The sequence below is a fragment of the Glutamicibacter sp. BW78 genome, from assembly GCF_002332245.1.
In the GTDB taxonomy this organism is placed as follows: domain Bacteria; phylum Actinomycetota; class Actinomycetes; order Actinomycetales; family Micrococcaceae; genus Arthrobacter_H; species Arthrobacter_H rhombi_A.
The window spans coordinates 113,311-157,627 of the sequence record NZ_NRGU01000006.1 but is presented as its reverse complement, the minus strand read 5'-3'; the positions used below and the strand labels follow the sequence as shown (position 1 = coordinate 157,627).

Sequence of the window (44,317 nt, the reverse complement as noted above, 5' to 3'; positions counted from 1 at the left end):
GCCGACCGCCGTCGGACGTCGTTTTCATCGGGGGCCGGCACCCTCCGGAAGGAAGCTGCCGGCCGAGCAATCCAGCTTCCGGCTGCCTACTTCACCTGGGCGATGATGGTTTCGGCGACCTCGCGCATGCTCAGTCGCCGATCCATTGACGTTTTCTGGATCCAGCGGAAAGCCTCGGGTTCGGTCAGACCCATTTTGGTGGTCAAGACGGATTTGGCCCGTTCGACCAGTTTGCGGGTGGCGAATTGCTCTTGAAGGTCATCGACTTCGCGTTCGAGAGCGATGACTTCCTCATGCCGGGATAAAGCGATTTCAATGGCCGGAATCAGGTCGTTGGGGCTGAACGGTTTCACGACGTAGGCCATGGCGCCGGCTTCGCGGGCCCGCTCGACGAGTTCTTTTTGGCTGAAGGCAGTGAGCAAGACGACGGGGGCGATACGTTCCTTCACGATGATCTCCGCGGCCGAAATCCCGTCCATGACGGGCATCTTCACATCCATGAGGACCAGATCCGGGCGGTGCTCACGGACCAGATCAACTGCCTTCTCGCCATTATCTGCTTCGGCGACAACCTCGAAGCCTTCACCCTTGAGGATCTCGACGATGTCCAGCCGGATGAGGGTCTCGTCCTCGGCGACAACTACCCGGCGGGCCGGCGATGACGTTGCCTCGGCTGCGTCTTCTGTCATGGTGTTTCTCCTGGCTGCCCCTAATAATTGGGGCGGTGGGTTCTCGGATTCATTAACAAGCCTATCGGCATGTAGAGTTGTTTAGCGCACTGCGTGACTGTGATGTTCTGCCCGATAGGTAGGGTGGCTTCACCGGCACGTATGGCAGGCAGGCCCGAGTGGCGGAATGGCAGACGCGTCGCACTCAAAATGCGATATCGAGAGATGTGTGGGTTCGAGTCCCACCTCGGGCACCATGGCCCCGATCCCCGGTGAACCGGGGATCGGGGCTTCTTTGCGTCAGGAACCAGACCGCGTCGGTGCCGTGTCTGGTCCGGGGCTGTAGCTGCTGGAGACCAGTGCCTCGACCTGCACGTCCAGGACCACGACGTCGTCCTGGTTCCTGAGGGACCCCGAGGTCATGACGGTGGCCCGGCCGCTCCCGTCGGGCGCGACCGAGTCGATGATCACCGAACCGCTCAGCACGTCCCCTGGCCGGACCGGGCGCAGGAAACGCACCTGGCGCAGCTCCTTGCCGGCGATGACGTCATAACCGTCAAAAAGACCGGTCACCGACAGTCGCTGGTAGATCGCCAGGGTGTGGATGCCACTGGCGATGAGTCCCCCGAAGGGGCCTTCCCGCGCCGACGCGCGGTCGACGTGAAAATACTGGCTGTCCCATTCCGAAGCGAAGCGGATGATCTCCTCCTCGGTGACGGCATGGGACCCCAGCTCAAAGGTTTCCCCGATGGGGATCCGCTCGGCGGGCAGACGGGGAGTTCCGGTTGTCATAGTGTTCTGGCGACCAGTTCCTTCATGATTTCGTTGGTCCCGCCATAGATCTTCTGCACCCGTGCGGCAGCGAATCTGCGGGCTATGGGGTATTCCCTCATGTACCCGTAGCCGCCGAAGATCTGCAGGCAGCGGTCGGCGACCTTGCTTTGCATGTCGGTGCACCAGAATTTGGCCAGCGAGGCGGTGGGCGCGTCCAGGTCCCCGGTGACATGCTGTGCGATGCAGTGATCCACCAGGGTGCGGGCCGCCAGGCTGTCGGCGACGCATTCCGCGAGCACGAAGCGAGTGTTCTGGAAAGCGAGGAGGTTCTGTCCGAAGGCCTCACGCTGGTGGGCATACTCCGTCGTCTCGCGAACCGCCGCCTCGCATTCGGCAGCCGCTGCGACGGCAATGGAAAGCCTCTCCTGGGGCAGCTGATGCATGAGCTGGACGAATCCCTTGCCTTCCACGCCTCCCAGCACGTTTTCCGCGGGGACGCGCATGTTCACGAAGGCGAGCTCGCGGGTGTCCTGACCCTGCATGCCGATCTTGTCCAGGACCCTGCCACGCTCGAATCCCGGAAGGTCCTCGGTTTCGGTGACGATGAGCGATAGCCCCTTGCCCCCCTGGTCCTCGCTGGTCCTGGCGACGATCAAGATCAGACTGCCATGGGTGCCGTTGGTGATGAACGTCTTGGAACCGTTGATCACAAAGTCCTCGCCATCACGGAGCGCCTTGGTGCGGATGCTCTGCAGATCCGATCCGGTGCCCGGCTCGGTCATCGCAATGGCCCCGACCAGCTCGCCCGAGGCCATGGCGGGCAGCCAGCGCTGTTTCTGCTCCTCGGTGCCGAAGGCGGCGATGTAATGGGCGACGATGGCACTATGGACGACGTTGGCCCAGGCATCGTCGGCGACCCTGGCTTGTTCCTCCATGATCACTGCTTCGTGAGCGAAAGTACCGCCGCCGCCTCCATATTCCTCCGGAATGCTGATGCACAGCAGGCCGGTTTCGCCGGCCTTGCGCCAAAAGTCGCGGTCCACGCAGTGCTGCTCGGCCCAGCGGGAATGGTGGGGAACCGACTCCTTCTCCAGGAAGGTCCGTGCCAGGTCCCGCAGGTCGTCGAGTTCCTCGGTGCGCCAGGGTGAACGGTAATCATCGAAGATCATGGTGTTGCTCCTCATTCTGTGTGCTGAAGTCCAGTGTGGGTCGCCCGGTGACGGACGAGGTGTCGACGGTGGCGCGCTCAGGCGCCGGTTGGTTCGGAAGCGTAGATGCCCGTGTGTTCGGCGCGGACCCTCTTCTTGTCGAATTTCCCGACACTCGTGCGGGGAATTTCCGTCACGACCTCCATGGCCTCGGGAAGCTGCCAGTCCGCGAAGGCGCCGGAGAGGTGGTCGCGGACGTCCTCCAGTGCCACGTCCGCCCCCGGTGTGGGGACCACCAGGACGAAGGGGCGCTCCTGCCACTTCGGATGTGGTAGACCCACGACGGCTGCCTCGGCAATCAAGGGATGATCCAGCAGGAGGTTTTCCATGTCGATCGACGAGATCCACTCCCCACCGCTTTTGATCACGTCCTTGATGCGGTCGGTGACCTTCAGATAACCATCGGCATCGATGGTCCCGACGTCGCCGCTGCGCCAATATTCCTCGACGAAGCGGTCCGCCAGATCCTCCTCGGACATGCCGTGGTAGCTGCGCGTGACCCACGGTCCGCGGACGCAGATCTCTCCCTGCGTCACACCATCGCACGGAACATCGTTGCCGTCGGCGTTGATGAGGCGCACGTCCACTCCGGACACGGGTACGCCTTGTTTGCGTTTGAGCTCCAGGAGTTCTTCGGGGGAGAGACGGGCCAGGACGCTGGGCTTATAGCGGTTCATGGTCACCAATGGGCTTGTCTCGGTCGCTCCGTAGGCATGGACGAGTTCGGCGCCGGTGAGGTTTTTGAACCCCCGCATCATCGCCAACGGTGGCTCGGTGGCCCCGGAGAGCATCCGCAGGCGACTGAGATCCGGCTTCTCCACGAGGTTTTCGATGTAGCGCAGCATGGGCAGGAAAATGGCGGGCGCGCCGTTGGTGATGGTCACCCCCTCGGTGATGAGCGCTTCGGTCAGGGGCCCGGTGTCCTCGGCGGAGTACCGGCCCGGCAGGACGATCTTATTGGCCATGAGCGTCGCCGCTTGGGGCAGGCCCCACGCCTGGCAGTGGAACATCGGGGTGATCAACATCGTGCAGTCGTCCAAGGTCTGGCCGATATTGGCGGCAATGGCGTAGGAGTGCAGGTAGATCGCCCGATGCGAGTAGAAGACGCCCTTGGGGCGGCCGGTGGTCCCGGTGGTGTAGCACGCGCTGTAGGCAGAGGTCTCATCGACTTCGGGCCAGTCGATCCGCGGCTCGTTGGCGGCCAGGAGGTCCTCATAATGGTGGACGTTGGGCAACGTGGTGTGGATCTGCGACATCGGTTTATCGGTCATGACGACCCAGGTGGTGACGCTGGGCATGGCGGGAGCGACGGCTTCCGCCAAAGGCAACAGTGTTTCGTCCACGCAGATGACCGAGGTGTCGCTATCGGCGATGACATAGGCCAGGTCTTCCGGGGAGAGCCGGAGGTTCAGCTGCACCATGACCGCTGCGAGCCCCGGGATCGCCCAATAGAGCTCGAAGTGGCGGCGGCTGTTCCAATCGATGACGCCGACGCGGGTTCCCGGCTCCACGCCGAGGGCGCGCAAGGCGTTGGCACCGCGTTGGATGCGTTCGTACGCAGCGGCATAGGTGTAGCGATCCCAGCCGCCGTCGGTGCTCCGGTAGACGATTTCCCGTTCCCCATGCGTCCGTGCTGCATGGCGGATCAACGTCGTCGTGTTGAGTTGGACGTCGTCGCCCGTGGTGGAGGGAAAGCCCGAAACGATGGTTCGTGATGCGGGGGACATGTTGTTCTCCTTTTACTGAGCTGCCATGCGCAGTGCTCCGTCGAGACGGATCACCTCGCCGTTGATCATGCGGTTTTCGACGATATGAACTGCCAGTGCCGCGTATTCCGCGGGGTCTCCGAGGCGGGAGGGGAAGGGGACTTGTGCCCCGAGCGACTCGCGGGCGGCCTTGGGCAGGCTGCTCATCATGGGGGTGAGGAACAGGCCAGGGGCGATCGCTGCGACGCGGATTCCGCTGGGGGCCAGCTCCTGGGCGATCGGCAGGGTCATCGCGACGATACCGCCCTTGGAGGCCGAGTAGGCCGCCTGACCGATCTGGCCATCGAAGGCCGCAGCGGAGGCGGTATTGATGATGACGCCGCGTTCACCGTCCGGCCCCGGATCGTTGGACCTCATGGCCTCGGCACCGAGTCGGATGACATTGAAGGTGCCGGCCAGGTTGATCGTGAGGACCCGCTGGAAGTCGTCGAGCGGATGGGTGCCGCTCTTGCCCAGGACCTTCCTGGCGATCCCGATACCCGCGCAATTGACGATTCCCGCCAGCGGACCTGCCTGTCGGGAAGCCACGGAAATGGCTTCGGCGACCTGATCGGGGTCGGTGACGTCGGTTTCAACGAAACGGGCCCCCTCCGGCGCCGTTCCTTTCAGGTCCGCGACCACCACGTGGGCGCCTCGTTCAAGCAGCGCCCGGGTCGTTGCTTCGCCGAGTCCCGAGGCTCCTCCGGTCACGATGAACGTGCGGTCTTTGACGTCCATGGTCTCTCCTGACGTGATGTAGAACTGAATAGACTGGGTGGATGCTGGGCGAGTTCAGGTGGACTCTGTGGTCACCTAGCCACGCAGCTCATCCCGGATCCGATGCTTGAGGATCTTTCCCGACGGGTTCCGTGGAATCTGTGCGATGACGAGCTCGCGGGGCAGCTTGTAGTGGGAGAGACGGTCCTGGGCGTACTCGCACAGTGACTTGAGCGTCACCTCTTGTCCCTCCAAGGGGGTCACCACGGCGACTACCGTCTCGCCGTATTCCAGATGCGGACGTCCGACGACGGCGATATCGGCAACCGCAGGGTGCCCCGCCAAGGCATTTTCTACTTCGGCGGAGTAGACGTTGTGGCCGCCCGTGATGATCATGTCCTTCATCCGGTCCACGAGGGTGATGTAACCCTCGGCGTCCATCTGGGCCAGGTCTCCCGTATGCACCCAGCCGTCCCGAACCGTCGCGGCAGTTGCCTCGGGCTGACGCCAGTAGCCCTTCATCATCGTCTCCCCGCGCATGATCATCTCCCCGACCTCACCGGGGGCGGCATCTTGGCCGTCTGCACCGACGATGCGGACCTCCGTGTTGGCGATGGGGAAGCGTCCACTGGCCGTTGGCCTCTCCAAGACCTCCTCGTGGGTGAGGATGATGCCGCCGGGTCCACCCTCGGTTTGGCCGCACGCCTGGACGATCCAGGTGTCGGGGAGTGCGGCGACGATCTTCTGGGCCAGGTCCGTGGGCATGGGGGCCGCGCCGTACATGCGAATGCGAAGACTCGATAGGTCCCGGGTGGCCAGGCTCGGGGAACGCATCAGGAAGGAATACATGGTGGGTACCCCGAAGAAGAATCCGATCCGCTCTTTCTCGATGGTTTCGAGCACGGCTTCCGGGTCGAAGGCCGGCAGGATGAAGTGTGTGGAGCCCAACATCATTCCCGGGACGAGCACCAGATTCAGATCCGCCGAGTGGAACAGCGGTGCGACGTGGATGAGTCGTTCCCCGACCCGCAGGCCGAAGCCCACGCAGGCATTGATGCCGACCCAGATGACGCGGTGGTGGTCGAAGAGGGCGCCCTTCGGGCGACCGGTGGTCCCCGAGGTGTAGATGATCAGTGCGTCGTCCTCTTCGGAGATTTCGACGGCGGGCGCATCGGTCGGTTGCTTGGCCGCCGCCCCGAGAATGTCTTCGTAACCGTCAGAGGCGCCCAGTGCCAGGGCGGGGACAGGGGAATCGATGTCGGTCGCCTGCCGCCACTGCGTGATGGATTGGGCTACCTCGGGGCCGAAAACCAGGAGTTTCGCTTCGGTGTCCGTGAGGAAATGGTCGATTTCCCTAGGTGCCGACTTCGGATTCACCGGCACGTAGGCCTGCATAGAAAGCGATGACGAAGGCGTCATTGTTCCCACAGACCATGACGAGGCGATCGCCTTTGGCGAGCCCGCGGGAGGCGAATTCGTGCGCGAGTTGCGAGACCCTGGCGTCGAGTTCGGCGTAGCTATGGGTCACCCCGCAGTAGCTCAGGGCGATGCGGTCCGGGCAGCCCCGGGCGGTACGGGCGAGGATTCCTGCGAGGTCGGCCATGATTACTCCTGTCCCGCGGTGGCCGAGGCAACCGCCGATATGGTGAGGGGTTCCCCCGGGGCGGCGACGGCGGCCAGGGGAAGGTCTTGTTTTTGGCCCAGAGCCGTCCAATAGGCAGTGGATTGGGTGGCAAAGGCACGAGTTAGTTCTTCGCGGGTGCCACCGATGAGGCGGGCGAGTCGTTCGGCGAAGTGAGGCTCAACCGCCGCGACGGCAACGAATCCATCGGCTGTTGCGTACATTCCATACGCAGGTATCGCGCCCCCGAGGACGGCACCCGGAGAGGTGAGGCCGTGCCGGACTCCGGCTGCCGCGGCGTGGGCCGCTTCTTCGAGGACCACCCTCTCGTGGACGCCCTGAAGCCCCTGTTCGCGCTGGCGCAGAGCCGACAGGGTCGCGACCACTGCGCGTTCGGAACCGAGAATGTCGGCGACCGGCACCAACGGCAGATCAGGGGGAAGTAACGTTCCATGCTCGGCCTGGTAAGTCAGGTCGTGGCCGGGCTGCTCGGCCCGGGCGCCGTCGTGCCCGACGATTTCCACCAGAGCGACGCCGCGGGTCTTCAGCATCTCGACGAGATCAAGCCGGGCGAGGGCCGATGGGCGCATCGAGGTCAGCAGGACGTCGGCATCGGCAAGAAGTTCTTCGAAGGTGGACCTGCTCGACGGGTCCTTCAAATCGAGGGGAACGACGTCCTGACCCGTGATGAGTTCCTCATACCAGTGGGGGGCGACGCTCCCGAGCGGGTCGCCCTGCGGTGGTTCGACCTTGATGACAGTTGCTCCGAGTTCGGTCAGCCGAGATGCGGCCAGTGGCCCCGGAAGGTTGATGGCAACCGAAACCACAACGATGCCTGACAGTGGGTGGGGCATGAATTCTCCTGAAGACTGTGACCTGGATTACTCTTTGTACGGTTGTACAGCAAGCAATGCGAACGTTCAATGGTTTGTGGTCTAGCATTGCTGTGTGGACAGAACGAAGGAAACACCTCCCGAAGGCTTGGCAACGGCTTGGTCTCCCCATGACCTGACGTCTAAGGCGCGGATCCGCAATGCCGCACTCACCCTGTTTGCGCAGCAGGGCGAAGACGGTACCTCCATGCGGGCCATTGCCACGGCGGCCGGGGTAACCGTCGGGTTGGTTACCCATCACTATGGGACGAAGGACGGACTGCGGGAGGCGGTAGACACCCTCATCGTGGAGCTCTTCGCCGAAACCCTTCGGCTCCTGCCCCAAGAAGGGTCCGCCCGATGGATCCTCGGTCTGCGAGACGAGGCCGTGGCCGAGATGCTGCACGCCAATCCGACGATCATCGACTACGTGCGCCGTTCCCTGCTGCATGGTCCAGGCCGTCCCGGTGACATCCTGAGCCGGCTGTCGGCATTGACGGCGGAGCAGACCCGGATCCTGCGCGAGGCCGGAGTGGTCTCCATGGATCGCAGCGTCACGGAACAAACGGTCACCACGATCGTCCGTCAATTCGGGCGGTTGCTCCTCCAGCCGCTGGCCAACCGCATTGTCGATGAGTTCGGCGAAGCCGGAGAAAGCGCCCCCGAACTCTATGTAGGCGTTAAATCCTGAGCGATCAGCAGTGCACCCGCTGTGCTCCGGAGTCCAGTTGAAGCGCCGTATGATCGCGGTGTACACGTTCAAAGGAGAATGATGACCGCCGAGAATTCCCCCGCCACACCCTCCGATGTCCTGAACTTGGACGGTCTGCTGACCACCAAGGAACGAGAACTACGTTCCAGCGTTCGGGCTTTCGTCGACGAACGAATCCGCCCGAACATCTCCACCTGGTATGAGGACGCCCATTTTCCCGTGGAGCTCTCCCGTGAGATGGGAAGCCTCGGACTGCTGGGCATGCACCTGCAGGGCTACGGCTGTCCGGGGCGCACCGCCGTCGAATACGGGATCGCCGCGATGGAGCTCGAAGCCGGTGACTCGGGTCTGCGGACCTTCGTATCGGTACAGGGTTCCTTGGCCATGGCGGCAATCCACCAGTTCGGTTCCGAGGAGCAGAAGAACACGTACCTGCCGGGTATGGCTACCGGGGAGATCATCGGTTGCTTCGGACTCACCGAACCCACTGCCGGGTCGGACCCGTCGGCGATGGCCACGACAGCAGTACACGATGGACGGGGTTGGGTCCTCAACGGCGCCAAACGCTGGATCGGGTTGGCCACCGTCGCCCAGATCGCCGTGATCTGGGCCAAAACCGAAGACGGGGTCCGCGGTTTCCTCGTCCCCACCGACGTCGAAGGCTTCACGGCCACAGCGATCGAGCCCAAGCTTTCGATGCGTGCCTCCATCCAATGCGATCTGACCTTCAACGACGTGCGGTTGCCCGACTCGGCGCTGCTACCCGGCGCCAAGGGGTTGCGCGGGCCGTTCTCCTGCCTGAACGAGGCACGCTACGGGATCATCTGGGGCGCCATGGGAGCGGCCAGGGATTCCTACGAGGCAGCGCTGGCGTATTCGCAGGAACGGATGCAGTTCGACAAGCCATTGGCGGGCTACCAGATCACCCAAGCCAAATTGGTGGACATGCTCTTGGAGATCCAAAAAGGCACGCTACTGGCCATCCACACAGGACGCCTCAAGGACGCAGGAACCCTGGAGCCGGTGCAGATCTCCGTCGGAAAACTCAATAACTGTCGCGAGGCGATCCGGATCTGCCGCGAGGCGCGCACCATTCTGGGCGGCAACGGGATCACCTTGGACCACTCACCCTTGCGCCATGCGAACAACCTCGAATCGGTGCGCACCTACGAGGGGACCGACGAGGTTCATGCCTTGATCCTGGGCAACCACATCACGGGCATCCCGGCCTTCAGGTGAGGGCCGTCGGTGGGGCCACGCGGTTGGATCGGGGCCCCACCGGCTATTCGAAGGGCGAAGGGTCGCCCATGCCGACCCGGACGACCTCGGGGACTCCACTGGAAAAATCCACCACCGTCGTCGGTTCGGTGCCGCATTCTCCGGAGTCGATGACGGCGTCGACCTGATGATCCAGACGTTCCTTGATTTCCCATCCCTGCGTCAGGGGTTCATCCTCGTCCGGTAAGAGCAAGGTGGTCGAGAGCAACGGTTCGCCCAGTTCCGCCAGGAGAGCCTGAACGACACGGTGGTCGGGGATACGCACCCCAACGGTCTTCTTCTTCGGATGCAGCAGACGCTTGGGAACCTCGGAGGTGGCCTTGAGGATGAACGTGTAGCTGCCCGGTGTCGCCGCCTTCAAACTCCGGAAGACTGTATTGCTCATCTCCACGAAACGCCCCATCTGCGCGAAGTTGCTGCACATCAGGGTGAAGTGGTGTTTGTCATCAAGCTGTCGGATGGTACGGATCCGATCCAGGGCTTTCCGGTTACCCAATTGGGCGCCCAGCGCATAACAGGAGTCGGTGGGGTAGGCGATCAGCGCGCCGTCCTGCAGCAGGTCAACGACCTGACCCAGAGCACGGGGTTGCGGATCCTGAGGGTGAACGTCGAAGAATCTAGCCATGACAGGAGACTACGACCCGACGACCGAACTTGCACGCAACGCCCCGCCGCACGAGCCGTGGAATTGACTGCTGCCGCACCGGGCCTAAGATGAATGTGCGCCGCGGGTGGCGAATGTGTGACCATAGTATGACTTCCGGGTCGAACTACTCCCTGCGGTACGACCGCGCTCTTTTGCCATCTCAAGATTGGTTCCTAGATGGATCTCACACTCATCGTTGTCCTGGTGATTGCCCTGGCTCTGTTCTTTGATTTCACGAACGGGTTTCACGATACGGCCAATGCCATGGCAACCCCGATCGCCACCGGCGCCATCAAGCCGAAGACGGCAGTGGCCCTGGCTGCGATCCTGAACCTGGTGGGTGCCTTCCTTTCCACCGAGGTCGCCACCACGATTTCCGGCGGCCTGATCAACGAAGGGGACAATGGGTTCTCCATTGGACCCGAGATCATCTTTGCCGGCCTCATGGGCGCCGTCGTCTGGAATATGTTGACCTGGTTGCTCGGTCTGCCCTCCAGCTCGTCCCACGCCCTCTTCGGCGGACTCATCGGTGCGGCGATTGCCGGTGCGGGTTTCTCCGTTGTCAACTACGGAACCGTGATCTCCAAGGTGCTGCTGCCGGCATTGCTGGCCCCATTGATCGCCGGTCTGGCTGCGTACCTGTGTACCAAATTGGCCTATTGGGTGACCAAGCGCCCCTCGGGTGTCTCCTCGCCCAAGCGTGGTGGTTTCCGTGTCGGCCAGGTGTTCTCCTCCTCGTTGGTGGCCCTGGCCCACGGAACCAACGATGCACAGAAGACGATGGGTGTCATCACCCTGGCCCTGGTCGCCTCGGGGCTGCAGGAATCGGGAAGCCACGTCCACTTCTGGGTCATCGCCGCCTGCGCCCTGGCCATCGCCCTGGGCACCTACGTGGGTGGCTGGCGCATTATCGCCACCATGGGCACCGGCCTGACCGAGGTCAAACCAGCCCAGGGCTTCGCGGCCGAGTCATCGACCGCGGCGGCCATCCTGGCTTCCTCCCATCTGGGCTTCGCCCTCTCGACCACCCAGGTGGCCTCGGGTTCGGTGATCGGTTCGGGGCTGGGCCGCAAGGGAGCCTCCGTGCAGTGGCGTACCGCCGGGAAGATCGCCACCGGGTGGCTCTTCACTCTGCCGGCAGCTGCCGTCGTCGGCGCCTTGGCCGCTGCCCTGACCTACTTTGGAAACGTCGGTCTGGTTCTGGTTGCCGTCATCGGCTTCGGCGTCGTCCTGTTGATCTGGTGGCTCTCCCGCAAGGACATCATCGGTCCACATAACGGTGTCTCCGACGTTGATGAAGCCGGTGGTGCCATCAGCATCCCGACGAAGAAGCAGCGTCGCAAGATGCGTAAACGCCAACGTGAAGCCGAGCGCGCCGAGGCCGAGCGCATGGCCCGCGAACTCAAGAAGGCTCAGAAGAACAAGAAGAAGGAAGCCAACGGGATGGCCAAGGTCCCGACGGCCTCGGGATCGAAATCCCGGGCACAGGACGCTTCGGCGCCGAAGCGCGAAGCACGCGGCACGGAGGAGAACCGATGAACATTGAATGGCTCTCGTTTCTGACCGTCACGCTCGTGACCCTGATCGGCTCCCTATCGCTCGTGGCGCTCTACTCCTTCGCCGTGAGGTTGAAAGCGATCGCAGAAGACGGCGGTCGGGGCGCCAACGTTGCCAAATCCGGTGCTGTCGCCTGCTTCGTCCTCTGCGGCTGTTTGGTGCTGCTGGGCATCTACCTGATCGTGCCGCAGCTCGGCGGCTCCGGGGGGCACTAACGCGCATCCGGTGGCCCGGCGGAACCGGTATGGCACCATGGGGCCATGACTCGCTTCCGATATTTTGTCGCCGCCAGTGTCGACGGATACATCGCTGATGAGCATGATTCGCTGGACTGGCTGACCACCTACGACGACTACCACGTGGGCTTCCACGACCCGGCGGCTGCTTTTCTTCAGGAGATCGGCGCCGTCGTCATGGGAGCCGATACCTACCGATGGCTTGGCAACCACATGAGCAAAACCCGCGCCCCCTGGCCGTACGCGGGTACACCCTGCTGGGTCTTCACCCATCGGGAACTTGCTGCCGAAGCGGGAGCTGATCTCACCTTCATCCGCGGTGACGTCGAAGAGTGGGCTGGCGATATCGCAGCTGACGCGGGCGAGAAGGATGTGTGGGTTCTCGGTGGCGGAGGACTCGCCGGACAGCTGCTCGACTCCGGGTACCTCGACGAAGTGATCCTGTTCACCATCCCGCTTCTCTTGGGTGGGGGACGCCCCTTGGCCAGTCTGCGGGCACCGCTGGAACTCAGCCCCACCATGAGCCGCGAGTACGGCAGGGGAGTCCGCGAAACAAGGTACGACGTCGCCAAACCTCCTTCCGTATCCCGCAACGTTTCCTGAACCCCGATTGGCGCGAGACCGCCAGCAGTCCTAGGCTCGATCACTACCTCCGTATGCAGCGAAAGGACACGACCCATGAAACTCAGCCACCTGCCATTGCGTCTGACCACCGGCGCCTTCATCCTCAACTCGGGGGTGGGCAAGTTGCAGTTGGAGCCCGAAGCGGCGGCCGGACTGCAGAAGATGGGTGCCTCTGCCTTTCCACAGGTGGCCGACCTCGACCCGGAACAATTCGGCAAGGTACTCAGCGCGGTGGAGATCGTCCTGGGATCCTCCCTGCTGCTACCGTTCGTGCCCAGCCGCCTGGCCGGCCTCGGACTGACTGCCTTCTCAGCTTCCATGGCGACGATGTACTTCAAGACCCCGGGGATGACCCGCGATGACGGGCTGCGCCCCACCCAGGAGGGCACCGTCATCGCCAAGGACTTCTGGATGCTCGGCATCGGGCTGGCCCTGATCCTCGATTCGGCGCGGAAGAAGAAGCGCAAAACCACCTAGGCGCGGTGACCTCAGACGGCCGCATCCCCGGCACGACGCGTGGGGATGCGGCCGTTTTTCGCCACCAGTCGCAGCCAGCTGCGGGTGCGGTGTGGACTCCGGAAACGCACCACCTTCGAGGGTCCTTCGGCGGCGAGCAACGTCTTGATCTGTGCGCGCTTGGAGGCGAAGGAACGCGCGTGCCACATCAGGATCGAGTCACTCGAGAACAACTGCCTCCAGGTCTCCGTGTTGCCGTTGCAGACCGGTTCAGCGGTGACCACACGGCGGATGCTGCGGCGGATGAGGCGTCCCATCGAAACCAGCCGCGGATAATCCAGACAGAGGATGAGGTCGGCCCGTTCGGCGATCTCTGCGCGATACGGCCCGTAGGCGGTGTCGAAGACCCATTCGGGGGCCGATGCCCTTTCCCGGGCGATCCGGCGCTGTTCCTCGGCCGGACGCTGGTTCCACCCGGGGAGCCAGCCGATGTCTTCATCGGCCAACAGCACCGGCAAACCGGTGAGCCGACCCAATTCCAGGGCCAAACTCGTTTTCCCCGATCCGGTCACCCCGTGGAGGAGGATCCGGCGCGGACCGTCGGTCACGTGGGGCCCAGGATCATGTTCGTGATCCTGGCGGTGCAGACCCGTCGGCCTTCCTCATCGGAAATGATGATTTCGTGGGTCGTGGTGCTGCGCCCCAAATGAATGGGGGTGCAGACCCCGGTGACGAGCCCCGAGATCCCGGCACGATGGTGGGTGGCGTTGATGTCCACTCCCACCGGGCGGCCTGTGGGGCCGGCATGTACCGCCGCAGCGAAGGAACCGAGTGTCTCCGCCAGGGCCACGCTCGCACCGCCGTGCAGGATCCCGGCCACCTGCTGGTTGCCTTCCACCGGCATGGTGGCCACTACCCGTGCGGCGGTGATGCCCTCGAAAATGATCCCCAGCTTCTCCACCAGGGGCCCGACACCATGTCCGCTGAGCATTGGCCACATCTGCCGTGGCACCTGGTGCCGTGCGAGCTGCTCCTCAAAAGGGTTCGAACCGGTATCGTCCCCTGCGGTGGCGGCCGAGCCGCGTGTGTTTTTGTCCGTCATGGGAACTAGGCTTGCACCTGTGAGTCAATCAACCAAAACCGATGCCAATGACCTTTCCCGCCTGCTCGTCATCGATGGCCACTCGATGGCCTTCCGTGCCTTCTATGCGTTGCCTGCGGAAAACTTCGCCACCGACACCGGACAGCACACCAATGCGGTCTACGGTTTTGTCTCGATGCTCATCAAGATGATCGAACAGCGCAAACCGACCCATGTTGCTGTTGCTTTCGATCTGGACACCCCCACGTTCCGTTCGGAGGAGTACAGCGAGTACAAGGCCGGCCGGAATAAGACTCCTGAGGAATTCCACGGTCAGATCGACCTGATCCAGAAGGTCATGGAGGCGATGAACATCCCCTCGATCACCATGGATGGTTTCGAAGCCGACGATATTATTGCCACCCTCGCCCAGGTCGGTGAAGGTGAAGGCTGGGACGTATTGGTCGTCTCGGGGGACCGTGACGCCTTCCAGCTCATCACCGAGAAGACCACCGTCCTGTACCCGAAGAAGGGTATCTCGGATATCCCGCCGATGGACGCGGCCGCCGTGGAGGCCAAGTACTTCGTCCAGCCGGCCCAGTACCCGGATCTGGCCGCTCTGGTCGGGGAAACCGCAGACAACCTGCCGGGGGTCCCCGGCGTTGGACCCAAAACCGCCGCGAAGTGGATCAACCTCTATGGGGGACTTGAAGGGATCCTGGACCAGGCCGAGACGATTAAGGGCAAGGTCGGTGAATCCTTGCGCTCCCACCTGGACGATGTCCGCAGGAACCGCCGGTTGAACCGGTTGCTCACCGACCTGGATCTGCCGGTCGAGCTTGGTGCCCTGGAACTGGAACACCCCAATCAGGACGCGATCGAGGAACTTTTCGACGCCCTGCAGTTCAACACGTTGCGCAAGCGCCTGTTCGACCTCTTCGGTACCGACGACTCCGAACCGGAACCCGAAATGGAAGTTCCCGAACCGGCAGTTCTGGACGGCGCCAAGGCACTGACCAGCTGGTTCCGCGAGCAGGGGGGACACCTGATCGGCGTGCACTTGGATACGGTGCGCTCCGCCGCCGGTGGGGATGACGCGGTGGGCATCGCGCTGGCCGCCGACGCGGCGACCGCCTACATCGAGCTGGAAGAACTCGATGAGGCAGCGGACGGCGCCCTGCGCACCATCCTGGCCAGCGGTGACTACAAGCTGGCTCTGCACGATTTCAAAACCGGCTATAAGTTGTTGGCCGCACGCGGGATGGAACTGCGGGGAGTCGTGGACGACACGATGATCTCGGCCTACCTCATCCAGCCGGATCGCCGCAGCCATGAGCTGGGCGATATCGCCCAGCACCACCTGCGCCTGAACCTCGAAGCCGAGGAACAGGCGCAGGAGGGGCAGTTGGCGTTGGAACTTGAAGGGGCAGGTCATGCGGGGGCAGCCGTGCGGGCCGCCTATATTGTGCGTGAACTGAGCCTGTATCTGGCCGGGCAAGTCCTTGAACGCGGGGCAACCTCCTTGCTGGCAGAAATGGAGCTGCCCCTGTCGGTCGTGCTGGCCCAGATGGAACGCACCGGAATCGCCATCGACGCCCAACAGCTCGATGACCTGTTGGCTGACTTCACCACCACCATCGACGCCGCAACCGCCGAAGCCTATGCGTCGATTGGTCACGAAGTGAACCTCTCTTCGCCCAAGCAACTACAGGTGGTGCTCTTCGAGGAACTCGAACTGCCCAAGACCAAGAAGATCAAAACCGGATACACCACGGACGCCGATTCACTGGCCGACCTGCTGGCCAAGACGCAGCACCCGTTCCTGGCCTCGCTCATGGCCTACCGCGATGCCACCAAACTGCGTCAGACGGTCGAGGGGTTGAAAAAGTCACTCGCCGAGGACGGCCGGATCCACACCACGTACGCCCAGACCGTCGCGGCCACCGGGCGGCTGTCATCGCTGAACCCCAACTTGCAGAACATCCCGGTGCGCAGTGAGGCCGGCCGACGGATCCGCGAGGTCTTCGTGGTCGGCGAAGGATACGAAACCCTGCTCACGGCCGACTACTCGCAGATCGAAATGCGCATCATGGCCCACCTCTCAGGGGACGAGGCCCTGATCCAGGCATTCAAGGACGGGGAGGACCTGCACCGGTTCGTCGGTTCGCATGTCTTCGGCGTCGAACCAGCGGAGGTCACTGCCGAAATGCGCGCCAAGGTCAAGGCCATGTCCTACGGGTTGGCCTACGGGCTCAGCTCCTTCGGCCTCTCCAAACAGTTGAACGTCCCCGTCGACGAGGCCCGTGGGCTGATGAAGGACTATTTCACTCGTTTCGGATCCGTGCGCGACTATCTGCGTTCCGTCGTCGACCAGGCCCGCAAGGACGGGTACACCTCCACCATTGAAGGACGCCGGCGCTACCTGCCCGACCTGGCCAGCGATAACCGCCAGCTACGGGATATGGCCGAACGCGCTGCATTGAACGCGCCGATCCAAGGCTCGGCTGCGGATATCATCAAACGTGCCATGCTCGGCGTCGACGCCGGACTGCGAAAACAGAAACTGGGTTCACGGATGCTCCTCCAGGTCCATGACGAACTGGTCCTTGAAGTTGCTCCCGGTGAACTTGAAGCCGTCACCTTGCTGGTTCAGGATCACATGGGAACGGCTGCAGAACTTTCGGTCCCGCTCGATGTCCAGATCGGCACCGGGCACAGCTGGCAGGAGGCTGCCCACTAATGAATATTGCGACCACTCAGACCAACGGTCTGCGCCATGAACTCTTCGACGCGGGAGTCCTGCCGGCCGCCGGCGAAGCCGAGCCGGCCCCTGACACGCGCACCGCCAACTGGTTCCGCGCGGTCCGTACCGGATTCCACGACCAGCCCTACACCACCGCCGAAGCTGCGCGTATCGCCGCCTCCTACCGGGTCGACGGACGTCGACTGCTGGGGGTGTACGACGACGATGCTCCGGCTCCGTCGCTGGATCCGGGGATCCCGGTGGCCACGTTCGCCGAATTCAACAAGACGCTGAATACCGGTGCCGGACGCATGCTCGACAGCCACCTCATCACCGTGGTCACCGTCCGCCCGAGCCACCGCCGGCGCGGCATCCTGCGGGCGATGATGACCGATTCGCTGGACCGCGCCCGCGCTGCGGGACTGCCCATGGCGGCGCTGACCGCGACGGAGGGCACCATCTACGGCCGGTTCGGTTTCGGCCCGGCCACCAGCCTGGACACGGTCAAGGTCGACGTGAAGGGTGGGCTGAATATCGTGGCAGAGCCCGAAGGTACGGTCATCACCGTGGCACCCTCGTCCTTGCTCGACCTGGCGCCTTCACTTTTCGCCGAGTTCCATGCAACCCACCGCGGTTCCATCGGACGGCAGGAGGCCTACACCCTGCGGGCCACCGCCCGGTTGGGTCCCGAAACGGCCAAGGACGATCCGGCACTGAGGGCCGCGGTGTACCTGGATGCCTCCGGGGTCGCCCGGGGTTTCTTGACCTATGCCTTCGCCGGCTGGGATACCACGCCGATGACGATGGAGATCCGCGATCTGGTGGCCACCACCGCTGTCGCCCGGCGGGAGCTCTGGCGCTACCTCGGGGCCCATGACCTCATCGAGCGGGTCATCTATGACGCTGCGGCCCCCGACGACCCGTTGCCCTGGTCCCTGGATGATCCGCGCAAGGTGGCCGTTACCGAAACGGAAGACCTGCTGTGGCTGCGCATCCTCGATGTACCCACGGCCCTGGCCGCCCGCGAATACGCGACCGACGGGTCCTTGCGTCTACGCATCACGGACCCGCAGGGGTATACGACGGGAAATTACCAGCTGGTCGTTGAGGCGGGAGTTGGGTCGGTTCAGGTCGAAACTGATCCCTCCGAACCCGCGGATCTGGAATTGGATATCTCCTTGCTGGGATCGCTGTATTTGGGTGGTACCGGTGTGCGGACGTTGGCAGCTGCGGGGCGGGTGCGCGCCAGGAATGACGAAGCCGTGGAGCGTGCGGCACGGTTACTGGACCTGGGCCGAGCCCCTTACGCGATCAACGGCTTCTAAGTCGGCTCCCGAGCCCGTTTCTGCCCGCGAAGCAACGGCAGGATCGGCGCCGGGAGCGACGCGCCCGACGTTTTGACCGCTCGTGTGCAGGGGACTAAACTGATAAGGCGACTGCCGGGGTTTTTCATGCCCTGTCTCGCAATGATTTCAGTTCCACCTTCGGAATATGCCGGGACTTCCGGCTTTCCGACTGACGTTTCTATCCACATCGGAGCCCCTACTACATGACCATCACCTCCAACGAGAAGACCGGTACCCCGCAGGTCGCGATCAACGACATCGGTACCGCTGAAGACTTCCTCGCAGCTGTCGACGCCACCATCAAGTACTTCAACGATGGAGACCTCGTTGAGGGCACCGTCGTCAAGGTCGACCGCGACGAAGTCCTGCTCGACATCGGTTATAAGACCGAGGGTGTCATTCCTTCCCGCGAACTTTCCATCAAGCACGATGTTGATCCGGGCGACGTTGTCGCCGTCGGCGACAACGTCGAGGCCCTCGTCCTCACCAAGGAGGACAAGGAAGGCCGTTTGATCCTGTCCAAGAAGCGCGCACAGTACGAGCGTGCCTGGGGCGACATCGAAAAGATCAAGGAAGAGGACGGCGTCGTCACCGGTACCGTCATCGAGGTGGTCAAGGGTGGGCTCATCCTGGACATCGGCCTGCGCGGCTTCCTGCCGGCATCGCTGGTTGAAATGCGCCGTGTGCGCGATCTGGCTCCGTACATCGGCCAGGAAATCGAAGCCAAGATCATCGAGCTGGACAAGAACCGCAACAACGTGGTCCTCTCCCGCCGTGCCTGGCTCGAGCAGACCCAGTCGGAGGTTCGCTCCACGTTCCTCAACAAGCTCGAAAAGGGTCAGGTCCGTCCGGGCGTTGTCTCCTCCATCGTCAACTTCGGTGCCTTCGTGGACCTGGGCGGCGTCGACGGACTGGTGCACGTCTCCGAGCTGTCCTGGAAGCACATCGACCACCCGAACGAGGTTGTCGAGGTTGGCCAGGAAGTCACCGTCGAGGTTCTCGAAGTCGATCTGGACCGCGAGCGCGTCTCCCTGTCGCTGAAGGCGACCCAGGAAGATCCGTGGCAGACCTTCGCCCGGACCCACGCCTTGGGCCAGGTCGTCCCCGGCAAGGTCACCAAGCTGGTTCCCTTCGGTGCGTTCGTTCGCGTCGAAGACGGCATCGAAGGCCTCGTGCACATCTCGGAGCTGGCCGTGCGCCACGTCGAGCTGGCCGAGCAGGTCGTCTCCGTTGGTGACGAGCTCTTCGTCAAGGTCATCGATATCGACCTGGAACGCCGTCGCATCTCGCTGTCGCTGAAGCAGGCCAACGAGGGCGTCGACCCCGAGGGTACCGAGTTCGACCCGGCACTGTACGGCATGGCCGCCGAGTACGACGAAGAGGGCAACTACAAGTACCCGGAGGGCTTCGACTCGGAGACCAACGAGTGGCTCGAAGGCTACGAGACGCAGCGCGCCGTCTGGGAGCAGCAGTACGCCGACGCCCAGGCCCGTTGGGAAGCCCACAAGGAGCAGGTTGCAGCACACCTGGTCCAGGACACCACGGCACCCGAGGCCGGCGGGGGAGCGGGCGAATCCGCATCCACCAGCTACTCCTCGGAGGCCCCGGCAGAGGACGCCGGCACGCTGGCTTCCGATGAGGCCCTCGCCGCACTGCGCGAGAAGCTCACCGGAGCCTAAGCAGCATCTGCCCGTCGGTGAATCCCTGATTCCCGGCAGCAATTGAGAAGGACCCCCGCTCCAGCGATGGAACGGGGGTCCTTTTTATCGTGCATCGGGCGATCGTGGTCTGGACCGGTCAAGGCGGGGATCAGCCCCGGGTGGAGACGGTGACCGTGAACTTTGGGTTACGGGCCACCTGACGGGTGGGGCCCACCAGCCGGGCCAGATATGCCCGGTAGCCCAGCTGCGAATTCCAGACGCACCATAATTCCCCGCCCGGGGCCAGGACCCGGCCGGCATCGGCGATGAGCTTCAACGCAATGCCGGCATGGACGGCATTGCCGACATGGAAGGGGGGATTTAGCACCACCAGTTCCCGCGAGGCATCGGGCAGGGTCGAGAGAGCATCGTCGCGGATCGTTCGGACCCTGTCGGCGACACCGTTGGCTTCGGCGCTGGCCCGGGTGGAGGCGACGGCGGATGCCGACTGGTCGCAGGCCAATACCCGTTGTGCGGGCCGGCTGAGGGCGAGGTAACTGGCGATGGTGCCGTTGCCGCACCCCAGGTCCACTGCCTCGGGCGCGGAGCGGGCCTCGCTCAGATGTGGCAGCAGGAAACGCGTGCCCGGATCAAGCTTTGCGCCGCCGAACGTGGCACCAAAGGCCCGCAGTTCCAGCGGCCGTGGCAATCCGACATCGTGGTGGGAAGCCAGCGGGAAACGCGCCACGACTGCCTTGCTGCTGGTGCGGGGAGCCGCGGCGGTGAGCACCCGTGACTTCCGCGCCCCCAGGCCGGCGCTGACGTGGCTGAAATGGCGTTCGAGGACGTCATTCATCGCTGTGGACATGTGTTTGCTGCGCCCTCCGGCCAAGAGCACCACCTCGGGGTCGGCATGTTCCGCCGCCAGGGCCGCAATCTCTTCCAAGGCAGCCAGCGATCTGGGAAGTTGCACGATGACCAGTCGGGCTCCGGCGAAGAGCTCGGCTCCGAGCGGCATCCGAGTGAAGCCGGGCGGTTCCATGTCGGCAGAACCGTAGCCGGTCCGCCCGGCATTGGCTTCGATGGCTTGTTCGCCCGAAAGCGTATCCTGGTGGACCCGGACACCGCGGGCCCCGGCTGCCACGGAGCCCAAAACCAGAGCCCCATAGTGGTCGTTGACCACCGTCGTCGTCCCGTCCGAGGCGGCTAGCCCGTAGTCGGCAGCCGTATCGAGCAACAGGAGGTCGGCGCCGTCGTACGCCTGCAGTTCGGGGGATTCAATATCGGGCCAACGTCGTAGCCCCTCGGGAACCGTGGCGCTCATCGGTGCCCCGCCACGGCAATATCGGTCCATTCGGTCCCGTAGTCGACGGCAGTTCCTGCCCCGGCGGTCAGCGTAGCCAGCCGCCCGGTGAAATCGTGGGCCGCGGTGGGCCCGTCGGGGACCGCGACCCGCAAGGTGGCGGACAGGGGCCCGTAGTCGGTTCCCAACACCGTGGTGCCGTCCTGACGCAGCTCGTTTTCCCATCGCCCGGCCTCGGCGTGGGGGGCGTCGATGGAAAAGACGGCCATACGTCGTCGCGCAAGGAGGCCGGCGCTGTCCATGGCCCCCGAGACGGCCTGGGAATAGGCGCGCACGAGGCCCCCGGCGCCCAAGAGGACACCACCGAAATACCTGACCACGACGGCGGTGACATCACTGAGGTCGCACGCCCCCGAGGGCATTTCCCGTTTGAGCAGGGCTTCGAGCATCGGCAGGCCGGCGGTCCCCGAGGGTTCGCCATCGTCACTACTGCGTTGTACCACCCGGTCGGGTCCCAGCAGAAACGCCGAACAGTGATGCCGTGCGTCGAAATGTCTGCGGCGCAGTTCGGCGATGAATTCGCGGGCCTGCGCTTCGGTGCTGGTGCGGCGCAGATAGGTGAGGAAACGGGAACGCTTCACCTCCAGCTCAGCCTGGTGATCGCCGGCCAACGTGGTGTATTCCACCACTGCACTTCCCGTTTCGCCCATCCGGTCAGTCTAATGCGCGTTCGCGGGCCGGGGCTGCGGGGCACGGCCCGTCGGGCTGCCGGGTGCCCACGTCACCCGTAGACTCTCCACCATCGGGTGGTTCGACGGCCGCTTGCACCAGGTGCGTGGGCCCAGCCGGATGGCAACTGCGTCATCCTGACACCGGACAAGCCAGAGGAAACGAGGATATCGTGGACGTTGTGGTCATTGGCGCGGGCCTGGCGGGACTGCGAGCCGCCGGACTGGCTGTCGGCCAAGGACATGAGGTCACGGTGCTGGAGGCCACGCACCGGGTCGGTGGACGGATCGATACCGAAGTCATTGATGGTTTCCGGTGCGACCGTGGATTCCAGCTCTTGAACCCCCGCTACCCCGAGGCGCGACGCGCGTTCGATCTGGAAGCCCTGGGCCTGCACGCCTGGGGACGTGGTGTCGCGGTGCGCGGCGACGATGGGCTCGACGTCCTGGCTGATCCGCTCCGCCATCCGTCCCGTCTCCGGGGACTGGTCAGCGGCTTGCTGGCGCCCCAGGATGTGCTCGCTGCCCTGCGATGGGTGCGCAGGGCCGGTGATGACTCGTTGTCGCTCCACGAATCCCTGGATGGAGCGGGGTTCTCGGCCTCGTCGCGAGGGATCATTGGCCGGTTCTTTTCGGGCGTCCTCGGGGATCCCAACCTTGACGTCTCCGCCCGCTTCGCCCGTCGACTCGCCGGATACTTCGCCTGGGGAACCCCCGCCTTGCCGGGGCAGGGAATGGTGGCGATCGCCCATCAGCTGGCCTCTCCCCTCGCGGAGCGCATCCGGTTCGGATACGTGGCGGAGAGCCTGACCCGCCAGGCAGATCGCTGGACCGTCAGCTGTGCTTCGGGAGAACGCTTCACCGCCGACCGGGTTGTGGTCGCCGCCGGTCCGACGGCGAGCGCCCGGCTGCTCGGCGACCCGGCCCCGCAGCTGCACTCCCTGACGACATGGTGGTTTTCGACGAAACACCAGCCCAGCCGGCTGCCGTTCCTGCATCTTGATCTGCGCGCCGGCGCGCGGCTCGCCCACACAGCGGTGGTCTCCACCGTCTGTCCTTCCTACGCCCCGGCGGGGTGGCATCTGGTTCAGGCGACCGCCGTGGGAGCACATGGACTGGGCGACGAATCGGCGTTGAGTCAGGCAGCAGCCATCCTCGGTGTCCAGAACCCCGACTGGCAGCTGCTCGTCCGCCATGACATCAGGGACGCCCTGCCCGTTATTTCCCCGGGGCATACTCCACCGAACAGTGCGTTGGACGGCGTCCTCCTGGCCGGTGATCACCACGAAGCTTCCATCCAGGGTGCGCTGGCCAGTGGTGCGGCGGCTGCCGCAGCGTTGGAAAGCGGAGGGCCAGCCACTCATGCTGCGCCGAAGACTTCCGACACCTTCGAAGTGCGGCTGCGCCGACCCGGTGATGCTGCCACCTTGTGGGCGCGACTCACGGATCTGGACACCCACAGTGCAGCCATCCCGTTCACCAGCGTGACCCCGCGGGGTGCCCGGATGAGCGAGCGCTTGGCGTTCGTCGGGCTGACCCGGCTGGGTCCTTTGACGCTGTCCGACCGGATGCTGGTGCGCCGTGCCGAGGCCCCCACGGGCGACCGTCCCGGCAGGTTGGCCGTGTCGAAGTTCGGACCCGTGGCCGGCGAGGTCGAGGCCACCGTCGAGCAGCATGGCTCCGACGTGGAGGTCGTGTGGCGCCAAAGCCTGCGACCCTCTTGGCTTCCACGCCCGCTGAGACCGGCTGGCGCGCTGGTCGCGAAGGCCGCCTATTCGGTGGGTCTGCGCAAACTGCTGGCGTGACCGGCCTACCGGACGCGCAGGGGGACCTGGTTGCCATAAGCTGGGACCATGCTTGATGTTGGACTGACCGGCGGGATCGCCTCGGGAAAATCTGCGGTGGCCACGCGCCTCGTGGAACATGGTGCCGTCTTGATTGACGCCGACGCCATGGCCCGCAGGGCCCTCGAACCCGGTACCGAGGCGCTAGCCTCGGTGGTGGAGGCCTTCGGCGCGGAACTGCTTGATTCGAAGGGCCGCCTGGACCGTCCACGGCTGGGAGGCATCGTCTTCGCTGACCCCCAGGCCCGTGACACGCTCAACGGGATCGTCCACCCCCGGGTACGCGCCGAAGCGGCACGGATCCGCGCCGAAGCTGCGGCCCAGGAAACGAGTCACCGGCCCGTGGTCGTCGTTCAGGACATCCCACTGCTCGTCGAAACCGGTCAGGCGGGCTCCTTCGACATCGTCGTCACCGTACAGGCTCCCCGCGCCGAACGAATCCGCCGCATGATGGAGGATCGAGGAATGAGCCAGGAGGACGCCGTCGCCCGGATGGCTGCCCAAGCCTCCGACGAGCAGCGGGCCGCCGTGAGCGATGTGGTGCTTGAGAACTCCGGCAGCTTGGACGAGCTCCGCACAGCAGTGGATGAGTTGTGGACCGGAACCCTGCAACCACAGGCCCTCCGTTCGGTCGTGACCCCTGGGGTCAACGAATGAGACGACAGGGCCCGGCCGCGACCTACCGGTTCGGCTCGGGGATGAAATGGGTGACCTGGTTGTTCATCGCCACCGGTTTTCTCTGGGCGGTGGCTATCGTGTTGTGGCTCGTCGCGGGTGGCCGGGTGGAGTTCACGACCGGGGAAGCACCGTGGAGCTGGCAGGTCTTGGTGCCGGCGTGGATGACCTTAACCGGCATCGTGTTGGCCCTGGGGGGATGCGTGGTCTTCGCGCAACAGATATTCGTGGCCATCTTGGGCCGTTTCGAACACGACGGTCTCCTCGACGGCCCTGCCAGAACCGGCAAGGGGCGCCGTCCCGGCGCCTGATCCTTGCCCTCGGCACCGTCGTCGTGCCCCGAACCACCACGGGGTTTAAGCCCACAGCCGTAGGCGTGCGTGCGCCGTGGCGCACAGCGTAGCCTTGGTCCTATGAGTCTTGCCCAGGAGATCAACCGCGTCGTCGCCCCCTTCGAAGTCATCAGTGATTTCGAGCCGGCGGGGGACCAGCCGCAGGCCATCGCCGAACTCGCCGAACGGATCAACGGCGGGGAGAAGGACGTTGTCCTCCTCGGGGCGACGGGTACCGGTAAAAGCGCAACAACTGCCTGGCTCGTCGAACAGGTGCAGCGCCCGACCCTCATCCTGGTGCAGAACAAGACCCTCGCAGCCCAACTCGTCAACGAGTTCCGTGAACTGCTGCCCAATAACGCCGTCGAATACTTCGTCTCCTACTACGACTACTACCAGCCAGAGGCCTACGTCCCGCAGACCGATACCTTCATCGAAAAGGACTCCTCCATCAACGAGGAGGTCGAACGGCTGCGGCACTCGGCGACCAACACGCTGCTGACCCGCCGCGACGTCGTCGTGGTCGCCACCGTCTCCTGCATCTACGGGCTGGGCACTCCGGAGGAATACGTCGCCGGCATGGTCACCCTGCGCAAGGGGATGGAGATGAACCGGGACGAGCTGCTGCGCAAATTCGTTTCCATGCAGTACGCCCGTAACGACATGGATTTCCACCGCGGGACGTTCAGGGTGCGGGGGGACACCGTGGAAATCATCCCGATGTATGAGGAACAGGCGCTGCGGATCGAGTTCTTTGGCGATGAGATCGAACAGATCCACACCCTGCACCCTTTGACCGGTGACGTGATCCGTGAGGAAGAAGAGATGTACATCTTCCCCGCCAGCCACTACGTCGCCGGACCCGAACGGATGAACCGGGCCATTAAGGACATCGAGGACGAACTCCAGGTGCGGCTGGAGGAACTCGAGGGACAAAACAAACTCGTCGAAGCCCAGCGGTTGCGCATGCGCACCACCTACGACCTGGAAATGATGCAGCAGATGGGCTTCTGCAACGGCATCGAAAACTATTCACGTCATATCGACGGCCGCGGGCCCGGCACCGCCCCGCACTGCCTGCTGGACTACTTCCCCGACGACTTCCTGCTCGTTGTCGACGAATCACACGTGACGATCCCGCAAATCGGCGCCATGTACGAAGGGGACATGTCGCGGAAGCGCACTCTGGTGGAGCACGGTTTCCGGTTGCCCTCGGCGATGGACAACCGTCCGCTGAAATGGGACGAATTCCTGGAACGGATTGGACAGACCCTCTACCTCTCGGCCACTCCTGGCAAATACGAGCTGGGCAAATCCGATGGCTTCGTCCAGCAGATCATCCGACCCACCGGCCTGCTGGACCCGGAGATCATCGTCAAGCCGACCAAGGGCCAGATCGATGACCTCCTCGAGGAGATCCGGAGCCGCACCGCCAACAACGAGCGCATCCTGGTGACCACGCTGACGAAGCGGATGGCCGAGGACCTCACCGGCTACCTCACCGAACATGGGGTGAAAGTCGAGTACCTCCACTCCGACGTCGATACGCTGCGTCGCGTCGAATTGCTGCGCGAACTACGGATGGGAGTCTTCGACGTACTGGTGGGCATCAACTTGCTGCGCGAGGGCCTTGACCTGCCAGAGGTCTCCCTCGTGGCGATCCTCGACGCCGATAAGGAAGGCTTCCTCCGCTCAGGGACGTCACTGATCCAGACGATCGGACGCGCCGCTCGCAACGTCTCCGGTCAGGTGCATATGTATGCCGACCGGATCACCGATTCGATGGCCCACGCGATTTCCGAAACCAACCGTCGCCGTCAGATCCAGGACGCCTACAACAAGGAACGCGGTGTCGACCCGATGCCGCTGCGCAAGAAGATCGCCGACATCACCGACCAGCTGGCCCGGGAGGACGCCGATACCCAGGAACTGCTCGATAACCAGCGACTCGCCAAGGGGGCCCGACGTTCCAAGTCCACGGCGGTCCAGGCAGAGTCCAAGGTCCGGAAGGACGGGCTGGCCGCTGCACCGGCCGAGGACCTGGTGGATCTGATCACCGATCTGACCGAGCAGATGCATGGGGCCGCCGAGGAACTGAAATTCGAATTGGCGGCACGACTCCGCGACGAAGTCGGGGACCTGAAGAAGGAGCTGCGCCAAATGCAGCAGGCAGGGCACGCCTGATCCGGGACGGAGCCCGAAGACCGTGGGGTAGGATTGTCTCGGCGTAGGGGAGTATCCCGAACACTGTGGACGTCAACACGCATGGCAATGCCGCCATGCCGGGCACAGTGGCCGATCCCGAACTGGGACGGCGGAGAGACTTGCGGCAATGCCCCATGTCCCCTGCCGGCGCTTCCTGCGCCCTGAGAGGTTACCGTGTCGGAACATCTGACCACCCAATTTGAAGTTATTTCCCTGACTGCCCTGGGCCTGATCCTGCTGTTCGATCTGCTCTATGTGATCAAACGCCCCCATGAGCCTTCCATGAAGGAAGCCGGCCTCTGGGTCGGCTTCTACGTCACCCTCGCACTCGTCTTCGCCGGGGTGCTGTTCTGGCAGGCTGGCCCCGATTATGGCCAAGAGTTTGTTGCCGGTTGGATCACCGAATACAGCCTGAGCGTGGACAACCTCTTCGTGTTCATCATCATCATGGCGCGCTTCGCCGTACCGCGGAAGTATCAGCAGGAAGTGCTGATGTTTGGCATCATCATCGCGCTGATCCTCCGTGGTGGGTTCATTCTGGTCGGTGCGACGCTGATTGAACATCTGACCTGGATCTTCTACATCTTCGGCGCCTTCCTGCTCTGGACCGCGTGGAAGCAGGCCACCGACAGCGACGACGACGAAGGTGAAGGCGAAAGCAGCCTCGTCGCCAAGGTGACCGCCAAGCTCCCCGTGGCCAAGCACTACGACGGCAATAAGCTGCGCACCACCGTGGGCGGCAAGCGGATGTTCACCCCGATGGTGCTGGTCTTCATCACGATTGGCATGACCGACCTGCTCTTCGCTGTCGACTCGATCCCCGCGATCTTCGGTCTCACGCAGAGCCCGTTCATCGTCTTCACGGCCAATATTTTCGCCCTGATGGGATTGCGCCAGCTCTACTTCCTCTTGGGCGGGCTGATGGAACGGCTCATCTTCCTCAAGCACGCCCTGTCGATCATCCTGGCGTTCATTGGGGTCAAACTGATTTTCCACGCCATGCACGAAAACGAGCTGCCCTTCATCAACGGCGGCCAGGGCATCGAGTGGATCCCGGACATCAGTACGGGTCTGTCCCTGATCGTTATCGTCGCGACCCTGGTCATTGCGACCGTCGCCAGCCTGTACAGCCCGGCGGGCAAGCGGGCGGCCGCTGAGGCGAAGGCCAGGACCGCTGCCGAAAAGCACGACGAGGGCGACATCTAGCACCACTCTGCAGGCCGCCGGGGAGCCCCGGCGTTGGTAGGCTAGCGCGGTGAGTCAGAACCTTGGCACCGCACCGGTGCCCTCAGTGCCGCGCAACCACCAACGCCGCGTGGTCCTCTCCCTGTCGTTGGCCCAGCTCTTCAGCGGCCTCGGCAACGGATCGGGGCTTGCCCTCGGCTCGCTGATGGCGGTGGATCTGACCGGAAGCAATGCCTATGCCGGGGCCACGACGATGGCGATCTCCGTCGCCGGGGCCCTGACCGCTTTGCCTTTGGCCGGTCTGGCCATCCGCCGAGGGCGCCGGGTGGCGCTCTCCGCCGGCATGCTCATTGCTGCCGTGGGTGCCTTGGGTATGCTGCTGACACCGGTCCTGGAGAGTTTTCCGCTCTTGCTGGTCTCTGCGGCATTATTGGGCGTCGGCAACGCCGCCAACCTCCAGGCCCGTTTCGCAGCGACCGACCTCGCCGAACCTGCCACCCGCGGCCGAGACCTTGGGCTGGTGGTCTGGGCCATCACGATCGGGGCGGTCACCGGACCGAATCTGATCGGCCCGGGTGCCGCCATGGGCCGTTCCCTGGGGTTGCCCGACGAGAGTGGGCCCTTCATCTTCTCCATGGCCGGAATGCTCATCGCCGTCCTGATCCTCAATATCGGGCTGCGGCCGGACCCACTGCGGATGTCCCGCGAACCGGGAGCGCCGGCACCGGTACGACCCTCGCTGGGTGGGGGACTGTCGGTGCTGCGGCATCATCCGGCCGCCCGGCTCGGTGTCACCACCATTGTGATCTCCCACCTGGTCATGGTCGCCGTCATGTCCATGACCCCGGTGCACTTCAAGGACCTGGACGCCATCGCCGCGGGGGCGAGCGGGGGAGCCATGGCCGGACACCACGCGAGCCTGGACGTCCTGGTGCTCATCGGGTTCACGATTTCACTCCACATAGCTGGCATGTATGCCCTCTCGCCGTTCATCGGGATTCTGGCCGATCGGTGGGGGCGCCGGCAGACGATGCTGGCCGCGCAGGCCGTGTTGGCCGCCTCCCTGGTGTGTTGTGCCGTGGGGGCGGCCAGTCAGCTGGCCGTGACGGTGGGGCTGGTCCTGTTGGGCGTGGGCTGGTCCCTGGCCACGGTCGCCGGTTCCGCGTTCGTCTCCGAAAGCGTGGAAGCCGGCCACCGGGTTCCCGTCCAGGGGCTGTCCGATGCCCTCATGGGTACCGCCGGAGCCCTCGGCGCCGCGGGCTCGGGCCTGGTGCTCGCCGTCTGGGGCTTTGCCGGGCTGAACGTGGCCTGCCTGGTGCTGGTCCTGCTCGTCGCCGCCGGGGGAGTCGCCGAACTGCGTCGACACCGCCGGGCCATCTTGGAGATCGGATACGACGACGTCGTCTCCGGATGAGTCGCCGGAAACGCTCAGTCGGCCTCGTTGGCCGTTGCGGTCTCAGTGGTGTCACTGAGTGGTTTCGTCATACCCAGTAGGCGCGCGAAGATGCCCGCCCCGTCGTCGGCGATCCCATCATGGTGGAAGTCGGCGGTCTCCCAGACGCGCAGGCCCCTGACCTTTTCTGCCGTTGCCCGGCTGATGTCACGGTCCACGTACACATCATCGGCGTACACGGCAGCGGCCACCGGTACCGTGGTGGCCGCGAGCTGTTCGAGGTCGTAGAGGGCCGGCCACTGTTCATACTCTGCGAGGATCCGGGCCACGTCCTCCAATGGACGCAGGAACGGGTCCTCCCTGAAGTACCAGCTGTAGACCATTTCGCCGGTCAGTAGCGGCTCGGCGGAGGCCGGATCGAAGTCCGGGAACTCGGAGGCGACGCGTTCTGCGGCCCAGTTGGTGGCCCGAGCGTTCCCATAAATAGATTCGTGCAGCAGCGCATAGAGCGGATTCGGGCCTCGACTGGCCTGTTGGAAAAGCACCGACGTAAAGGAGTCCGACAGCCGCGGGCCGTCCACGGTCGGGATAAACGCCGATTCGAAGACGAAATGCAGCTGGTCCATGCGGGTGTTCCCACCGAGGAACTGGCCCAGAAGTTGGACGAGGCCGCCGGTGATCACCCGCCCGTCGGGGAGCTGCTCATGCTCCTGTTCGACGTGGCGCATGATGCGATTCAGGACCAGACGGTCTTCCGGATAGCGAGCGAAATACTCGGCATTGCGCGCGGACATCCGTGCATAGGTCGCCCGGTAGACCTCCTCCGGGCCTCCGTCGACGGGACCCAACCCTCCGGTGACCAGGCAACGGTCCAGTGATTGTGGGGCCAATGACAGGTAGGTCAGTGTGCAGAATCCGCCGAAGCTTTGCCCGAAGGTGCTCCACGTGTCGATGCCCAGCTCGGCACGGATGGCTTCGGCGTCACGCACGATCGAATCGGCGCGGAAATGCCTCAGATACGAAGCCTGCGCCGCGGCATCACCCCGCAGGGGCAAGGATTGCCGGTTGGCCGGCGTGCTCAACCCGGTTCCGCGCTGATCCAACAGCAGGATCCTGAAGCTCTTTGCCGCCTCGGCCATCCACCCTGTCAGCGAGGAAACCCGGGGGCTGGCAGCCCCGGGACCGCCTTGGAGATACAGCAACCAGGGTAGCTGGCCGGGATCTTCATGGTCCACGGAGGAGATCTCGCGGGCAAAGACGGTGATGGACTCACCGCCGGGCTGGCCATGGTCCAGCGGGAGGGTGAAATAGTGTTCGGTGGCGCGTAGGCCGCGGAACTCGTGGGTGGCGGACACACGGTGCATCAGAGCGGTCATGTGATCAACACTACCGGCCATGGGGCCGGGCACCGACGTCTAATGATCGGTGGTGGCGCCTAGGGTGGGGATCGCCGTGGCCACCGGGGGTGGGGCCGAAGCACCCACCGTCTTCCATCGACAGAAAGAGGGCCGAACCCATGATGGGAGGTCACCACGCAGCCAGTGGCGCAGCCGTCTGGATCGCCGTGACGACGCAGCCGGTCATGAGGCTGGGACCGGTGGCCGAGTCCTTCTCCTTCCTTCCCCATCAGAGCGTCTGGGGGTTGGGCCTTCTCGAGGTGACACCTGCCGGGGTACTTGCCGGGGCCCTGGTGTGTGCCGGGGCGGCACTGCTCCCCGATGCTGACCATCGACACGCCAGCATTGCCCAGTCGCTGCCACCGGTGTCGAACCTCATGTGCTCCGGGATCGGCCGGGTGGCCGGTGGACACCGCAACGGCACGCATTCCCTCCTCGGGATCGCCGTCTTCACGGTGATCGCCTACGTGCTGGGTCTTTGGGAGGTCCATTCCCCGCGGTGGGGCACGGTTTTCCCCGGCGCAGGCCTATCGGCGGTGCTGTTGATCGCCTTCGCACTAAAAGCCTTGAAGTTCATCCCGGACGCCATGCGCAAACTGCCGTGGGTGATGTCCATTCCCGCCGGGGCCTTCGTCGCCCTCTTCGCCCCCGAGGCACAGTACTGGTTCGTATTGGCCGTCCTGTTGGGGACGGTCACCCATATTGTCGGGGACCTGCTGACCGTTGGGGGCTGCAATCTGCTGTGGCCGCTCCGGCTGCGCGCTCCACGGAAGCTGCGCCGGTTCCCCTTCCTGCGCCAGATCTGGCGTCCCAGTGGACGGCTCGCCGTCCCGGTCCTGGGAGTTGCCGGGTCCTGGCGCGAATGGCTGCTCTGCGTACCGGTCTCGCTTTACGCATCCTTGGGGATCATGATGCCGGCCGTGGACCTGGCAGTGGCCGGTTCCAAGCCGTTATACGCGGTGTTCCTCCCCTGAATGGCGGTATGGGCTAGTCGAGCCGGCCCACACCCGTCACGGTCACCACTGCCGTGCCCGCCTCATCCGAATCCGCCAGGTTGATCACCGAGTCGATGCCCCAGTCGTTATTCCCCGCAGGATCCTTGAAGATCTGCCTGACTTTCCACTCGGTGGGGCTCGGGGTGATGATCAGCAACTGGGGTCCGCGGGCGGCCGGGCCGTCGTCGATGTCATCGTGCTCGTCGAAATAGGCGTCCATGGCGTCAGCCCAAGCATCGGCGTCGAACCCATGGTGCCCGTCGAGCTGCCCCAGGGTCTGTTCCTGCTCATCGGCAAAGAGCTGCACGCGGCGGAACATCTCGTTGCGGACCATCACCCGGAACGCCCGCTCGTTCGAGGTCAGTCGGTCGGGCTGCGGTGGGGTGATGTCCGCGCCGGGGTCTTGAGGCATTTCGCCGCTGGAGAGCTTTTCCCACTCGTCAAGAAGTGAGGAGTCGGTCTGGCGCACCAGCTCGCCCAACCACTCGATGAGGTCCTCGAGGTCTTCACGCAACGCGTCACGAGGCACCGTCTGGCGTAGCGCCTTGAAGGCGTCGGTGAGGTAGCGCAGCAGGATTCCCTCGGAGCGCGCCAGCGAATAGAACGCGATGTACTCCCCGAAGGACATGGCCCGCTCATACATATCGCGGACCACGGATTTGGGTGAGAGTTCGAAGTCCCCCAACCAGGGGGCACCACTACGGTAGGTTTCGAAGGCCTCGCCCAGGAGCTCGGCCAACGGCTGAGCGTAGGTAACTTCGTCGAGCGCGTTCATTCGCGCCTCGTACTCCATCCCCTCGGCCTTCATCGCGGCCACGGCCTCGCCGCGGGCCTTCTTCTCCTGGGCGTTGAGGACCTGGCGTGGCTTTTCCAGCGTTGCTTCGATGATGGAAACCACGTCGAGGGCATAACTGGGTGATTCCCGGTCCAGGATCTCCAGGCTGGCCATGGCGAACGGGGAGAGCGGCTGGTTCAGGGCGAAGTTCTGCTGCAGTTCCACCGTCAGGCGCAGCAGGTTGCCGTACTCATCGGGTGCATCGAGGCGTTCAACCACCCCGGTGGCCAGCAGTTCGCGCAAAATCCCCAGGGCCCGGCGCAGCAAGGCACTCTGCCGGGCCGGCGGCTCATGGTTTTCGGTCAGCAGCCTGCGGGCGGCAGCGAAGGAGTTCCCCTCACGTTCGAGCAGGTTCAGCAGCATTGAATGGGTGACCTTGAATGAAGAGGTCAACGGTTCGGGAGTGGAGGCCACCATCTTGTCGAAGGTCTTCTCCGACCAGGAGACGAAACCCTGGGGTGGTTTCTTCTTGACGACTTGGCGCAGCTTCTTCGAATCGTCGCCGAACTTGGCGACGGCCTTGTTCATCGACTTCTTGTTCTCGATGGCGAACTCGGGGGCCTGGACGACGACGGTTCCCGCGGTGTCGTAGCCGGCGCGTCCGGCCCGACCGGCGATCTGGTGGAACTCGCGGGCATTCAAGGGGCGGGTGCGGATGCCGTCGTATTTGGACAGTGCCGTCAGCATCACCGTGCGAATGGGCACATTGATGCCCACCCCGAGCGTGTCGGTACCGCAAATGACCTTGAGCAGGCCCGCCTGGGCCAACTGTTCGACCAAGCGACGATATTTGGGCAGCATACCGGCGTGGTGGACGCCGATCCCGTGGCGGACCAGGCGGTTCAGCGTCTTGCCGAAGCCCGTGGCGAAACGGAATCCGGCGATCAGTTCGGAGATCCTGTCCTTCTCCTCGCGGGAGCAGACATTGATGCTCATCAGCGACTGGGCTCGCTCGATGGCTTCGAGCTGGCTGAAGTGCACCACGTAGACGGGGGCCTGCTGGGTGGACAGCAGTTCCTCCATGGCCTCCTGAACCGGCTCCTCGGAGTAGTAGTAGTGCAGGGGGATGGGGCGCTCGGCGTTGGCTACCGTGGTGGTGTGCCGGCCCGTGAGTTGGGTTAGTTCGTCCTCGAATCGGGTGACGTCCCCCAGGGTCGCGGACATGAGCAGGAACTGCGCCTGGGGCAACTCCAGCAGCGGGACCTGCCAGGCCCAACCGCGTTGCGGGTCGGAGTAGAAGTGGAACTCGTCCATCACCACGGGGCCCAGATCGGCGTCGTCCCCTTCGCGCAAGGCGATGTTGGCGAGGATCTCAGCGGTGCAGCAGATGATCGGTGCGTCCTGGTTCACCGAGGAATCCCCGGTGACCATCCCGACGTTCTCGGCCCCGAAGATCTCGCAGAGGGCAAAGAACTTCTCGGAGACCAGCGCCTTGATCGGGGCCGTGTAGTAGCTGCGTTCCCCCCGGGCCAACGCATGGAAGTGAGCGGCGACGGCCACCAGCGATTTTCCGGAGCCGGTGGGGGTCGCCAGGATGACGTTGTTCCCCTCGACCAGTTCCATCACCGCTTCGTCCTGCGCCGGGTATAAGGAAATCCCGCGATCCTCCGCCCACGAGAGGAAGGCGGCATAGGTCGATTCGGCGGTGGCCCCACGGGGCGGGGAATCAGGCAGCAAGTCGGTAAGATTCATGGTCCCTCCAGCCTATCGCCCAGCGGGCCCACCGTCGGCGCGGACCCATCCCAGCGGGCATCGGCCGGAATAGGCTGGAGTGATGAAATGGAATCCTGCCGCCTACGTCCAGTTCGCCAGCCACCGTGACCGCCCCTTCTTCGAACTGATCGCCCGGATCGATGACAACGTGCCGGCGCGGGTCGTCGACCTGGGCTGTGGCCCGGGACCGTTGACTGCAGCCCTGGCCGATCGGTGGCCCGAAGCCCACGTCACCGGCTTGGATGCCTCACCGGAGATGATCGACAAAGCCACTGCAGATCACCAGCGGCCCCGGCTGGACTTCGCCGAAACCGATGCCGCGACCTGGACCCCCGAGGCGGAGACCGACATCCTCATCAGCAATGCGATGATGCAGTGGATTCCCGGACACCGTGAGCTCATGGCGGGATGGCTCGATGCCCTGAAACCGGGGGCATGGTTCGCCGCTCAGGTTCCGGGGAACTTCCAGGCCCCCTCGCACGCGTTGATGCGTGAACTCGCCGCCACGCCGTATTGGGCCGACCGGCTCCAGGGTTTGGTGCTGCGCCAGGACGCCGTCGCAGAACCAACCACGTACCTGCGCCTGATGCTCGAACATGCGTTCGAAGCTGATGTGTGGGAGACCACCTACGAACAAATCCTCCGTGGACCCGACCCGGTGCTCGACTGGGTGCGTGGCACGGCGCTGCGCCCCATTCTCTCGGTGCTGAACGACGCCGATGCCGCCGAGTTCGAAGCGGAGTATGCCGCGTTGGTCCGGGACGCCTACCCGCCCTTCACGGGCCCCGAGGGTGAACTGCTGACCATCTTCCCGTTTCGTCGCATCTTCATGGTCGGACGCAAGGAGACGGCCAGTAGGTTCGGGTGAACCAGCAGGGGCAAGCTCGCGATTTGAAGCAGACGGAGCAGCCCCTCCCCGTGGTGCCGGTTGGAGTCCGGTAGCTCATATCCGAGGAAACCTATGGCGGCTCGCGACCGCTAGTCACCGATCCCTGCGCACTGCGTGGGGTCTCCCTGCGGCTGGTGCGTTCTATCGATCAGCCAATTGATCCCGTTCCAATGCATTTCGTACGCGATGGTCCAGTCCGAGCAGTCCTGTTGACCACCCTTGCTGTCCTCCATGTTCTGCAAGGTCTGCAGTTGGGCGAGGGCTACGACGTCGTCTCCGTATCCACTGACATCGACCAGATTGAATCCGGTCCAATAGGAAGAAGCGAGACCTTCCTGCCATGTCTGCAGCCCGTCCATGCGCTGCTGCATTTGAGGAGTGAACATATCGAAGGCCGCGTCGTAGGCGCCGTCATTAATGCCCTGCCCGTGGGTTTGCAGACTCTGGGCAATGTTCGCTGCCTGGTCGTGTTCAGACTCGATGTTGACCTCAACATCGACGCTGCCGGCTATGGCATCTTCGCAGGTGGAAACCGCAACCGGAACGTTTCGTTGCTGCCATGCCTCGACGGCCTGCGCCGTACGTGGCCCGGAGACAGCGTAGGCCATGCCGTCGACGGACCGCTCGCCGCGTTGGTCCGGGCGCAGGCTCACGACACCAACAACGGCACCATCCTGTGTGATGAGCGGGCCGCCGTCACAAGCAAATCATCCGCGATCAGGAAACCCGAGCCGGTGACTCCGCTTTCGCCGGTGACGACGTGGATTTTTGCTATGCCACTGGTGACCTCCTGCGCAGTCTCTGGCCATGTGGCGGCGGGATCATTGGACGGGGCCGGCGTCGTAGGTGCCTGACTCCTTGGCGGCGCCGGGGCCTCCGACGCTGGGGGAGTGGAAGCTCCCGGCGACGAGGAGCCTTCGGGCGCCAGCACCGCTGCCTGCGGCGAGACGGTCACCGTCACCGGTGCTGGCCCCCGGATAAGGCGCTGCAACCAGTGACGGCCGTTACGCTGATGGCTCCCAGCACGCCCCACCGGTAGGTGGTTCGGGTCCACGGCTTCATGTCGGCCCAACTCCTGATGGTTAGAGCCGCCCGACGGTCGTGGTGGACAGCGCGAAAGTCCCCTCATCCTCGAGCGATCACCCCGGTAAAACCAGCATGTCTCGTGCCGGCGATCCCGATGGTGGACCGCCTGGTCAGCGATGACCGTAGGCGCCGCCGCTGCTGATCTGGGCCTGTTGGCGTGCATTGAACCTGCGTACATCACCGGCGAGCGTGAACAGGTCAATGATCAACATGACCCAGACGGCAATGATGAGCAACCACCCAACCCAGACCAGGGTTAGCAGTCCGCCGACGAAAGTGAGGCTGAGGTAGGTGACCCCCATACCAACCTTGTCCACGTAGAACTTATGGATCCCGAGGCCGCCCAAGAAAATGAGTAGAACGTAGGCGAGCCCGACACTTTTGGGATTCATGACCGTGATGTGGGTGACCTGGTGGGGCGGGACCGGGGACAGGGGGCCGGAGTCCGGTGACGGAGTCTGGTGATAGGCCGTGCCATGGTCCTGGCCGCTGTTTTCGGACTGGTTGGTGTCAGACATGTTTCCCCCAAGGATGGATGTGAATGTGAGTTACTCCATAGAGCGTACTGTTCTCCGAGGTTTTTGGTTCCACCTGACTGCTGTCTGGATTCTCAGGAGACCGTCCCGGGGACATGGCAACCAGATGGCGTGGACGGCCAGCTCTACCAATCCTTCCCGTGCCGTGTCAGGGGTGGTAGAGCTGGGGTCAGCACCGACGGAACACCGCACAGGAGGAACCGGCCATGGAAAACCCACTACCCCGCGCCTACCAGAGCTATCTGGAGGGGGCCGAACCAGCCTTCCTCGATACCGTCAGACCCGTCATGCAGGAATCCGTTGCCGAAGGCGAGTACGGGGTTCTCGTGAGGTTCCTCGGAACTGGCGTCCAAGCCCTGGTTTCGGAGACGGTCCCGTTCGGAGAGGTCCGGGAACTGCATCACGAGTAGGGGCGGCCAGCCAGCGGTCTACCAGCCGCGCTGCTTCCATTCAGGGAGCTGAGGGCGCTCGGCACCCAGCGTCGTGCCCTGACCGTGACCCGGGTGGACGAATGAGTCATCCGGGTACTGCCCAAAGAGGCGCTCGGAGACGTCCTCATACAGGGAGGCGAACCGGTCGGTATCGCCTTCGGTGTTCCCCAGCCCTCCAGGGAAGAGGCTGTCACCGCTGAAGATATGCGTCGGGCCCGAGGGGTCCTCGTAGATGTAGGCGATGGAACCCGGCGTATGACCCCGCAGATGCACGGTTCGCAGATCGAAGCCCTCAACGTTCCCGATATCGCCCTGGCCGAGGATTACATCGGCTTCTACTCCCGTGGCCGCACGAATACCTTCTGCGTCCTCGGCCCCGCAGGCCGTCCGCGCGCCGGTCTCATCGGCCAGCTCCCGGAGAGCCCGCACGTGGTCCCAATGTTGGTGGGTGGTGGCGATCAATTCCAGATGCGGGGCCACCGACGCATCTGCGGCGGCGTCGTGGATGAGGCCGCGGAGTGCCGACGCCTCGTCGGCCGCATCGATCAGCACCTGCGCGCCGGTCCGCTTATGGGTGATGAGGTAGGCGTTGTTGTCCATCGACGAAACGGACACGCGGCGGATGGTGACCTCCGCCAGGTCATGCAACAGCGAATTCTCTGGGCTCATAACGCCAGCCTAGGCGCTGCTCGGAACGAGGGAAAAGTGGTGACGGGTACTGTGGGTGCACCCGCAGCAACGGCCAGCGACCGGCCCGGATCCCCAAGGAGACCCAGTGAATGACGACGTCTTGGACTTTGTCGCCATCAGCAAGGACGGGCCGGCGAACCCGTACGACCAGATCCGCCAGCAGATCCTCGGAGCCATCGGCTCGGGGAGGCTGGTCCCGGGAACCCGGCTGACTTCGGTGCGGGCGCTCGCCGGACGTCTGGGTGTTGCCGTGAACACGGTCGCCCGGGCCTACCGTGAACTTGAACAAGCAGGGGCTGTTGAAACCCGCGGACGTCACGGAACCGTCGTGCTGGCTACGGGCTCCGAGGGGGACCGCAGGCTTGCTTCAGCGGCCCAGGAATTGGCGACGGAAGCCAAAAGTTGGGGCGTCGGCGAGGACCGTGCCGTTGAATTTTTGCGGGCAGCCTTCCGCGTGCAGTGAACACCTCAGGAGCAAACCCGCTGAAACACGGGTAAAACCTTGCCCTTCGAACGTGTGTTCGACGCCAAGTTCGACTACTCTGGATCCGTGGCTATTTCCTCCAGCGAATTGCAATCCGTTCCCAGCGTTTCCATGGAATCCATTGAGCGTGCACATGACCGGTCACGCCTTCTCGTCAAGGGTGCCCGGGAACATAACCTGCGCAACGTGGACCTTGACCTGCCGCGGGACGCGATGATCGTCTTCACCGGCCTCTCGGGGTCGGGTAAGTCCTCGCTGGCCTTCGACACGATCTTCGCCGAAGGCCAGCGCCGCTATGTCGAATCGCTGTCCGCCTATGCTCGCCAGTTCCTCGGCCAGGTCGATAAGCCGGACGTGGACTTCATCGAAGGACTGTCCCCGGCAGTCTCGATCGACCAGAAGTCGACGTCGAAGAACCCGCGCTCGACGGTCGGGACCATCACCGAAATCTATGACTACATGCGCCTGTTGTGGGCTCGTGTCGGCCACCCGCACTGCCCGGTGTGCCATGAGCCAGTCACCCGGCAGACGCCGCAGGCCATCGTGGACCAGCTGCTCGAGCTCGAGGACGGGACACGCTTCCAGGTCCTCGCTCCGGTGGTCCGCTCACGTAAGGGCGAATTCGTCGACCTGTTCAAAGAGCTCGCAGCCAAAGGCTACGCACGGGCCAGGGTCGACGGGGACACCATCCAGCTCAGTGATCCGCCGAAGCTGGGCAAGCAGTACAAACACACCATAGAGGTCGTCATTGACCGGCTCGTCGCCAAGGATGGCATCCGTCAACGGTTGACGGACTCCATCGAAACGGCTCTGGGTCTGGCCGATGGCCGCGTGCTCGCCGATTTCGTTGACCTTCCAGAGAAAGACGACGCACGGGTCAGGGCCTTCTCCGAACACCTGGCTTGCCCGAACGAGCACCCGCTGGCCATTGATGAGGTCGAACCGCGGTCCTTCTCCTTCAACAATCCCTTTGGCGCCTGCCCCGCATGTACCGGCATCGGCACCCGACTGGAGGTAGACGAAGACCTGGTCGTCCCCGACCCCGGCAAGACGTTGGCGGAAGGGGCCATTGCGCCGTGGTCGCTGGGCGTTGCCACCACGCAGTACTGGAACCGGCTCCTGAAGGGTCTGGGCGATGACCTGAAATTCGACCTGGATACCCCCTGGCGCAAATTCACCGATACCCAGCGTGACGCGATCCTCAACGGCAAGGACCATAAGGTCGTCGTCCAGTACCGCAACCGCTTCGGACGCGAACGCAAATACAGCACCGGTTTCGAAGGCGTCATCCAGTACATCCACCGCAAGCACCTGGAAACCGAATCCGATCACGCCCGGGACCGGTACGAGGAATACATGCGGCAGATCCCCTGCCCCGTGTGCAACGGTGCCCGGCTGAACCCTGCCTCGCTATCGGTACTGATCAACGGCAAGTCCATTGCCGAAGTTTCCGCCATGCCGATGCGCGAATGCGCCGACTTCCTCAACGCCCTGGTCCTGTCGGGACGAGAAAAGCAGATCGCCCACCAGGTACTTATTGAGATCCAGGCCCGGCTGCGCTTTCTCCTCGACGTCGGACTCGAATACTTGAACCTCGAACGGGCCGCCGGCACGCTCTCCGGTGGGGAGGCGCAACGTATCCGCTTGGCCACCCAGATCGGTTCGGGACTGGTCGGTGTCCTCTACGTCCTGGACGAGCCCTCCATCGGTCTGCACCAGCGCGATAACCGACGGCTGATCGAGACGTTGAACCGTCTGCGCGATTTGGGCAACACCTTGATCATCGTCGAGCATGACGAAGACACCATCCACCAGGCCGACTGGATCGTTGATGTGGGCCCCGGCGCCGGTGAACACGGAGGCACCGTGGTGCATTCAGGCTCGTTGGAAGGCCTGCTGGCCAATACCGATTCGATGACTGGCGACTACCTCGCGGGACGGCGCAAGATCGAATTGCCGGCCAAACGCCGCAAGATCGACCGCAAACGCCAGGTCACCGTCGTCGGCGCCCGGGAAAACAACCTGCAGGATGTGACCGTGAAGTTCCCGCTCGGTGTCCTCACCGGCATCACCGGTGTGAGCGGATCCGGCAAGTCCACGCTGGTCAACGACATCCTCTATAAGGTGATGGCCAATCAGCTCAACGGGGCCAAACAGGTGGCCGGGCGGCATACCCGGGTCGAGGGCCTGGACCAGCTCGACAAGGTGGTCCACGTGGACCAAAGCCCGATCGGTCGGACCCCCCGCTCCAACCCGGCGACCTACACCGGCGTCTTTGACCATGTCCGCAAGCTCTTTGCCGAGACCAATGAGGCCAAGGTGCGCGGCTACCTGCCGGGGCGCTTCTCCTTCAACGTGAAGGGCGGCCGCTGCGAGTCCTGCTCAGGTGACGGCACGCTGAAGATCGAAATGAACTTCCTGCCCGACGTGTATGTGCCTTGCGAGGTCTGCCACGGGGCCCGGTACAACCGTGAAACCCTCGAGGTCCAGTACAAGGGCAAGTCGATCTCCGATGTGCTGAACATGCCGATCGAGGAGGCCGCCGAGTTCTTCGCCGCCTTCACACCGATCGCACGTCACCTGAAAACGCTGGTGGATGTGGGTCTGGGGTACGTCCGACTGGGTCAGCCGGCCACCACCCTTTCCGGCGGCGAGGCGCAACGGGTGAAGCTTGCTTCGGAACTGCAGAAGCGTTCGAACGGGCGCAGCATCTATGTCCTCGATGAGCCGACCACCGGTCTGCACTTTGAGGACATCCGCAAGTTGCTCCTGGTTCTTCAGGGGCTGGTCGACAAGGGCAACACCGTGATCACGATCGAACACAACCTCGACGTGATCAAGAGCGCTGACTGGGTCATCGATCTCGGCCCCGAAGGCGGTCATGGCGGGGGACAGGTCGTGGCCCAGGGCACCCCCGAACAGGTCGCGAAGGTCGAAGCCAGCCACACGGGCAGGTTCCTGGCAGAGGTGCTGGGCTAAGCTCCGCTGCGGCGTCCGGACGCCGCAGGGGAACCCCGGGAGTATGCCGCGGTGGGCATGCCTGCCGTGGACTCATGGTGGTTCATGCAACAATATTCCGGTGATGATTCCTGCCCGCACTGTGCTTTTTGACCTCGACGGCACCCTCGTGGACCCCGCCGGTGGCATCACCGGAGGCATCTTACTCGCCCTTCAACTCAACGGGCTGGAGCACCCGGGCGATGAAGCGTTGAACCTGCTCGTCGGCCCTCCGTTGGCCATCGGGCTGCTGACGCTGCCCGGAATGACCGAGGAACTCCTGCCACGAGTCATTGCCGACTACCGGGCCGAATACGAGACCCACGGCTTGGACGCCAGCCGGGTCTATTCCGGAATTCCTGCCTTGCTGGATGATCTCCGCGAGGCAGGGTGCCGGCTCGCCGTCGCGACCTCCAAACCCGAACCGTTGGCGCGACGGCTCCTGGCCGCCAAGGGTCTCGACGTGTATTTCGATTCCATCCACGGTTCGGCGCCGGAAGAGATTTCCGGATCGCCGGCGACTGCCGGGAAAACCCGGATCGTGGCTGCCGCGTTGCAGGCCAGCGGAGGGGGAACCGAGAACACCGTCATGGTCGGGGACCGCCTCTACGACGTCGAAGGCGCCCGGAACAACGGTTTGAAAGCCATCGGCGTTTCCTGGGGCTTCGCCGCAGCAGGCGAACTGGAAGCGGCGGGTGCAGTCGCCGTCGTTCACTCTCCCAAGGAACTGGGGCACCTCCTTGATTCCGCCGCCATCGACGCGGGAACACACCGGGGGGCTTCCGCCTAGATGGGGATGTTCGAAGGTGTCCGCGCCGGTTTTCGCGCAACGATCCGTACGCTCTGCCGCCCAACGATTACCGGGTTGGAGAACGTGCCCACCGAGGGCCCGTTCATCATCGCCTCCAACCACCTGTCGTTTCTGGACAGCATCATCATTCAGGCGATCTGCCCGCGCCCGGTCGCCTTCTTCGCGAAAGCCGAATACTTCACCACGCCGGGAGTGAAAGGCCGGGCGATGAAGGCCTTCTTCGAGTCCGTGGGTTCGATCCCCGTGGAACGCGGGGAACAGGCAGCCAGCGTCGCCGCATTGGACTCCCTGGTGGACCTGCTGGAATCGGGCCAAGGGGTCGGGATCTATCCCGAAGGAACTCGCTCACGGGACGGCCGGCTGTACCGGGGGAGAACGGGTGTGGGCTGGCTGGCCCTTTCCACGGGCGCGCCGGTGGTGCCCGTGGGCCTGATTGGCACCGAGCGTCTGCAGGCTGCGGGAAGCAACAGAATCGTCCCGCATCAGTTCACGCTGTCGGTGGGGGAGCCCCTGCAGTTCGAACATGTCGGGCGGAAGCACCCCCTGCCGCAACGACGTCAGGCCACCGACGCGATCGTCGAGGCGATCGCCGAACTCAGCGGCCAGGAACGGTCAGGCAACTACAACCAGTCGCCGCCGGCGGAGTAGCGTTGGGGTATGGCCGATCCCACCAGTTACCGTCCGCGGACCGGCGAGATACCCACTTCTCCCGGCGTCTACCGCTTCCGCGACCCCAGCACACGGGTCATCTATGTCGGCAAGGCCAAAAATCTCAGATCACGGCTGAACTCCTATTTCGCTAATCCGGCAACGCTGGCCCCCAAAACCCATGCCATGGTCCACACCGCGGCCAGTGTCGAATGGACGGTGGTGGGCAGCGAACTCGAGGCCCTGCAGCTCGAGTACACGTGGATCAAGGAATACGCCCCGCGGTTCAACATCATGTTCCGCGACGATAAGTCCTACCCGTACTTGGCGGTGACGATGGGCGATAAGTTCCCGCGGGCCCAGGTCATGCGGGGGGACCGGCGGAAGGACGTGAAGTACTTCGGCCCCTTCTATCCGGCGAAGGCCATCCGCGAAACGCTGGATACCCTCCTGCGGGTCTTCCCGGTCCGCACCTGCAGCCCCGGGGTCTTCCGCCGAGCACAGTTGACCGGACGCCCCTGCCTGCTGGCCGACATCGGAAAATGTTCGGCCCCCTGCGTGGGACGGATCAGCCCCGAAGACCACCGGAAACTGGCCGAGGAACTCTGCCAGTTCATGGGAGGGGAAGGCACCCGGTTCATCCGTGACCTCGAGGGCCGGATGAAGGCCGCCGTCGCCGAACTGGATTACGAACAGGCGGCTCGGCTCCGCGATGACATCGCTGCCCTGCGCCGCGTGTTCGAACGCAACGCCGTCGTCCTCTCGGAGGATACCGAAGCGGATATCTTCGCCGTGGCCGAAGACGACCTCGAAGCCTCGGTACAAGTCTTCCATGTGCGTAACGGTCGGATCCGTGGGCAACGAGGCTGGGTCGTGGAGAAGGTCGAGGAAACCGACGGCCCCAAATTCATCGAGCACCTCCTGCAACAGGTCTATGGGGAGAACACCGGTGGAGATCGGATCCCCCGGGAAGTTCTGGTCCCTGTGGAACCGGAGAACCCTCAGGAACTGGCCACCTGGCTACGCGGCCTGCGCGGCAGCGCCGTGAACCTGAGGGTCCCGCAACGCGGTGAGAAGGCCACGCTGATGGGCACCGTGAAGGAGAACGCCGAACAGTCCCTCCGACTGCATAAATCACGCCGCGCCGCCGATATCACCACGCGTAGTGCCGCCCTGCAGGAACTCCAGGAGGCCCTGTCGCTGCCGGTGCCGCTGA

40 protein-coding genes, 1 tRNA gene and 1 pseudogene (1 of these 42 cut by a window edge) are annotated in these 44,317 nt (G+C 64.0%); 24 read left to right on the top strand and 18 right to left on the bottom strand.

The annotated features are described in order from the left end of the window. Positions 1 to 86 precede the first annotated feature (86 nt). Positions 87 to 689, bottom strand: coding sequence for a response regulator (locus tag CIK75_RS00825; RefSeq protein ID WP_087000908.1), 603 nt, complete (start codon positions 687 to 689; stop codon positions 87 to 89). Between the two features lie 152 nt (positions 690 to 841). Between CIK75_RS00825 and CIK75_RS00820 the strand changes: the two genes are divergently transcribed. Next, a tRNA-Leu gene (locus CIK75_RS00820) sits at positions 842 to 925 on the top strand. A gap of 43 nt (positions 926 to 968) precedes the next feature. Here CIK75_RS00820 and CIK75_RS00815 read toward each other — a convergent pair. The 7 genes and pseudogenes from CIK75_RS00815 to CIK75_RS00790 form a co-directional block, all read right to left on the bottom strand. Continuing rightward, complete coding sequence (locus tag CIK75_RS00815) at positions 969 to 1,460, bottom strand: MaoC/PaaZ C-terminal domain-containing protein (RefSeq protein WP_087000910.1); 492 nt, start codon at positions 1,458 to 1,460, stop codon at positions 969 to 971. Then, on the bottom strand, positions 1,457 to 2,611 hold the full coding sequence (locus CIK75_RS00810; protein WP_087000912.1) for an acyl-CoA dehydrogenase family protein: 1,155 nt from the start codon (positions 2,609 to 2,611) through the stop codon (positions 1,457 to 1,459). Before CIK75_RS00810 ends, CIK75_RS00815 begins: the two co-directional genes overlap by 4 nt. Positions 2,612 to 2,688: 77 nt before the next feature. Beyond that, positions 2,689 to 4,377 carry a long-chain-fatty-acid--CoA ligase gene (locus CIK75_RS00805; protein ID WP_087000914.1) on the bottom strand — a complete coding sequence of 563 codons (1,689 nt, stop codon included), beginning with the start codon at positions 4,375 to 4,377 and terminating at the stop codon, positions 2,689 to 2,691. A gap of 12 nt (positions 4,378 to 4,389) precedes the next feature. Then, a complete protein-coding gene (locus tag CIK75_RS00800) occupies positions 4,390 to 5,133 on the bottom strand; it encodes a 3-hydroxyacyl-CoA dehydrogenase (protein WP_087000916.1) in 744 nt (247 codons plus the stop codon). A gap of 75 nt (positions 5,134 to 5,208) precedes the next feature. Then, positions 5,209 to 5,508: a hypothetical protein gene (locus CIK75_RS16435; protein WP_241895175.1), complete on the bottom strand. Its 300-nt coding sequence runs from the start codon at positions 5,506 to 5,508 to the stop codon at positions 5,209 to 5,211. A gap of 171 nt (positions 5,509 to 5,679) precedes the next feature. Next, positions 5,680 to 6,715: pseudogene (locus CIK75_RS00795) on the bottom strand (AMP-binding protein); the annotation flags it as partial. 2 nt (positions 6,716 to 6,717) lie between these two features. Further along, positions 6,718 to 7,587, bottom strand: a complete 870-nt coding sequence (locus CIK75_RS00790; protein ID WP_087000918.1) for a CoA transferase — start codon at positions 7,585 to 7,587, stop codon at positions 6,718 to 6,720. Between the two features lie 94 nt (positions 7,588 to 7,681). Here CIK75_RS00790 and CIK75_RS00785 point away from each other — a divergent pair, with 94 nt between their 5' ends. Further along, positions 7,682 to 8,296: a helix-turn-helix domain-containing protein gene (locus tag CIK75_RS00785; RefSeq protein ID WP_241895171.1), complete on the top strand. Its 615-nt coding sequence runs from the start codon at positions 7,682 to 7,684 to the stop codon at positions 8,294 to 8,296. 81 nt (positions 8,297 to 8,377) lie between these two features. After that, positions 8,378 to 9,556, top strand: a complete 1,179-nt coding sequence (locus tag CIK75_RS00780; RefSeq protein ID WP_087000922.1) for an acyl-CoA dehydrogenase family protein — start codon at positions 8,378 to 8,380, stop codon at positions 9,554 to 9,556. Positions 9,557 to 9,599: 43 nt separating this feature from the next. Here the strand turns inward: CIK75_RS00780 and CIK75_RS00775 are convergent, their stop codons facing one another. Continuing rightward, positions 9,600 to 10,220, bottom strand: coding sequence for an L-threonylcarbamoyladenylate synthase (locus CIK75_RS00775; RefSeq protein WP_087000924.1), 621 nt, complete (start codon positions 10,218 to 10,220; stop codon positions 9,600 to 9,602). Positions 10,221 to 10,418: 198 nt separating this feature from the next. On the opposite strand from CIK75_RS00775, the gene CIK75_RS00770 reads away from it, so the two are divergent. The 4 genes from CIK75_RS00770 to CIK75_RS00755 all read left to right on the top strand — a co-directional run bounded on the left by CIK75_RS00770 (position 10,419) and on the right by CIK75_RS00755 (position 13,135). Continuing rightward, a complete protein-coding gene (locus tag CIK75_RS00770) occupies positions 10,419 to 11,780 on the top strand; it encodes an inorganic phosphate transporter (RefSeq protein WP_087000926.1) in 1,362 nt (453 codons plus the stop codon). Beyond that, a complete protein-coding gene (locus tag CIK75_RS00765) occupies positions 11,777 to 12,013 on the top strand; it encodes a hypothetical protein (RefSeq protein ID WP_241895170.1) in 237 nt (78 codons plus the stop codon). The genes CIK75_RS00770 and CIK75_RS00765 overlap by 4 nt, the downstream gene beginning before the upstream one ends. Positions 12,014 to 12,058: 45 nt before the next feature. Then, positions 12,059 to 12,637 carry a dihydrofolate reductase family protein gene (locus tag CIK75_RS00760; protein ID WP_087000928.1) on the top strand — a complete coding sequence of 193 codons (579 nt, stop codon included), beginning with the start codon at positions 12,059 to 12,061 and terminating at the stop codon, positions 12,635 to 12,637. Between the two features lie 75 nt (positions 12,638 to 12,712). Beyond that, on the top strand, positions 12,713 to 13,135 hold the full coding sequence (locus CIK75_RS00755) for a DoxX family membrane protein (RefSeq protein WP_087000930.1): 423 nt from the start codon (positions 12,713 to 12,715) through the stop codon (positions 13,133 to 13,135). Positions 13,136 to 13,146: 11 nt separating this feature from the next. Here CIK75_RS00755 and CIK75_RS00750 read toward each other — a convergent pair whose 3' ends face one another. Then, positions 13,147 to 13,722 carry a hypothetical protein gene (locus CIK75_RS00750; protein WP_087000932.1) on the bottom strand — a complete coding sequence of 192 codons (576 nt, stop codon included), beginning with the start codon at positions 13,720 to 13,722 and terminating at the stop codon, positions 13,147 to 13,149. Further along, the gene (locus CIK75_RS00745; RefSeq protein ID WP_096222936.1) at positions 13,719 to 14,216 is read right to left on the bottom strand and encodes a hotdog fold thioesterase; all 498 of its coding nucleotides are present in this window, start codon (positions 14,214 to 14,216) and stop codon (positions 13,719 to 13,721) included. The genes CIK75_RS00750 and CIK75_RS00745 overlap by 4 nt, the downstream gene beginning before the upstream one ends. Positions 14,217 to 14,301: 85 nt before the next feature. Between CIK75_RS00745 and polA the strand changes: the two genes are divergently transcribed. The 3 genes from polA (at position 14,302) to rpsA (ending at position 19,963) form a co-directional block, all read left to right on the top strand. Beyond that, positions 14,302 to 16,935 carry a DNA polymerase I gene (gene polA / locus CIK75_RS00740; protein WP_241895174.1) on the top strand — a complete coding sequence of 878 codons (2,634 nt, stop codon included), beginning with the start codon at positions 14,302 to 14,304 and terminating at the stop codon, positions 16,933 to 16,935. Next, positions 16,935 to 18,263, top strand: coding sequence for a GNAT family N-acetyltransferase (locus CIK75_RS00735; RefSeq protein WP_087000938.1), 1,329 nt, complete (start codon positions 16,935 to 16,937; stop codon positions 18,261 to 18,263). The genes polA and CIK75_RS00735 overlap by 1 nt, the downstream gene beginning before the upstream one ends. A 224-nt stretch (positions 18,264 to 18,487) precedes the next feature. Beyond that, positions 18,488 to 19,963 carry a 30S ribosomal protein S1 gene (gene rpsA, locus CIK75_RS00730; protein WP_087000940.1) on the top strand — a complete coding sequence of 492 codons (1,476 nt, stop codon included), beginning with the start codon at positions 18,488 to 18,490 and terminating at the stop codon, positions 19,961 to 19,963. A 130-nt stretch (positions 19,964 to 20,093) separates the two neighbouring features. Here the strand turns inward: rpsA and CIK75_RS00725 are convergent, their stop codons facing one another. Further along, positions 20,094 to 21,248 (bottom strand): class I SAM-dependent methyltransferase, encoded by a 1,155-nt coding sequence (locus CIK75_RS00725; RefSeq protein ID WP_087000942.1) that lies wholly within the window; start codon positions 21,246 to 21,248, stop codon positions 20,094 to 20,096. Beyond that, a complete protein-coding gene (locus tag CIK75_RS00720; RefSeq protein ID WP_087000944.1) occupies positions 21,245 to 21,937 on the bottom strand; it encodes a YigZ family protein in 693 nt (230 codons plus the stop codon). Before CIK75_RS00720 ends, CIK75_RS00725 begins: the two co-directional genes overlap by 4 nt. 191 nt (positions 21,938 to 22,128) lie before the next feature. Here CIK75_RS00720 and CIK75_RS00715 point away from each other — a divergent pair, with 191 nt between their 5' ends. The 6 genes from CIK75_RS00715 to CIK75_RS00690 all read left to right on the top strand — a co-directional run bounded on the left by CIK75_RS00715 (position 22,129) and on the right by CIK75_RS00690 (position 29,610). Further along, complete coding sequence (locus CIK75_RS00715) at positions 22,129 to 23,760, top strand: FAD-dependent oxidoreductase (RefSeq protein WP_158225841.1); 1,632 nt, start codon at positions 22,129 to 22,131, stop codon at positions 23,758 to 23,760. A gap of 48 nt (positions 23,761 to 23,808) precedes the next feature. Next, entirely contained in the window at positions 23,809 to 24,456 is a 648-nt protein-coding gene (gene coaE, locus CIK75_RS00710) for a dephospho-CoA kinase (RefSeq protein WP_087000948.1), read from the top strand. After that, on the top strand, positions 24,453 to 24,785 hold the full coding sequence (locus CIK75_RS00705) for a hypothetical protein (RefSeq protein ID WP_087000950.1): 333 nt from the start codon (positions 24,453 to 24,455) through the stop codon (positions 24,783 to 24,785). Before coaE ends, CIK75_RS00705 begins: the two co-directional genes overlap by 4 nt. A gap of 102 nt (positions 24,786 to 24,887) precedes the next feature. Further along, positions 24,888 to 26,990, top strand: coding sequence for an excinuclease ABC subunit UvrB (uvrB, locus tag CIK75_RS00700; protein WP_087000952.1), 2,103 nt, complete (start codon positions 24,888 to 24,890; stop codon positions 26,988 to 26,990). A 195-nt stretch (positions 26,991 to 27,185) separates the two neighbouring features. Beyond that, positions 27,186 to 28,217, top strand: a complete 1,032-nt coding sequence (locus CIK75_RS00695) for a TerC family protein (protein WP_245806714.1) — start codon at positions 27,186 to 27,188, stop codon at positions 28,215 to 28,217. A gap of 49 nt (positions 28,218 to 28,266) precedes the next feature. Further along, a complete protein-coding gene (locus CIK75_RS00690; protein WP_241895169.1) occupies positions 28,267 to 29,610 on the top strand; it encodes an MFS transporter in 1,344 nt (447 codons plus the stop codon). Positions 29,611 to 29,624: 14 nt separating this feature from the next. On the opposite strand, the gene CIK75_RS00685 is transcribed toward CIK75_RS00690, so the two are convergent. Next, entirely contained in the window at positions 29,625 to 30,965 is a 1,341-nt protein-coding gene (locus tag CIK75_RS00685) for an alpha/beta fold hydrolase (RefSeq protein ID WP_087000954.1), read from the bottom strand. A gap of 140 nt (positions 30,966 to 31,105) precedes the next feature. Between CIK75_RS00685 and CIK75_RS00680 the strand changes: the two genes are divergently transcribed. Further along, positions 31,106 to 31,960 (top strand): metal-dependent hydrolase, encoded by an 855-nt coding sequence (locus tag CIK75_RS00680; RefSeq protein WP_087000956.1) that lies wholly within the window; start codon positions 31,106 to 31,108, stop codon positions 31,958 to 31,960. 13 nt (positions 31,961 to 31,973) lie between these two features. On the opposite strand, the gene CIK75_RS00675 is transcribed toward CIK75_RS00680, so the two are convergent. Further along, positions 31,974 to 34,508, bottom strand: coding sequence for a DEAD/DEAH box helicase (locus tag CIK75_RS00675; protein WP_087000958.1), 2,535 nt, complete (start codon positions 34,506 to 34,508; stop codon positions 31,974 to 31,976). Between the two features lie 82 nt (positions 34,509 to 34,590). Here CIK75_RS00675 and CIK75_RS00670 point away from each other — a divergent pair, with 82 nt between their 5' ends. Further along, a complete protein-coding gene (locus CIK75_RS00670) occupies positions 34,591 to 35,397 on the top strand; it encodes a trans-aconitate 2-methyltransferase (protein WP_087000960.1) in 807 nt (268 codons plus the stop codon). 110 nt (positions 35,398 to 35,507) lie between these two features. On the opposite strand, the gene CIK75_RS00665 is transcribed toward CIK75_RS00670, so the two are convergent. Both CIK75_RS00665 and CIK75_RS00660 read right to left on the bottom strand, forming a co-directional pair. After that, positions 35,508 to 36,071 (bottom strand): hypothetical protein, encoded by a 564-nt coding sequence (locus CIK75_RS00665; protein ID WP_087000962.1) that lies wholly within the window; start codon positions 36,069 to 36,071, stop codon positions 35,508 to 35,510. Between the two features lie 543 nt (positions 36,072 to 36,614). Then, positions 36,615 to 37,022 carry a TM2 domain-containing protein gene (locus tag CIK75_RS00660; RefSeq protein WP_087000964.1) on the bottom strand — a complete coding sequence of 136 codons (408 nt, stop codon included), beginning with the start codon at positions 37,020 to 37,022 and terminating at the stop codon, positions 36,615 to 36,617. Between the two features lie 224 nt (positions 37,023 to 37,246). On the opposite strand from CIK75_RS00660, the gene CIK75_RS00655 reads away from it, so the two are divergent. Beyond that, entirely contained in the window at positions 37,247 to 37,450 is a 204-nt protein-coding gene (locus CIK75_RS00655; RefSeq protein WP_087000966.1) for a hypothetical protein, read from the top strand. Positions 37,451 to 37,468: 18 nt separating this feature from the next. On the opposite strand, the gene CIK75_RS00650 is transcribed toward CIK75_RS00655, so the two are convergent. Further along, on the bottom strand, positions 37,469 to 38,140 hold the full coding sequence (locus CIK75_RS00650; protein WP_087000968.1) for an MBL fold metallo-hydrolase: 672 nt from the start codon (positions 38,138 to 38,140) through the stop codon (positions 37,469 to 37,471). A 106-nt stretch (positions 38,141 to 38,246) separates the two neighbouring features. Between CIK75_RS00650 and CIK75_RS00645 the strand changes: the two genes are divergently transcribed. The 5 genes from CIK75_RS00645 to uvrC all read left to right on the top strand — a co-directional run. Then, positions 38,247 to 38,624: a GntR family transcriptional regulator gene (locus CIK75_RS00645; RefSeq protein WP_087000970.1), complete on the top strand. Its 378-nt coding sequence runs from the start codon at positions 38,247 to 38,249 to the stop codon at positions 38,622 to 38,624. Positions 38,625 to 38,756: 132 nt separating this feature from the next. Next, positions 38,757 to 41,624 carry an excinuclease ABC subunit UvrA gene (gene uvrA / locus CIK75_RS00640; protein ID WP_087001174.1) on the top strand — a complete coding sequence of 956 codons (2,868 nt, stop codon included), beginning with the start codon at positions 38,757 to 38,759 and terminating at the stop codon, positions 41,622 to 41,624. 103 nt (positions 41,625 to 41,727) lie between these two features. After that, positions 41,728 to 42,432, top strand: coding sequence for an HAD hydrolase-like protein (locus CIK75_RS00635; protein ID WP_087000972.1), 705 nt, complete (start codon positions 41,728 to 41,730; stop codon positions 42,430 to 42,432). Then, positions 42,433 to 43,101, top strand: a complete 669-nt coding sequence (locus CIK75_RS00630; RefSeq protein WP_087000975.1) for a lysophospholipid acyltransferase family protein — start codon at positions 42,433 to 42,435, stop codon at positions 43,099 to 43,101. 9 nt (positions 43,102 to 43,110) lie between these two features. Next, on the top strand, positions 43,111 to 44,317 hold the 5' portion of the coding sequence (uvrC, locus tag CIK75_RS00625) for an excinuclease ABC subunit UvrC (RefSeq protein WP_087000977.1). 785 nt of this gene lie beyond the right edge of the window; 1,207 of the gene's 1,992 nt are visible here — the first part of the coding sequence; the start codon lies at positions 43,111 to 43,113; the stop codon falls past the right edge of the window.

What these genes read in the sequence shown, in the direction of transcription:
- CIK75_RS00765 (WP_241895170.1), top strand. Translation starts at nt 11,777, where the DNA reads ATGAACATTGAATGGCTCTCGTTTCTGACCGTCACGCTCGTGACCCTG.
- CIK75_RS00660 (WP_087000964.1), bottom strand. Translation starts at nt 37,022, where the DNA reads ATGTCTGACACCAACCAGTCCGAAAACAGCGGCCAGGACCATGGCACG.
- CIK75_RS00800 (WP_087000916.1), bottom strand. Translation starts at nt 5,133, where the DNA reads ATGGACGTCAAAGACCGCACGTTCATCGTGACCGGAGGAGCCTCGGGA.
- CIK75_RS00670 (WP_087000960.1), top strand. Translation starts at nt 34,591, where the DNA reads ATGAAATGGAATCCTGCCGCCTACGTCCAGTTCGCCAGCCACCGTGAC.
- CIK75_RS00735 (WP_087000938.1), top strand. Translation starts at nt 16,935, where the DNA reads ATGAATATTGCGACCACTCAGACCAACGGTCTGCGCCATGAACTCTTC.
- CIK75_RS00720 (WP_087000944.1), bottom strand. Translation starts at nt 21,937, where the DNA reads ATGGGCGAAACGGGAAGTGCAGTGGTGGAATACACCACGTTGGCCGGC.
- uvrA (WP_087001174.1), top strand. Translation starts at nt 38,757, where the DNA reads ATGGAATCCATTGAGCGTGCACATGACCGGTCACGCCTTCTCGTCAAG.
- uvrB (WP_087000952.1), top strand. Translation starts at nt 24,888, where the DNA reads ATGAGTCTTGCCCAGGAGATCAACCGCGTCGTCGCCCCCTTCGAAGTC.
- CIK75_RS00805 (WP_087000914.1), bottom strand. Translation starts at nt 4,377, where the DNA reads ATGTCCCCCGCATCACGAACCATCGTTTCGGGCTTTCCCTCCACCACG.
- CIK75_RS00770 (WP_087000926.1), top strand. Translation starts at nt 10,419, where the DNA reads ATGGATCTCACACTCATCGTTGTCCTGGTGATTGCCCTGGCTCTGTTC.
- CIK75_RS00760 (WP_087000928.1), top strand. Translation starts at nt 12,059, where the DNA reads ATGACTCGCTTCCGATATTTTGTCGCCGCCAGTGTCGACGGATACATC.
- CIK75_RS00755 (WP_087000930.1), top strand. Translation starts at nt 12,713, where the DNA reads ATGAAACTCAGCCACCTGCCATTGCGTCTGACCACCGGCGCCTTCATC.
- coaE (WP_087000948.1), top strand. Translation starts at nt 23,809, where the DNA reads ATGCTTGATGTTGGACTGACCGGCGGGATCGCCTCGGGAAAATCTGCG.
- polA (WP_241895174.1), top strand. Translation starts at nt 14,302, where the DNA reads ATGGCCTTCCGTGCCTTCTATGCGTTGCCTGCGGAAAACTTCGCCACC.
- CIK75_RS00775 (WP_087000924.1), bottom strand. Translation starts at nt 10,220, where the DNA reads ATGGCTAGATTCTTCGACGTTCACCCTCAGGATCCGCAACCCCGTGCT.
- CIK75_RS00725 (WP_087000942.1), bottom strand. Translation starts at nt 21,248, where the DNA reads ATGAGCGCCACGGTTCCCGAGGGGCTACGACGTTGGCCCGATATTGAA.
- CIK75_RS00650 (WP_087000968.1), bottom strand. Translation starts at nt 38,140, where the DNA reads ATGAGCCCAGAGAATTCGCTGTTGCATGACCTGGCGGAGGTCACCATC.
- CIK75_RS00680 (WP_087000956.1), top strand. Translation starts at nt 31,106, where the DNA reads ATGATGGGAGGTCACCACGCAGCCAGTGGCGCAGCCGTCTGGATCGCC.
- CIK75_RS00630 (WP_087000975.1), top strand. Translation starts at nt 42,433, where the DNA reads ATGGGGATGTTCGAAGGTGTCCGCGCCGGTTTTCGCGCAACGATCCGT.
- CIK75_RS00825 (WP_087000908.1), bottom strand. Translation starts at nt 689, where the DNA reads ATGACAGAAGACGCAGCCGAGGCAACGTCATCGCCGGCCCGCCGGGTA.
- CIK75_RS00745 (WP_096222936.1), bottom strand. Translation starts at nt 14,216, where the DNA reads ATGACGGACAAAAACACACGCGGCTCGGCCGCCACCGCAGGGGACGAT.
- CIK75_RS00705 (WP_087000950.1), top strand. Translation starts at nt 24,453, where the DNA reads ATGAGACGACAGGGCCCGGCCGCGACCTACCGGTTCGGCTCGGGGATG.
- CIK75_RS00635 (WP_087000972.1), top strand. Translation starts at nt 41,728, where the DNA reads ATGATTCCTGCCCGCACTGTGCTTTTTGACCTCGACGGCACCCTCGTG.
- CIK75_RS00685 (WP_087000954.1), bottom strand. Translation starts at nt 30,965, where the DNA reads ATGACCGCTCTGATGCACCGTGTGTCCGCCACCCACGAGTTCCGCGGC.
- CIK75_RS16435 (WP_241895175.1), bottom strand. Translation starts at nt 5,508, where the DNA reads ATGATCATCACGGGCGGCCACAACGTCTACTCCGCCGAAGTAGAAAAT.
- CIK75_RS00655 (WP_087000966.1), top strand. Translation starts at nt 37,247, where the DNA reads ATGGAAAACCCACTACCCCGCGCCTACCAGAGCTATCTGGAGGGGGCC.
- CIK75_RS00675 (WP_087000958.1), bottom strand. Translation starts at nt 34,508, where the DNA reads ATGAATCTTACCGACTTGCTGCCTGATTCCCCGCCCCGTGGGGCCACC.
- rpsA (WP_087000940.1), top strand. Translation starts at nt 18,488, where the DNA reads ATGACCATCACCTCCAACGAGAAGACCGGTACCCCGCAGGTCGCGATC.
- CIK75_RS00810 (WP_087000912.1), bottom strand. Translation starts at nt 2,611, where the DNA reads ATGATCTTCGATGATTACCGTTCACCCTGGCGCACCGAGGAACTCGAC.
- CIK75_RS00790 (WP_087000918.1), bottom strand. Translation starts at nt 7,587, where the DNA reads ATGCCCCACCCACTGTCAGGCATCGTTGTGGTTTCGGTTGCCATCAAC.
- CIK75_RS00815 (WP_087000910.1), bottom strand. Translation starts at nt 1,460, where the DNA reads ATGACAACCGGAACTCCCCGTCTGCCCGCCGAGCGGATCCCCATCGGG.
- CIK75_RS00780 (WP_087000922.1), top strand. Translation starts at nt 8,378, where the DNA reads ATGACCGCCGAGAATTCCCCCGCCACACCCTCCGATGTCCTGAACTTG.